53 protein-coding genes, 1 tRNA gene, 3 pseudogenes and 1 riboswitch (2 of these 58 cut by a window edge) are annotated in these 55,918 nt (G+C 61.4%); of the genes and pseudogenes, 24 read left to right on the top strand and 33 right to left on the bottom strand.

The genetic code is table 11. The features are described from left to right. On the top strand, positions 1-385 hold the end of the coding sequence (locus tag BLQ55_RS15880) for a phospholipase D-like domain-containing protein (RefSeq protein WP_092255048.1). The gene continues 773 nt to the left of window position 1, outside the view; the window shows 385 of its 1,158 coding nt (coding positions 774-1,158); its start codon lies off the left edge, out of view; it ends in the stop codon at positions 383-385. Positions 386-517: 132 nt separating this feature from the next. Here the strand turns inward: BLQ55_RS15880 and bglX are convergent, their stop codons facing one another. Continuing rightward, positions 518-2,809, bottom strand: a complete 2,292-nt coding sequence (gene bglX / locus BLQ55_RS15875) for a beta-glucosidase BglX (RefSeq protein WP_092204392.1) — start codon at positions 2,807-2,809, stop codon at positions 518-520. A 251-nt stretch (positions 2,810-3,060) separates the two neighbouring features. Here bglX and BLQ55_RS15870 point away from each other — a divergent pair, with 251 nt between their 5' ends. The 5 genes from BLQ55_RS15870 (at position 3,061) to BLQ55_RS15850 (ending at position 7,484) form a co-directional block, all read left to right on the top strand. Further along, positions 3,061-3,669: a LemA family protein gene (locus tag BLQ55_RS15870; RefSeq protein WP_092204393.1), complete on the top strand. Its 609-nt coding sequence runs from the start codon at positions 3,061-3,063 to the stop codon at positions 3,667-3,669. 123 nt (positions 3,670-3,792) lie between these two features. Continuing rightward, positions 3,793-4,548 (top strand): TPM domain-containing protein, encoded by a 756-nt coding sequence (locus BLQ55_RS15865; RefSeq protein WP_092204394.1) that lies wholly within the window; start codon positions 3,793-3,795, stop codon positions 4,546-4,548. A gap of 28 nt (positions 4,549-4,576) precedes the next feature. After that, positions 4,577-5,194, top strand: coding sequence for a TPM domain-containing protein (locus BLQ55_RS15860; RefSeq protein ID WP_092204395.1), 618 nt, complete (start codon positions 4,577-4,579; stop codon positions 5,192-5,194). Between the two features lie 254 nt (positions 5,195-5,448). Next, positions 5,449-6,666 carry a class I SAM-dependent methyltransferase gene (locus BLQ55_RS15855; protein ID WP_092204396.1) on the top strand — a complete coding sequence of 406 codons (1,218 nt, stop codon included), beginning with the start codon at positions 5,449-5,451 and terminating at the stop codon, positions 6,664-6,666. A gap of 236 nt (positions 6,667-6,902) precedes the next feature. Then, positions 6,903-7,484: a DJ-1/PfpI family protein gene (locus BLQ55_RS15850; protein WP_092204397.1), complete on the top strand. Its 582-nt coding sequence runs from the start codon at positions 6,903-6,905 to the stop codon at positions 7,482-7,484. 260 nt (positions 7,485-7,744) lie between these two features. On the opposite strand, the gene BLQ55_RS15845 is transcribed toward BLQ55_RS15850, so the two are convergent. Further along, positions 7,745-8,764 carry a DUF4917 family protein gene (locus BLQ55_RS15845; protein WP_092204398.1) on the bottom strand — a complete coding sequence of 340 codons (1,020 nt, stop codon included), beginning with the start codon at positions 8,762-8,764 and terminating at the stop codon, positions 7,745-7,747. 140 nt (positions 8,765-8,904) lie between these two features. Between BLQ55_RS15845 and yiaY the strand changes: the two genes are divergently transcribed. Beyond that, the gene (yiaY, locus tag BLQ55_RS15840; RefSeq protein ID WP_092255045.1) at positions 8,905-10,053 is read left to right on the top strand and encodes an L-threonine dehydrogenase; all 1,149 of its coding nucleotides are present in this window, start codon (positions 8,905-8,907) and stop codon (positions 10,051-10,053) included. Here yiaY and BLQ55_RS15835 read toward each other — a convergent pair. Both BLQ55_RS15835 and BLQ55_RS15830 read right to left on the bottom strand, forming a co-directional pair. After that, the gene (locus tag BLQ55_RS15835; RefSeq protein WP_092255042.1) at positions 10,050-11,213 is read right to left on the bottom strand and encodes an MFS transporter; all 1,164 of its coding nucleotides are present in this window, start codon (positions 11,211-11,213) and stop codon (positions 10,050-10,052) included. The genes yiaY and BLQ55_RS15835 overlap by 4 nt on opposite strands. Before the next feature lie 13 nt (positions 11,214-11,226). After that, positions 11,227-12,462 carry an aminotransferase class I/II-fold pyridoxal phosphate-dependent enzyme gene (locus tag BLQ55_RS15830; RefSeq protein ID WP_092255040.1) on the bottom strand — a complete coding sequence of 412 codons (1,236 nt, stop codon included), beginning with the start codon at positions 12,460-12,462 and terminating at the stop codon, positions 11,227-11,229. A 548-nt stretch (positions 12,463-13,010) separates the two neighbouring features. Here BLQ55_RS15830 and BLQ55_RS15825 point away from each other — a divergent pair. The 3 genes from BLQ55_RS15825 (at position 13,011) to BLQ55_RS15815 (ending at position 16,148) form a co-directional block, all read left to right on the top strand. Further along, entirely contained in the window at positions 13,011-14,360 is a 1,350-nt protein-coding gene (locus tag BLQ55_RS15825) for a sensor domain-containing protein (protein ID WP_092255037.1), read from the top strand. Between the two features lie 296 nt (positions 14,361-14,656). Then, positions 14,657-15,160, top strand: a complete 504-nt coding sequence (locus tag BLQ55_RS15820) for a DUF4142 domain-containing protein (protein WP_092255034.1) — start codon at positions 14,657-14,659, stop codon at positions 15,158-15,160. A gap of 79 nt (positions 15,161-15,239) precedes the next feature. Continuing rightward, a complete protein-coding gene (locus tag BLQ55_RS15815) occupies positions 15,240-16,148 on the top strand; it encodes an SDR family oxidoreductase (protein ID WP_092204404.1) in 909 nt (302 codons plus the stop codon). A gap of 46 nt (positions 16,149-16,194) precedes the next feature. Here the strand turns inward: BLQ55_RS15815 and BLQ55_RS15810 are convergent, their stop codons facing one another. Continuing rightward, entirely contained in the window at positions 16,195-16,599 is a 405-nt protein-coding gene (locus BLQ55_RS15810; protein WP_092204405.1) for a low affinity iron permease family protein, read from the bottom strand. 176 nt (positions 16,600-16,775) lie between these two features. On the opposite strand from BLQ55_RS15810, the gene BLQ55_RS32185 reads away from it, so the two are divergent. Then, entirely contained in the window at positions 16,776-16,922 is a 147-nt protein-coding gene (locus BLQ55_RS32185) for a hypothetical protein (RefSeq protein ID WP_176814220.1), read from the top strand. 142 nt (positions 16,923-17,064) lie between these two features. On the opposite strand, the gene BLQ55_RS15805 is transcribed toward BLQ55_RS32185, so the two are convergent. The 5 genes and pseudogenes from BLQ55_RS15805 to BLQ55_RS15785 form a co-directional block, all read right to left on the bottom strand. After that, a complete protein-coding gene (locus tag BLQ55_RS15805) occupies positions 17,065-17,475 on the bottom strand; it encodes a type II toxin-antitoxin system HicB family antitoxin (protein ID WP_092255031.1) in 411 nt (136 codons plus the stop codon). A 40-nt stretch (positions 17,476-17,515) separates the two neighbouring features. Continuing rightward, positions 17,516-17,692 (bottom strand): annotated as a pseudogene (locus BLQ55_RS15800) (type II toxin-antitoxin system HicA family toxin); the annotation flags it as partial. A gap of 255 nt (positions 17,693-17,947) precedes the next feature. Further along, positions 17,948-18,307: a helix-turn-helix domain-containing protein gene (locus BLQ55_RS15795; RefSeq protein ID WP_092204408.1), complete on the bottom strand. Its 360-nt coding sequence runs from the start codon at positions 18,305-18,307 to the stop codon at positions 17,948-17,950. Next, complete coding sequence (locus BLQ55_RS15790) at positions 18,307-18,609, bottom strand: type II toxin-antitoxin system HigB family toxin (RefSeq protein WP_092255024.1); 303 nt, start codon at positions 18,607-18,609, stop codon at positions 18,307-18,309. Before BLQ55_RS15790 ends, BLQ55_RS15795 begins: the two co-directional genes overlap by 1 nt. Before the next feature lie 299 nt (positions 18,610-18,908). Beyond that, positions 18,909-19,538 carry a LysE family translocator gene (locus BLQ55_RS15785; protein WP_092255021.1) on the bottom strand — a complete coding sequence of 210 codons (630 nt, stop codon included), beginning with the start codon at positions 19,536-19,538 and terminating at the stop codon, positions 18,909-18,911. A gap of 144 nt (positions 19,539-19,682) precedes the next feature. Between BLQ55_RS15785 and BLQ55_RS15780 the strand changes: the two genes are divergently transcribed. Next, positions 19,683-20,165, top strand: coding sequence for an Lrp/AsnC family transcriptional regulator (locus tag BLQ55_RS15780; protein ID WP_060743072.1), 483 nt, complete (start codon positions 19,683-19,685; stop codon positions 20,163-20,165). 114 nt (positions 20,166-20,279) lie between these two features. Here the strand turns inward: BLQ55_RS15780 and BLQ55_RS15775 are convergent, their stop codons facing one another. From BLQ55_RS15775 to BLQ55_RS15715, 13 genes and pseudogenes are all read right to left on the bottom strand, one after another. After that, the gene (locus tag BLQ55_RS15775) at positions 20,280-20,579 is read right to left on the bottom strand and encodes a DUF3077 domain-containing protein (RefSeq protein ID WP_092255018.1); all 300 of its coding nucleotides are present in this window, start codon (positions 20,577-20,579) and stop codon (positions 20,280-20,282) included. 553 nt (positions 20,580-21,132) lie between these two features. Beyond that, positions 21,133-21,206, bottom strand: a tRNA-Gly gene (locus BLQ55_RS15770). A gap of 162 nt (positions 21,207-21,368) precedes the next feature. After that, positions 21,369-22,253, bottom strand: a complete 885-nt coding sequence (locus BLQ55_RS15765; protein ID WP_092204412.1) for an alpha/beta fold hydrolase — start codon at positions 22,251-22,253, stop codon at positions 21,369-21,371. Positions 22,254-22,555: 302 nt separating this feature from the next. Further along, entirely contained in the window at positions 22,556-23,257 is a 702-nt protein-coding gene (locus BLQ55_RS15760; protein ID WP_092255015.1) for a pseudouridine synthase, read from the bottom strand. A 35-nt stretch (positions 23,258-23,292) separates the two neighbouring features. Continuing rightward, entirely contained in the window at positions 23,293-23,511 is a 219-nt protein-coding gene (locus BLQ55_RS15755) for a cysteine-rich CWC family protein (protein ID WP_092204414.1), read from the bottom strand. Further along, positions 23,504-24,121: pseudogene (locus tag BLQ55_RS15750) on the bottom strand (GGDEF domain-containing protein); the annotation flags it as partial. The gene BLQ55_RS15755 and the pseudogene BLQ55_RS15750, both read right to left, overlap by 8 nt. Before the next feature lie 344 nt (positions 24,122-24,465). Further along, entirely contained in the window at positions 24,466-26,244 is a 1,779-nt protein-coding gene (gene atzF, locus BLQ55_RS15745; protein ID WP_092255012.1) for an allophanate hydrolase, read from the bottom strand. A 22-nt stretch (positions 26,245-26,266) separates the two neighbouring features. Further along, on the bottom strand, positions 26,267-29,911 hold the full coding sequence (uca, locus tag BLQ55_RS15740) for an urea carboxylase (RefSeq protein ID WP_092255009.1): 3,645 nt from the start codon (positions 29,909-29,911) through the stop codon (positions 26,267-26,269). A 286-nt stretch (positions 29,912-30,197) separates the two neighbouring features. After that, positions 30,198-30,839: an urea amidolyase associated protein UAAP2 gene (locus BLQ55_RS15735; protein WP_042732480.1), complete on the bottom strand. Its 642-nt coding sequence runs from the start codon at positions 30,837-30,839 to the stop codon at positions 30,198-30,200. 11 nt (positions 30,840-30,850) lie between these two features. Beyond that, the gene (locus tag BLQ55_RS15730; protein ID WP_060738779.1) at positions 30,851-31,576 is read right to left on the bottom strand and encodes an urea amidolyase associated protein UAAP1; all 726 of its coding nucleotides are present in this window, start codon (positions 31,574-31,576) and stop codon (positions 30,851-30,853) included. Between the two features lie 13 nt (positions 31,577-31,589). Further along, positions 31,590-32,378: an ABC transporter ATP-binding protein gene (locus BLQ55_RS15725; protein ID WP_072347101.1), complete on the bottom strand. Its 789-nt coding sequence runs from the start codon at positions 32,376-32,378 to the stop codon at positions 31,590-31,592. After that, the gene (locus BLQ55_RS15720; RefSeq protein WP_092204420.1) at positions 32,375-33,190 is read right to left on the bottom strand and encodes an ABC transporter permease; all 816 of its coding nucleotides are present in this window, start codon (positions 33,188-33,190) and stop codon (positions 32,375-32,377) included. Before BLQ55_RS15720 ends, BLQ55_RS15725 begins: the two co-directional genes overlap by 4 nt. A gap of 15 nt (positions 33,191-33,205) precedes the next feature. After that, the gene (locus BLQ55_RS15715; RefSeq protein ID WP_092204421.1) at positions 33,206-34,273 is read right to left on the bottom strand and encodes a putative urea ABC transporter substrate-binding protein; all 1,068 of its coding nucleotides are present in this window, start codon (positions 34,271-34,273) and stop codon (positions 33,206-33,208) included. A gap of 60 nt (positions 34,274-34,333) precedes the next feature. Next, positions 34,334-34,435, bottom strand: a riboswitch (guanidine-I (ykkC/yxkD leader). 304 nt (positions 34,436-34,739) lie between these two features. Between BLQ55_RS15715 and BLQ55_RS15710 the strand changes: the two genes are divergently transcribed. Beyond that, on the top strand, positions 34,740-35,129 hold the full coding sequence (locus BLQ55_RS15710) for a hypothetical protein (protein ID WP_092204422.1): 390 nt from the start codon (positions 34,740-34,742) through the stop codon (positions 35,127-35,129). Positions 35,130-35,307: 178 nt separating this feature from the next. Here BLQ55_RS15710 and BLQ55_RS15705 read toward each other — a convergent pair whose 3' ends face one another. Further along, the gene (locus tag BLQ55_RS15705; RefSeq protein ID WP_092204423.1) at positions 35,308-36,420 is read right to left on the bottom strand and encodes an enoyl-CoA hydratase/isomerase family protein; all 1,113 of its coding nucleotides are present in this window, start codon (positions 36,418-36,420) and stop codon (positions 35,308-35,310) included. Between the two features lie 132 nt (positions 36,421-36,552). Between BLQ55_RS15705 and ung the strand changes: the two genes are divergently transcribed. Next, positions 36,553-37,245, top strand: coding sequence for a uracil-DNA glycosylase (gene ung, locus BLQ55_RS15700; RefSeq protein ID WP_092204424.1), 693 nt, complete (start codon positions 36,553-36,555; stop codon positions 37,243-37,245). Between the two features lie 109 nt (positions 37,246-37,354). On the opposite strand, the gene BLQ55_RS15695 is transcribed toward ung, so the two are convergent. Genes BLQ55_RS15695 through BLQ55_RS15680 form a run of 4 tightly spaced genes read right to left on the bottom strand, consistent with a single transcriptional unit; the run spans position 37,355 to position 41,416 of the window. Beyond that, complete coding sequence (locus BLQ55_RS15695; protein ID WP_092204425.1) at positions 37,355-38,392, bottom strand: AbrB family transcriptional regulator; 1,038 nt, start codon at positions 38,390-38,392, stop codon at positions 37,355-37,357. After that, positions 38,385-39,899 carry a tripartite tricarboxylate transporter permease gene (locus tag BLQ55_RS15690; RefSeq protein ID WP_060738772.1) on the bottom strand — a complete coding sequence of 505 codons (1,515 nt, stop codon included), beginning with the start codon at positions 39,897-39,899 and terminating at the stop codon, positions 38,385-38,387. Before BLQ55_RS15690 ends, BLQ55_RS15695 begins: the two co-directional genes overlap by 8 nt. 1 nt (position 39,900) lies before the next feature. After that, positions 39,901-40,362: a tripartite tricarboxylate transporter TctB family protein gene (locus BLQ55_RS15685; RefSeq protein ID WP_092255006.1), complete on the bottom strand. Its 462-nt coding sequence runs from the start codon at positions 40,360-40,362 to the stop codon at positions 39,901-39,903. 55 nt (positions 40,363-40,417) lie between these two features. Beyond that, positions 40,418-41,416 carry a Bug family tripartite tricarboxylate transporter substrate binding protein gene (locus tag BLQ55_RS15680; protein ID WP_170847648.1) on the bottom strand — a complete coding sequence of 333 codons (999 nt, stop codon included), beginning with the start codon at positions 41,414-41,416 and terminating at the stop codon, positions 40,418-40,420. Positions 41,417-41,865: 449 nt separating this feature from the next. Here BLQ55_RS15680 and BLQ55_RS15675 point away from each other — a divergent pair, with 449 nt between their 5' ends. Together BLQ55_RS15675 and BLQ55_RS15670 are read left to right on the top strand one after the other, a co-directional pair. Continuing rightward, the gene (locus BLQ55_RS15675; protein WP_003198779.1) at positions 41,866-42,537 is read left to right on the top strand and encodes a response regulator; all 672 of its coding nucleotides are present in this window, start codon (positions 41,866-41,868) and stop codon (positions 42,535-42,537) included. Beyond that, the gene (locus BLQ55_RS15670; RefSeq protein ID WP_092172537.1) at positions 42,530-43,921 is read left to right on the top strand and encodes a sensor histidine kinase; all 1,392 of its coding nucleotides are present in this window, start codon (positions 42,530-42,532) and stop codon (positions 43,919-43,921) included. The genes BLQ55_RS15675 and BLQ55_RS15670 overlap by 8 nt, the downstream gene beginning before the upstream one ends. 170 nt (positions 43,922-44,091) lie before the next feature. Here BLQ55_RS15670 and BLQ55_RS15665 read toward each other — a convergent pair whose 3' ends face one another. Both BLQ55_RS15665 and BLQ55_RS15660 read right to left on the bottom strand, forming a co-directional pair. Continuing rightward, a complete protein-coding gene (locus BLQ55_RS15665) occupies positions 44,092-44,913 on the bottom strand; it encodes an HDOD domain-containing protein (protein ID WP_092204428.1) in 822 nt (273 codons plus the stop codon). Between the two features lie 35 nt (positions 44,914-44,948). Beyond that, on the bottom strand, positions 44,949-45,890 hold the full coding sequence (locus BLQ55_RS15660; RefSeq protein ID WP_092204429.1) for a CAF17-like 4Fe-4S cluster assembly/insertion protein YgfZ: 942 nt from the start codon (positions 45,888-45,890) through the stop codon (positions 44,949-44,951). 149 nt (positions 45,891-46,039) lie between these two features. Between BLQ55_RS15660 and BLQ55_RS15655 the strand changes: the two genes are divergently transcribed. Then, complete coding sequence (locus BLQ55_RS15655; RefSeq protein ID WP_003184348.1) at positions 46,040-46,294, top strand: FAD assembly factor SdhE; 255 nt, start codon at positions 46,040-46,042, stop codon at positions 46,292-46,294. Then, complete coding sequence (locus tag BLQ55_RS15650) at positions 46,278-46,730, top strand: protein YgfX (RefSeq protein WP_092255003.1); 453 nt, start codon at positions 46,278-46,280, stop codon at positions 46,728-46,730. The genes BLQ55_RS15655 and BLQ55_RS15650 overlap by 17 nt, the downstream gene beginning before the upstream one ends. On the opposite strand, the gene nadB is transcribed toward BLQ55_RS15650, so the two are convergent. After that, on the bottom strand, positions 46,699-48,315 hold the full coding sequence (nadB, locus tag BLQ55_RS15645) for an L-aspartate oxidase (RefSeq protein ID WP_092204431.1): 1,617 nt from the start codon (positions 48,313-48,315) through the stop codon (positions 46,699-46,701). The genes BLQ55_RS15650 and nadB overlap by 32 nt on opposite strands. Positions 48,316-48,874: 559 nt before the next feature. On the opposite strand from nadB, the pseudogene rpoE reads away from it, so the two are divergent. The 4 genes and pseudogenes from rpoE (at position 48,875) to BLQ55_RS15620 (ending at position 52,701) form a co-directional block, all read left to right on the top strand. Beyond that, a pseudogene (gene rpoE / locus BLQ55_RS15640) lies at positions 48,875-49,457 on the top strand (RNA polymerase sigma factor RpoE). Positions 49,458-49,488: 31 nt separating this feature from the next. After that, a complete protein-coding gene (locus BLQ55_RS15635; RefSeq protein ID WP_014337028.1) occupies positions 49,489-50,076 on the top strand; it encodes a sigma-E factor negative regulatory protein in 588 nt (195 codons plus the stop codon). Between the two features lie 12 nt (positions 50,077-50,088). Beyond that, the gene (locus BLQ55_RS15630; protein ID WP_092204433.1) at positions 50,089-51,036 is read left to right on the top strand and encodes a MucB/RseB C-terminal domain-containing protein; all 948 of its coding nucleotides are present in this window, start codon (positions 50,089-50,091) and stop codon (positions 51,034-51,036) included. Positions 51,037-51,270: 234 nt separating this feature from the next. Continuing rightward, positions 51,271-52,701: a DegQ family serine endoprotease gene (locus tag BLQ55_RS15620; RefSeq protein ID WP_092204434.1), complete on the top strand. Its 1,431-nt coding sequence runs from the start codon at positions 51,271-51,273 to the stop codon at positions 52,699-52,701. A gap of 60 nt (positions 52,702-52,761) precedes the next feature. Here BLQ55_RS15620 and BLQ55_RS15615 read toward each other — a convergent pair whose 3' ends face one another. Continuing rightward, complete coding sequence (locus tag BLQ55_RS15615) at positions 52,762-54,195, bottom strand: M48 family metalloprotease (protein WP_092204435.1); 1,434 nt, start codon at positions 54,193-54,195, stop codon at positions 52,762-52,764. Between the two features lie 98 nt (positions 54,196-54,293). Between BLQ55_RS15615 and BLQ55_RS15610 the strand changes: the two genes are divergently transcribed. Together BLQ55_RS15610 and BLQ55_RS15605 are read left to right on the top strand one after the other, a co-directional pair. After that, on the top strand, positions 54,294-54,533 hold the full coding sequence (locus BLQ55_RS15610; RefSeq protein WP_053120054.1) for a sulfurtransferase TusA family protein: 240 nt from the start codon (positions 54,294-54,296) through the stop codon (positions 54,531-54,533). A gap of 32 nt (positions 54,534-54,565) precedes the next feature. Beyond that, positions 54,566-55,636, top strand: coding sequence for an AI-2E family transporter (locus BLQ55_RS15605; protein WP_092204436.1), 1,071 nt, complete (start codon positions 54,566-54,568; stop codon positions 55,634-55,636). 130 nt (positions 55,637-55,766) lie between these two features. On the opposite strand, the gene BLQ55_RS15600 is transcribed toward BLQ55_RS15605, so the two are convergent. Beyond that, on the bottom strand, positions 55,767-55,918 hold the 3' end of the coding sequence (locus tag BLQ55_RS15600) for a peroxiredoxin (protein WP_092255000.1). 322 nt of this gene lie beyond the right edge of the window; the window shows 152 of its 474 coding nt (coding positions 323-474); its start codon lies off the right edge, out of view; it ends in the stop codon at positions 55,767-55,769.

The raw sequence follows: 55,918 nt of genomic DNA, 5'->3' as shown, positions 1-55,918 counted from the left end.
GCTGACCGGCCCGCGCACCGACCACCCGTCCGTGCGCTACGCCGGGCACCGTTACTACCCGCGATTGCTCAGGGCCGGCGTGCAGATTTTCGAGTACCAGCCGTGTTTCCTGCACCTGAAAATGGTGTTGGTGGATGATTGGGTCAGCATCGGCTCCTGCAATTTCGATCACTGGAACCTGCGCTTCAATCTGGAAGCCAATCTGGAAGCCCTGGATTCCAGGCTCAGCAGCGCCGTGGCGGCCAGTTTCGAACGGGATTTCGCCCAGAGCCTGCAAGTCAACCTCGACGCCTGGCAGCGCCGACCGCTGTGGAAGCGGTTCAAGCAGCGGGTGTGGGGGTTGGTGGATCGGGTGGTGGTGAATCTGTTGGATCGACGCGGTTAGCTCAAGCACCCAGATACAACTGTGGGAGCGAGCTTGCTCGCGATGGCGGTCTGACAGTCAACATCTCAGTTGAATGTTAAGCCGCTATCGCGAGCAAGCTCGCTCCCACATGGGTTTTGCGTGGCCTGAAGGTCAGAGCAACTCAAAACTCTGCTGCTTCACGTCCTGGGAATCCAGGCCGATCTGCACGTTGAACTTGCCCGGTTCTGCCCCGTACTTGAGTTGGGCGTTGTAGAACTTCAGGTCGTCTTCGGTGATGGTGAAGTGGATGACTTTCTTCTCGCCGGCCTTGAGCATTACCTTGCGGAAGTTCTTCAGCTCTTTCACCGGGCGAATGATCGAGCCGGTCACGTCCTGGATGTACAACTGCACCACGGTTTCGCCGTCACGCTTGCCGGTGTTTTCCAGGGTCACGCTGGCATCGAGCTTGCCGGTCTTGTTCAACGTGGTCGATGACAAGGCCATGTCCGACAAGCTGAACTCGGTGTAGCTCAGGCCGTAGCCGAACGGGTAGAGCGGGCCGGTGGTGTCATCGAAGTACTGCGAGGTGTAGTTGCCCGGCTTGCCCGGCGTGAACGGCCGGCCAATGCTCAGGTGGTTGTAGTAGGTCGGAATCTGCCCCACCGAGCGTGGGAAGGTGATCGGCAGCTTGCCCGACGGGTTGTAGTCGCCGAACAGCACGTCCGCGATGGCGTTGCCACCTTCGGTGCCGCTGAACCAGGTTTCCAGGATCGCATCGGCCTGCTGCTTTTCTTCCAGCAACGACAGCGGACGGCCATTCATCAGCACCAGCACCAGCGGCTTGCCGGTGGCCTTCATGGCCTTGATCAGCTCGCGTTGGCTGGCCGGGATGTTCAGTTCGGTACGGCTCGACGACTCATGGGACATGCCACGGGACTCACCCACGGCGGCCACCACCACATCGGCATCCTTGGCGGCTTGCACCGCTTCGTCGATCAGCACCTGGGCCGGACGTGGGTCATCCACCACTTCCGGGGCATCGAAGTTGAGGAAATTCAGGTAGTCGAGCACCTTCTTGTCGGCGGTGATGTTGGCCCCTCGGGCGTAGATCAGCTTCGACTCAGCCCCCAGGGCGCGGGTCATGCCATCGAACAGGGTGACCGATTGCGCAGGGCGCCCGGCCGCGGCCCAACTGCCCATCATGTCGATCGGTGCCTTGGCCAGCGGGCCGACCAGGGCGATCCTGGCGGTCTTCTTCAGGGGCAGGGTCTGGTTGCGGTTTTCCAGCAGGACCAGGCTGCGGCGTGCCACGTCACGGGCATCGGCGCGGTGCAGGCGGCTTTCGGCGTAGGTGTCGGCCGGGTCGTCCTCGGCCTTGCCGATGCGCAGGTACGGGTCCTTGAACAGGCCCATGTCGTATTTGGCCGCGAGCACTTCGCGCACGGCGTTGTCGATGTCGCTCTGTTCGATCTCGCCGGCCTTGAGCAGCCCGGGCAGTTCCTTGCCGTAGAGCGAGTCGTTCATGCTCATGTCGATGCCGGCCTTGATCGCCAGTTTCGCCGCTTCGCGACCGTCCTTGGCGACGCCGTGCTTGATCAGTTCGAAGATGGCGCCGTGGTCGCTGACTGCCAGGCCCTTGAAGCCCCATTCCTTGCGCAGCAGGTCGTTCATCAGCCAGGTGTTGGCGGTGGCCGGCACGCCGTTGATGGAGTTCAGCGCGACCATCACCCCGCCGGCTCCGGCGTCGATGGCGGCGCGGTAGGGCGGCAGGTAGTCCTGGTACATTTTCAGCGGACTCATGTCCACGGTGTTGTAGTCCCGGCCGCCTTCCACTGCGCCGTAGAGGGCGAAGTGCTTGACGCTGGCCATGATGCTGTCGGCCGCGTTGGCGCCGTTGCCCTGGAAGGCCTTGACCATCACCCCGGCGATGCGCGACACCAGGTAGGTGTCCTCGCCGAAACCTTCGGAGGTCCGGCCCCAACGTGGGTCGCGGGAAATGTCGACCATGGGCGCGAAGGTAATGTCCAGGCTGTCGGCCGCGGCTTCCTGGGCGGCGATGCGCCCGGAGTGGTAGATGGCGTCCATGTCCCAGCTCGAGGCCAGGGCCAGGGGGATCGGGAAAATCGTGCGGTGGCCGTGGATCACGTCATAGGCGAAGAACATCGGGATCTTCAACCGACTGCGCATGGCCGCGTCCTGCATCGGACGGTTCTCATCGCGAGTGATGGAGTTGAACGTGCCGCCGATGTTGCCGGCGGCGATTTCCTTGCGAATCATCTCCCGGGGCATTTCCGGGCCGATACTGATCAGGCGCAATTGGCCGATCTTCTCTTCGAGGGTCATTTGCTTCATCAGGTTGCTGATGAACGCGTCCTTGTTCTCTATGGGGGCGGGCAGGTTGTCGGCTAATACGGATTGACTGGCCAGACTGACAAACAGGCCCAGCAAACACAGCTTCTTCATGAATAGTTTTCTCGCAAGCCTAAAGGGCGGTGATCAGGACACGCCGGTCAGCCAAAATGTGAGGAGCGGCTATTGTTGTTCGGCTAAATACAGCACACTTTCGAACCCATTGGGCTGAACTTAGTTTCGCACTGCGCATCTTTTAGCCCATCGACCCGATTCAATCCAGTGCGGCGGCAGATTATGCCCCAGACGCCGGTGAGATAGGTGGCAGTGTTTTACCCAATGCATGCAACGGAGAGCGTCACCCGATGAATCTACGACTGAACCACCGCACCGGCCTGCGAATGCTGGCCCTGATGCTGTTCGCTACGCTGCTGGCCGGTTGTGGCATCAACAACATTCCGACCCTGGACGAACAGGCCAAGGCCGCCTGGGGCCAGGTGCAGAACCAGTACCAGCGCCGTGCCGACCTGATTCCCAACCTGGTGGAAACCGTCAAGGGCTACGCCCAGCACGAGCAGGAAACCCTCACCGCGGTGATCGAGGCGCGGGCCAAGGCCACGTCGATCCAGGTGGATGCCAGTACCTTGGACAACCCGGAAAAACTCAAGCAGTTCCAACAGGCCCAGGACCAGTTGACCGGCGCCTTGAGCCGGCTGATGGTGGTGTCCGAGCGTTATCCGGACCTCAAGGCCAACCAGAATTTCCTGGCGCTGCAATCGCAGCTCGAAGGCACCGAGAACCGCATCGCCGTGGCACGCCGCGACTTCATCCTGGCGGTGCAGAAGTACAACACCGAGATCCGTACGTTCCCGGGCCGCCTGTGGCACAGCGTGATGTACAGCGACCTGCCGCTGCGCGAAACGTTCGAGGCCACCAGCCCCGATGCCGAAAAAGCCCCTGAAGTGAAGTTTTGATCAATCCGGCAGTTTGAAGCGTTGTGGGAGCGAGCTTGCTCGCGATGGCGGCGGCACATTCAGCATTGCTGCAAGCTGACCCACCGCTATCGCGAGCAAGCTCGCTCCCACACAGGAGTTCCAATGCGCGTGTTGAAAATTGGCCTGGTGCTGTTGCTCTGGGTGTTTGCAGTCACGGCACAGGCCGAATTGAAGTTTCCAGCGTTGACCGGGCGTGTGGTGGACACCGCCCAGATGCTCGACCCTTCGGTGCGCGCACAACTGGAGACGCAGCTCAAGGCCCATGAACAGGCGACCGGCGAACAGGTGGTGGTCGTGACCCTGACGGACCTGCAGGGCAGCAGCATCGAAGATTTCGGCTATCAGCTGGGGCGCCACTGGGGCATCGGGCAGAAGGATAAAAACAATGGCGCGCTGCTGATCGTCGCCCGGGATGACCGTAAACTGCGCATCGAGGTGGGCTACGGCCTGGAGGATCGCCTGACCGATGCCCAGAGTTCGGTGATCATCAACCAGGTGATCACGCCGGCCTTCAAGACTGGCAACTTCAACAAAGGCATCAGCGACGGCGTCGCGGCGATGCTGGTGGTGCTGGGCGGCAGCCCGCTGGACGAGCCGGCGCCGGCCTACAGCACGGATGGACAGCAGGAGCAGGGCGATTTTGTCGAGCGCCATGCCGGGCTGTTCATCTTCCTGGTGATCCTGTTTATTTTGACGATATCGGTCTGCCAGATGCTCGGTATCCTGCCGGCCGGGCGCGGTGGCTCCAGCGGTTCGGGCAGCGCCGGTGGGGGCGGCTTCAGCGGTGGAGGCGGCGGTGGCGGCTTCAGCGGTGGCGGTGGCAGTTTCGGGGGCGGCGGTTCGTCGGGCGGCTGGTGACAATAATAATGAGCAGGCACTTTTAACCATGGCATTACTGACTGAACACGAACAACGCAAGGTCGCCGAGGCCATCGCCCGGGTCGAGCAGCATACCGACGCCGAACTGGTCACAGTGCTGGCCGCCCGCGCCGACGACTACGCTTACATCCCACTGCTATGGGCGAGCCTGCTGGCGCTGGTGGTGCCCGGCGCGGTCCATTACCTCACCGGTTGGTTGGCCCTGCACAGCCTGTTGCTGGTGCAGTGGGTCAGTTTCATCGTGTTGTGCCTGGTGTTTCGCATCCCAAGGATCACCACCCACCTGATTCCCCGTTCCGTGCGTCACTGGCGGGCCTCCAACCTGGCACGCCGGCAATTTCTCGAGCAAAACCTGCACCACACCGTGGGCAGCACGGGCGTGCTGATCTTTGTCTGCGAGGCCGAGCGGTATGTGGAAATCCTCGTCGATGAGGGTATTTCCAAACACCTGGACAACACATGCTGGGACGCCATCGTCGCGACGTTCACCCAGCAGGTTCGCCAGGGGCAGACGCTGGAAGGCTTCGTGACTTGCATCGCGGCCTGTGGCGAATTGCTCAAGGCACATGTGCCGGTGACTCATGAGCGTAATGAGCTGCCGAATCGGTTGGTGGTGCTGGGCTGAGATAAATTTCTGCCGGACACCGTTGTAGCGAGGGAAATTTATCTGTGGCGAGGGGATTTATCCCCGTTGGGCCGTAGGCCCCCTAAAAAGCCGACAATCGGTTATGCAGGGATACCTTATTGCCTGGTTGGGTCTGCTGCGCAGACCAGCGGGGATAAATCCCCTCGCCACATGAAATTCCCCGTGCCGTCATCCCCCATCCCCCCTAAAATACCCGCCATTCTCCGATCCGCCCGCCCCGAGGCCGCTTGTCCATGTCCGCCACCGCAACTCCAGCCCGTCCCGCGCCGGATCACCACGCCCAGTTCATCGAACTGCTGCACACCAGCCTTGAACAAAACGCTTTCATCAAACTGGTGCTGGCCAAGTACGTCGGGGATGAGGCGGACCTCCAGCGACTGATCATCAAGCAGCTGACGGTCAAGGATCAGCCGTGCCTGTCCTTCGTCTACCGCTACAAGACTCGCGACATCACCAAGAATTTCCCGCTGGCCGAAGGCGTGGACACCATCGCCGCATTGTTGCCAGCGTCGTTCAAGAACGCGCATTTGCTGGCGGTCACTGACGAGGCGCAACTGGAGTACAGCAAAAAGGGCAAAAGCTCGTTGTTCAAGAGCAAGCCCCAGCAACTGCGGGAAGTGCCGTCTGCCGAGCACAACCGCGAGAAGAACCGCTTCCTCGACCTGAGCCGGCCATTTTTGGCCGACCTGGGCGTGACCAACCACAAGCACGAGCTGATTCCGGCGATGTCGCGCAAGTGGAAGCAGATCAACAAGTTCATCGAGGTCTTCAGCCACGCGCTGACGTCTTCGCCACTGGCCCTGGACAAACCGGTGCGGGTCTCGGATTTCGGTTCGGGCAAGGGCTACCTGACCTTCGCTATCCACGATTACCTGCGCAACACCTTGCAGGCTGAAGGCGTGGTGACCGGTGTCGAGCTGCGCGAGGACATGGTCAAGCTGTGCAACGAAGCCGCCGCGCGGCTGGAGCACCCGGGCCTGAGCTTCCAGCACGGCGACGTGCGCAGCGTAGCGCCGAGCGCGGTGGATGTGATGATTGCCTTGCATGCCTGCGACATCGCCACCGACTACGCGATCCACATGGGCATTCGCTCGGGTGCCTCGATCATCATGTGCTCGCCGTGCTGCCACAAGCAGATCCGCCTGCAGATCCAGAGCCCGGCCTTGCTCAAGCCGATGCTGCAATACGGCCTGCACCTGGGCCAGCAGGCGGAAATGGTCACCGACAGTTTACGGGCGCTGTTCCTGGAAGCCTGCGGCTACGAGACCAAGGTCTTCGAGTTCATCTCCCTGGACCACACCAACAAGAACAAAATGATCCTGGCCGTCAAGCGCGCCGAACCTGTGGATCCCTGCGAGCTGCTGGCAAAAATCGAAGCACTCAAGGCCTTCTACCACATCACCGAGCACTGCCTGGAAACGCTACTGCGGGCGGATGGTTATCTCGCCTGAGTTCTACTGTTAGCACCCAACCCCCCTGTGGGAGCGAGCTTGCTCGCGATGGAACGATGACGCGGTGTGCCTGAAAGAACCCCATCGCCTGAATCGCGAGCAAGCTCGCTCCCACAGACTGTCCTGTTCATTTTTGTGCAGCCCGTCAGGTAATGACGGGTTATCGCTCATCCGCCGACTTACCGGACTACCTTTAATGCGTTCACCCCTCACGCATTTCCAAAGGAGCCCAACCCATGGCCGCCAAGAAAATCCTGATGCTGGTCGGCGATTACGTCGAAGATTATGAAGTCATGGTGCCATTCCAGGCCTTGCAGATGATCGGTCACACCGTACATGCCGTGTGCCCGGGCAAAAAGGCCGGGCAGACGGTGCGTACGGCGATCCACGATTTCGAAGGCGACCAGACCTACAGCGAAAAGCCGGGGCACTTGTTTGCCCTCAATCATGATTTTGCCAGTGTCCAGGCCGTTGACTATGACGCCCTGCTGGTGCCGGGTGGGCGTGCGCCGGAATACCTGCGTCTGGACGAAGCGGTCCTGCAACTGGTGCGTGATTTCGACTTGGTGGGCAAGCCGATTGCCGCGGTGTGCCACGGTGCGCAATTGCTGGCCGCGGCAGGCATTCTTGAAGGACGCGAATGCAGCGCCTACCCGGCGTGTGCTCCGGAAGTACGCCTGGCGGGCGGGACCTATATCGACATTCCGGTGACCGAGGGCCATGTCCAGGGCAACCTGGCGACCGCACCGGCCTGGCCTGCGCACCCGAACTGGCTGGCGGGGTTCCTGACCTTGCTGGGCACGGCCATCACCCTGTAGCGCTGCGACATCGTTGGTGCCAGGGATAAGGCCTTGGCGCGCTTTGACGGCAAACCAACCGACGCAATGCTGCGATCCTGTGGCGAGGGGATTTATCCCCGCTGGGCGCGCAGCTCCCTAAAAAGCGAAAAACTCGGTCTGTCCGGCACACCGAGTAGTCATGTTCGAGGGCTGCTGCGCACCCCAGCGGGGATAAATCCCCTCGCCACAAGTCCAGCCTGTCTCTAATCCATAGGGTCGTGACCCATACAGGCTTTACGCTAAATCTCCACCGGCACCGACAGCTTCGGATCGCCCAGCGGATGGCTCTTGGCATCGAAGAAGCGCAATTGCACCTCCAGCCCATGGAAGACCTTGGCGTAATGCCGTTTCTGGTGCTGGATGAACGCCTGGCTGCGCGGGTAGATCGAAATCGCCAAGGTTTTCGGTGCGGCCAGGCGCAGGGCATGGACAATGTGCCGGTCCTGCTCGCCCAGGGCATGGCCGAACAGGCACAGGTTGTCGCCATGGCGCAGCAACTGGTCGTAGCAGAACGACAGGTAATCGCTGCTGCGGATGGTCTTGAGCTTGTCGGCGCTGGGGCCTTCATTGACGAACAGCGGCACGTCGTCGAGGGTCTTGATCGTGTTGTTGATGGCGAAACTGCCCAGCAAGGTGCCCTCGGTGGACGTGAGCTTGCGCGCCGTGCCGTCCTGGTTGCGCACTAGGTGAAGGCCACCGTGCAGGTACAGCAAGCGCGGTTTGTCCGTGGTCACCTGGCTCAGGTCGAAACTGTGATCGTCGCCGAAGAACAGGTCGCTGATGGTCTCGGCCCCATGCTGGATCGCCCAGTAGTTGAGCAGGTCGTAGTTGGTGGTGAACACTGTGCGGTAGCGGCTCAGCTCCTGGTTGAGCGTCGCCAGGGTCGACGGTTGCACCAGCCGCCATGGGATGTGCACCGCGTGCACGGTGTTGATCAGCGCTTCCTTGATCGCGTAATAGCGGTTACGCGGGGCGGCGGAGCTGACGGCCAGGGCCTTGTTGACCCGACTGGTGGTTTTCAGTGCCCCGAGCACCTGTTCGAAACTGCGGGTCTGCATCGCGTCGAACACGCTCAGTTCCGACGGGCTCAAGGGTTTCTCCTCGACGGTGCGGGCGTTTTCGAACAGCGAGTCATAGCCGAAATCGTCCCACACCGCGCGGCTGGCCCCATTGCCCACCAGCAGGCCGCTGAAGGCGGTATCGGCGCGCACGGCCTCCCAGTCTTCGAGCCGGGTGTCGTATTCCTGGAAATCGGTCATCGCAAGGATCATCTCAAAACGTGGCAAAGGCAGGTCGCGACTTTATCACGCTCCAGTCTTGAGCCAGATCAAGATGCGTCATGACTACTGGGTCATGCTGTAGGTCCTGCCGATCCGGCCTCTACCAGGAGTGTGACCCCATGAGCAGTACTTTTTTCATTCCCGCCGTGAACATCATGGGGCTGGGTTGCCTGGATGAAGCGATGACCGCCATCCGCAACTACGGCTTTCGCAAGGCGCTGATTGTCACCGACGTGGGGCTGGCCAAGGCCGGTGTCGCCAGCAAGGTGGCCGAACTGCTGGCGCTGCAGGACATCGATTCGGTGATTTTCGACGGTGCCAAGCCCAACCCGAGCATTGCCAATGTCGAGCTCGGCCTGGGTTTGTTGATGGAAAGCCGGTGCGATTTCGTGGTGTCCCTGGGCGGCGGCTCCCCTCACGATTGCGCCAAGGGCATCGCCCTGTGCGCCACCAACGGCGGGCAGATCAGTGACTATGAAGGCGTCGACCGTTCGAGCAAGCCGCAATTGCCGCTGATCGCCATCAACACCACGGCCGGCACCGCCAGCGAAATGACCCGCTTTTGCATCATCACCGACGAGACACGCCACGTGAAAATGGCAATTGTCGATCGCAATGTGACCCCGCTGATGTCGGTGAACGACCCGGCGCTGATGGTGGCGATGCCCAAGGGCCTGACGGCTGCCACCGGCATGGATGCGCTGACCCATGCGATCGAGGCTTATGTGTCCACTGCCGCCAATCCGATTACCGATGCCTGCGCCCTGAAGGCCATGACCCTGATCAGCGACAACCTGCGCCTGGCCGTGCACGACGGCAACGATCTGGCGGCGCGGGAAAACATGGCCTACGCGCAGTTTCTCGCGGGGATGGCGTTCAACAATGCGTCGTTGGGTTTCGTGCACGCCATGGCCCATCAACTGGGTGGTTTTTACGACTTGCCTCACGGCGTGTGCAACGCGGTGTTGTTGCCCCATGTACAAAGCTTCAACGCCTCGGTGTGCGCCGCTCGTCTGAGCGACGTGGCCCATGCCATGGGCGTCGATACACGTGGTTTCAGCCCGGAAGAGGGGGCACGGAGCGCTATTGCGACGATCCGCGGCCTGGCCCATGACGTGGATATTCCGGCCGGTTTGCGTGACTTGGGCGTGCGCCTCAACGACGTACCGTTGCTGGCCGCCAACGCCTTGAAAGACGCGTGCGGCCTGACCAACCCACGGGCGGCGGACCAGCGGCAGATCGAAGAGATTTTCCGCAGCGCGTTCTAAGGGGCCCGGGGCGGCACGAACCTCACACAGAGCATCGCCGCCCCCCCCAGCAGCACGCACAACGCCGCCAACGGCCAGGCCTGTTGGCTCAACAACAGGCTGGCCGTGGCGCCGATCACCGAGGCCATCAGTTGATGCAGGAACCCGCTCAACGCCATGGCATAAGCGCCGGCCACCGGTGAGCCTTCGTTGGCCAGGGACAGGCTGATGGGATAGATCAACGATTGGCCAAACACCGCGAAGCAATACGGCAGCCAGAAGAGCAGCGCGATGCCGCTCAGGGTGAGGCTGCCTGCCAGCATGGTCATGCTGCCGCCCAGCACCAGCGCGATGCCCCAGCCCATCATTCGCCGTTGACCGGTGCGAAGCACAAACGCGTTCACCGCCAGCGCCCCGAGCAGGTACGCCGCACTGATCGGCCAGCCCAGCAGGCCGTACTCGATGGCCGACCAGTGGAAGCTTTCCTGCAGGATCAGCGGCGCGGCGGTATTGAAGGCGACGATCACGCCGTAGCCCAGCCCACCGGCCATGGCCGGCAGCAGGAACGCGCGTTGTCGGAATATCTGCCCATAGATCCCCCATGCCGATTGTCCATTGCTGGCGTGCACCAATATCGGGAACCTGGCCCGGGACACCGCCGCTGCCATGGCCAGGCTGACGGCGCCCAAACCATGGAAAATCGCCTCCCAGCCGAAAGCGGCCTGGATCAGCGAGCCCAGGTACTGGCCGATACCGAGGGCAATCACAAAGGCGATCGATATCCAGGACAAGGCCTTGGCCAGCAGGTCGCCGCTGAAACTGTCGCGAATCAAGACCCGCGCCATCACCGAAATACCGCTGGCACCGATGCCCTGAATCAACCTGAACGTCAGGAACGCCTCCACGCTTGTACCCAGCGGCAGGGCCAGGTTGCCCAGGCCATACAACCCCAGTGCCGCCAGCAAGACCGGTTTGCGCCCCAAGCGCTGGCTCAGGCTGCCCCACAGCAACATGGGCAGCGCCATGCCGATCAGGTACACCGACAGGCCCCAGGAAACCGGGGACGCATCGGTACCCAGATCCCGGGCGATAGCGGGCAGGGCCGGCAAGTAGATGCTCATGCCCAGTTGTGCCAGGAAAACAGTGGTGCAGGTGAGGATCAGGGTTGTACGGTTCTTCATCGAGCGTCCTGTCTCAAGGGCGGAGGTCACGCCCGTGGGTCAGCAGCAGTTCGGTGATCGTTTCACAAAACGAGCGAATCACGTCCGGCTCCATGTCGGCGCGCAGGGTAATGCGAATGGCAGCCTTGCCTTGCGGCACCACGGGAAAAAATACCGCCGAGGTGAAATACCCCCGTTCGGCCAGTTCGACCGCCAGGCTGTTGGCCAGGGCCGCTTCACCGCAAGGCACCATACGGATCGCCATGGGGGTGCCGCGCTGTCCGGTCCGCACGAGGCTGTCGAAGAGGCGGATATTAGCCTGCAAACGCTCCTGCAAGGCACTGAATTCGCGGCTGCGGTGCAGGCGGATCGACGCCATGCCGGCACCGATGGCCGCCGCGTTCAGGCTCTGGGACCAATTGCTCGGCCCACCGTAGCGCTGCACCAGCGCCTTGTACCGTTCACAGCCAAACATGACCAGCCCGCCGCTGGCACCGAAAGACTTGGCCAGCGAGGCAACGATCAGGGTGCGCTCGTCCACCGCGGGGATGCGCGAACGGACCAGGCCGGCGCCGGATTCCCCGACGGCAGACAGGGCGTGAGAGTCGTCCAGGTAAAGAAACAAGCCATAGCGCTGCTTGAGATACATCAGGCTGTCCAGGTCCGCCATCCCGCCCATGCTGTAGGCGCCGTCGGCCACATACGCCACGTCGCGCTGGCGTTTGCACACGTCTTCGATGAAATCCATGTCGTTGTGCGGGCAGGTGATGACCTGGGTTTCGTCGGCGCAGGCGGCCTTGCTGTGGTTCATCGAGTAATGGGCCTGTTTGTCGAATACCATGACGGGCGCGCGATGATCGGTGAATGCGCCGCTGGCCAGCAACGGCAGGATCCCGGCGCTTGCCGCACTGCAGGACAGGGCACTGAGGCAACTGGCGCCGAACAGCTCCGACAGTTGGCTTTCGTACTGGTCCAGGATCGCCAGCTTGCAGCGATTCCTTGAGTTGGCGACCCGCAGGGTCCCGGCTTCCCACAGGGCGGTCATGGCGCCGTCCAGCAGCGCGGGGTGATAGTCCAGGCCCAGGTAGGACGTGGTACAGAAGTGATGAAAGGTCCGACCGTATTGGTCGACCAGCACATTGGGGGTCTTGACCTCGACATTCAGCCCTGAGATTTTTCCGGCCTCGGTGCCCTGCCAATTCTGGTCAGCGAGGGAAATGAGCTTGCGGTAGTTGGTGAAGTAATGAGGTGGTTGAGCAGTCTGGTCCATGGCGCGATTACATTCCTTGGTTGATGGTGCTGTCCGTGGGTGTTGCGAGCGTGGTGTGTTTCCAGACTTTACAGATTGTTGTGCAGGGCTTTGAATCGGCTGTTTCCGGCATGTTTGAGTGTCACTGGGGATTTCCACGTAGGACTTTGCCTAGGACCCTGGCCGGGGAATCCATCGGCACTGTCGGAGCTTGGGAACACCACGGATTTGCCCCAGGCCCGCTGGGTTATCACGCTTTTCTAAAGGTTGCTTGCCGATGCTCTCAGGCCTCAATCATCTGAACCTTTCGGTCACCGATCTGGATCGCAGTGTGGTTTTTTATGGCGACTTGGCGTCACGGCTGAAGGCCTGTCGATAGGCACCGTATGCGGGCATGGTGTTCTTTACGCGAGTGGCAGCGCTTGCCAAGCGTTTCATCCCCTTTAGTCTGATCGCCTGCGCTATCCTCATCGGTATTGGGCGCGTCGGTCTCGCTCGTTGTACGACGTCACGAACTGACCATTGCCCGCTTCGCTCACCGTTGCATTATCCGGATGACCTCCAGCCCCATGGACACTTCAAGTTCCGCGCCGCTGGCCAGCTACATCGACCTTCTGCTGGATGCCGTGTGTGCCGTCGACGGTCAAGGGCGTTTCGTGTTTGTCAGTGCCGCCTGCGAGCGCATTTTCGGCTACACCCCGCAGGAGCTGATCGGCCAGGCGATGATCGATCTGGTGCACCCTGCCGACCGCCAGCGGACCCTCGAGGCGGCGCGGGAGATCATGGGGGGCGAGCCCAAGCTCAATTTCGAGAATCGCTACCTGCGCAAGGACGGGCGGGTGGTACATATCCTGTGGTCGGCGCGCTGGTCGCCGGTGGACCAACTGCGCATTGCCGTGGCCCGGGACATCACTGAACGCAAGCAGGCCGAGTCCCGGCAGGCGGCGTTGTATGCGATTTCCGAGGCGGCCCATGCCGCGGCTGACTTGCTGGCGCTGTTCAAGCGCGTCCACCTGATTATTGGCGAGTGGCTGCCGGCGCTGAATTTCTCGGTGGCGCTGTATGACGAACAATGTTCGCAGCTGAACTTCCCCTATCACGTCGATGATCGGGAAGGGCAGCCTGAGTTGCCGGGCACGGTCACCGGCCGTTTGTGCGCCGAGGTGATTCGCAGCGGTCAGCCGATCCTGCTGACACCCGGCGGCACCTCGCTGCCAGCGGGGTTCAACGACCTGGTGGCGCAGCCGGACGCGCCGTGTTGGTTGGGCGTGCCGCTGAATTCGCAGAGTGGCACGATTGGCGCGTTGATCGTCAAGAGTGCGCCGGACAACGAGCGCTACACCGAACAGGACAAGGAACTGCTGCAATACGTCTGCGCACAGATCACCATTGCCATCGAACGCAAGCAGTTGCATGCCCGATTGCAGCATATGGCTCAGTACGATCAGTTGACCCAGGTGCCCAACCGCGAATTGCTTCGTGAACGTTTCAAGTGCGCACTGGCGACCGCCCGCGCCGCATCCGGGCGCATGGCTTTGCTGTATATCGACCTGGACCGTTTCAAACAGGTCAACGACACCTATGGCCACGGAGTGGGTGACATGCTGTTACAGGCGGTGGCCAATCGTATCAAGGGCTGTATCCGCGACACCGACACCGTGGCGCGCATCGGCGGAGACGAGTTCGTGGTGCTGCTGCACAGCATCCAGGCCTTGGAGGATGCCCACAGCGTGCGGGAAAAAATCCACCATGCACTGGCCCAGCCGCTGCGTCTGGACGGGCACTGCCTGAGCATCGAACCGAGCATCGGCGTGGCCTGTTTCCCCGACCATGGCACTGAAGATGTCGCGCTGTTCCGCCACGCCGACGAGGCGATGTACGCCGCCAAACGTCAAAATCACCGGACGTCCGGCATTTGATAGCGCGTCACCGTTCGTCGTGGCGCCAGCACCTTTCTCAAACCTTCAGCTCGTATCCCATTCGAATACAAGGAGGGCTGAACCATGCCTGGTTCAAGCAATGTTTATCCGACAAACATTGCTCATGATCGAACGAAGGTGTCCGAAGCAGGTCGCAAAGGTGGGAGAACCACCATCACGACCGTCGATAGAAGCCCGTCGAAAGCCGGGTCGGACGTCTCGCTGAATATTCATGGCTGGTTCTGATTCAACGGTGGATAACCCACCAGAACTTTATATCAGAGGAGGGCGCGACCATGAGCCGTATGGCCAGCTTTTTTCGCACCACCAGTCTCATCGTGCTGATGGGCCTGGGTGTCAACAGTGCCTGGGCCCAATCGCCTGCCGAATTCATCGACGATGCTTCCGCCAAGGGCATGGCCGACATCGAGACAAGTCGCATGGCCCACGCAAAAGCCGAATCCAGGGAGGTCAAGGACTACACCATTATGGTGATCAACGACCGCACCACCGCCAATCAGCATCTGGCGAAGATCGCCAAGAAGCTCGACTTGCCTGTCGCTCCCCGGGAGGAAGTGGCCGACAAGGCCAAGGCCTTGATGCCGCAGGTCACGGAAGGCGAGTCGTTCGAAGCGGCGTATGCCGCCAGCCAGGTCAAGGCTACCGAGGAGGCCATCGCGCAGATTCAGCAGCAGGCCCAGACCACCGAAGTGCCAGAGATCAAGGCCTTCGCTGACGAAACCCTGCCCAAGTTGCAGACCCATCTCGAAATGGCCAAGGCACTGCAGGCCAGCCGTTGATCTGCTGTATCTGCTTTGACATTCAGGACCGGGGCGTCAGCGTCCCGGCTGATTTTGCCCGCCGAAAAGGAGAACCTCGATGTCCACACGCCGAGAACCCAACCAATACGCGATGCAGAACCCACTGACCCAATATCCGCGCCCGCAATTTCCCGACCAGCCACAATCACCACCGGGCATCGACCAGGACATGCTGCCGCAACCCGATCATGGCGAAAAAAGTTACCGAGGTTTCGGGCGCCTGGAGGGACGCAAGGCCCTGGTCACCGGTGGTGATTCGGGGATTGGCCGAGCCGCGGCCATCGCCTACGCCCGGGAAGGCGCTGATGTCGCGATCAACTATTTACCCAGCGAAGAACGCGACGCCCGGCAAGTCATCGAGCTGATCGAAGCCGAGGGCCGCAAGGCCATTGCGATTCCTGGCGACCTCAAGGACGAGGCGTTCTGTGTACAAATGGTCAAGATGGCGCAACAGCAACTCGACGGGCTGGATATCCTGGTGAACGTTGCCGGCAAGCAGGAGGCGCAAAAAGACATCGCCGACATCACCACCGCGCAGTTTGACGACACCATGAAGACCAACATCTATGCGATGTTCTGGATCTGCAAGACCGCGGTGCCGCTGATGCCGGCGGGGGCGACCATCATCAATACCGCATCGATCCAATCCTACGACCCGTCCGCGACGCTGTTGGATTACGCCACTACCAAGGCGGCCATCGTCGCGTTCACCAAGGCGCTGGCCGGGCAGGTCATCGGCAAAGGTATCCGGGTCAATGCCGTGGCGCCGGGGCCGATCTGGACCGTGCTGCAACCGAGCGGCGGTCAGCCTCGGGAAAAGATTCCTACCTTTGGCTCCCAGGTACCCATGAAGCGCCCAGGCCAACCGGCTGAGTGCGCGCCACTGTATGTTCTATTGGCATCGCAGGAGTCGAGTTACATCACTGGGGAAGTATTTGGCGTGACGGGAGGCAACCCGTTGCCTTGATGCCGGCAACGTGCGCGAGTGGCGCAACACCACTCGCGCCTTTGCATCAGCACTGGTTCAGGTCGATCTTGTTTTTCTGTTCCAGGCCGTCAAGGCTCTTGGCTTCGTCTTTGCCCATGGCCTGGTAGTGCTTTCTCAGCGCTTCCAGTTGCTTGAGGTCCAGCGACTCGAGGCCGAGCATTGCGTTCTGTGCATCCTTGGTCGCCCGCAATAACTCGTCGATCTTGAGATGCAGGATGTCCGTATCGCGGTTCTGCGTATTCTGGATCAGGAACACCATGAGGAAGGTGATGATGGTGGTCGAGGTGTTGATGATCAATTGCCAGGTGTCGTTGAAGCCGAAGAAAGGTCCGCTGACTGCCCACAATGCCAACAACACGATGGCCCCCAGGAATGTCTTGGGGCTCCCCGCCCAGAGGGCCAGTTTTTGAGCGATTTTTGCGAACGTCATTGCCGTGTTTCCTTATTGGATGCACCTGTCTGGTGTGACAGCAACGAGGCGGTGAAAATTCTACTTACATTTCAGTCGCCAACATCCGTCGACGTTCATCGTCCGGCACGATGACAGTCGCAACCATTGCCGCTCTCGCAGGTCACTGCTCAAAGCCCTCGGCATTGGAGTACATCATGAATATCGCCCGCACTTTTTGCCTCGCCTGCTGGTTGTTCGTCCTGCAAGGCTGTTTCGACAACTCGGATAACGAGACCAAGGACAACACCGACGGCACCAAGTCTTCGGTGCAAATGCAAGAGTCCGGGGCGGAGAAAAAATAGACGGCTCGCCGCCATCGGTGGAGCGATTGCAAACCCCCTGTGGGAGCGAGCTTGCTCGCGATAGCGTCAGATCAGCAGCATCCCTGTTGGCTGACACGGCGCTATCGCGAGCAAGCTCGCTCCCACAGGTGGTGGCGGCTTCTCACCGGCCTTGTTGCAACACCTTCAGCGCTGCCGACGCCAGGAAGCCGGAGCGGCTCTTCTCTTCAGGATGGTGCAGCACGTATTCATCGATACGATTGAGCAGATAACCGGGCAACGTGATGTTGAGCTTCTGCGCCTTGCCCAGGTACTTGGTGACATCAATGTCCACCAGTGCCCAGGTGCAGCCGGCATATTTCGGATTGGCGGCGTGCAAGGTGACGGTGTTGGCCGGCGGAATCGGCGAGCCGTCTTCAGCCAGAATTTCAAAATGTCCCTCAATGGCCTCACGCCCCATCGCCATGGCCTCGTCCAGGTCGTCGCCTGCGGAAAAACACTCTGGAATATCCGGCACTTCAACACCCCAGGCGTGTTTGTCATCGCCCATGGAAATCGCAATCGGGTAAAGCATATTCATCGTCCTCCGGGAACGTCGCGCAATGGGCCGTCTGAAGCAGCGCCTGTTGCAAGATACTGATGGCCGTTTTCTTGAGCAGATCCTTCTTTGGATGAGGAACCGTGACCAACCCCGGTTTGGTCGGGTGCTTGAAGTGATGGTGACTTCCCCTAACCCGCACCCGATACCAACCGTCTGCAATGAGCTGGCTTATCAAAAATCGGGTATTCACAACACCTCCGTGTGGTGTGTTTGGTGGGTACTATACCTACTGAAATTTAACGATCAACACTATAACCACCAGGGGCGACACTGGCGGGTGGGTGAGTGGGTTGCTCCGAAGTGTAGAAGCCGCGCCTGGTAAGGACTGCGGGGAGACGTAGTGAGTTATTTCAGGATGTGATGAGGGTGGTGATGACTAAAACGAGGACATGAAAAACCGGTCACGATGGACCGGCTTGATAGGATTGGTCGATGCCGTCACGTATTAGGCAACGTCCGCCAAAAGGCTCTCGTAAGGGATTCGCAATCCATCGTGAAGGCGTTTAATCATCGCCAGACTCAGTTTGCGTTTGCGGTTCAGCACTTCAGATACACGCCCGCTCGAACCGAGGAACGGTTCCAAGTCGCGCGCGGTCAAGCCTTGCTGGTCCATCCGGAATTTGATGGCCTCAATTGGGTCGGAAGGCGGCATTGGGTAGTGCTCGTCCTCATATTTTTCGATTAGCAAGGCAAGGATTTCCAGCTCATCACCTTCAGCCGAACCGACGTCAGCACCCCAGAGTTGCTCGATGCGCGCAAAGGCTGCATTCAAGTCGTCTTGGCTGCGAATGGGTTTGATGTTCATCATACGGTCTCCGCATTAATTTGGTCGTACTGGGCATGGGTTCCGACGAACCGGACAAAACCGAGCTGGCGCTGATAGTCGATCGCCAGAATGATTCGGTATTTGTTACCGCCAATGTTGAATACAACCCTGCTGCTTTTGAGAATGCTGGCTGTTCCGAGTTCTGCCTTAATCTCTTGAGGCGTGTGATAGGTTGCTTTCTCCATGTGTCGATACCATTCAACCAGTGGAATCTGAGAGTCGGCATAAGCCGGATTACTTTCCCAAAATTCCCGCAAGGTAGCTCTCGCAATAATCCGCACCCATTACCTCCCGTTTTGGGAGGAGTCTAGTCTGAGCATCCCACCATTGCAAATGGTGCTTAATGGGAACGGAGTTGAGGGGGCTGAAAGGTCCGCTCGACCCCTAGCACCCCATGCTAGTGCGCTATTCCCGATGGTGAAGAAGTACATCAGAAGACGCCTGGTTCGATTTACTGACATTTGGAATGTGATGGCGACAGATGATGCCACTTGGCGAGGGAGCTTGCTCCCGCTGGGCTGCGTAGCAGCCCCCGGTTTGCTTCGCTCCAGATCCCGTCCGACCAGCTTATCCACAGGCACTAGGCCTGCTGCACAAACGTCAGTCGCACCGCAAACCCAATCAAAAGACTCCCAAACAACCACTGCTGCACGCGCTGGGCCGAAGGAGAGCGTTGAAGCCAGCGTCCAAGCGCGACACCTACCAGCGCGTAGGCGCTATCAAACAACAAGCCCACGCTGACCAACACCACACCCAGGGTCGCAAACTGCCCCAACACCGGTCCGCCCTGTGGATCGATGAACTGCGGCAACAACACCGAGCAAAACAGCAATGCCTTCGGGTTGAGCAGATTGGTCAGCAGCCCACGCCGAATCGCCTGATACCAACGCCGCTTTCCGACCTCGATACCGGCTCCTTCAAAACTCGGCAACAATGTGGTCCTCAGGCATTGAAAGCCGATCCATAACAGGTAGGCAGCCCCGGCCAGGCGCACCGCATCAAAGGTCCAGGGCGCGGTCTTGAACAATGCCGAGAGCCCCAATGCGGCCAGCGCGACATGACATCCTCGGGCGACGCCCAGGCCCACCGCCGTCGCCAGCGCCCCGCCCCTGCCCTGGCGGGCACCGGTTTGCAGCAGCAGAATCATGTCCGGCCCAGGCAGCACATACACCACCATCAAGGCCATCAGGAACAACCAGAGCTCTGCCATGCCACATCCCCTTCATCGACGATTCGGTCGTATCAGTCTAGGGCCGAGGGGCAGGGCAGGTGCTTGCGAAGTCAGCTTATAAAGCTTTGGAAATTGGCATAACCTGCCATGTAATCACGTCATTCCATCGGGAAATTCCAATTTATGAAACTGGATGCCTTCGACCGCAAAATCCTCGCCGCGCTGCAACGTGACGGTCGGCTGAGCAATGTGCAGCTGGCCGAAGAAATTGGCCTGTCCCCGTCACCCTGCCTGCGCCGCGTGCGAATGCTCGAAGACGCTGGTGTCATTCGCGGTTACCAAGCCATCCTGGACCGCGACGAAGTGGGCCTCGGGCTGACGATATTTGTCGGCGTGAAGGTCGAACGACACAACGACGAACAAGCCGAAGCGTTTCGCCAGGCAGTCACGGCGTTGCCGGAGGTGATCTCGGCGTTCCTGGTCTCAGGCGAATCGGATTTCCTGTTGCAAGTGGTGGTGCCGGATCTGCGGGCCTACGACCGATTCCTCACCGGGCGGCTGCTGAAGTTGCCGGGGGTGAGTGACATCCGCAGCAACTTCGCGATTCATACGGTGAAGACGCCGGGGGCGTTGCCGTTGGGGCATTTGCCGGGGGCTGAGCAATGAACGACACAAGTAGGCAGCCAAGATACAAAAAGCCCCGTTGCGAAAAACGCCGAGGCTTTTTGTTTTGTCGTTAGGTGGGGATCTTGCGGTTCCCATTCTCCACGTACGGTCTGTCTATTGTTTCTCGGCTTTTTTTCTAACTTCAACTTCCGATCTAGGCGTAATGACTTTCACAACGTCATCAATCACCGCCCTGCTCATCTCCAACAAAAAATGCGCAGCCCAGGCGTAGCGGTCGGTGCTCTTCTCAAACGCCGCGTCTTCGGCAAGCCGGTGAGCGAGATGCAAAAGATCCGACGCCCGCTCCAATGACTCTTGGATAGGGACGCCGCCGTTGACACGGAACAGTGCTCGATCAGCGGAATAGTTGAAGGGGGTGTAGCCGATGGTTTTTAGTTCAGTGTTTTCGTTCATGGTCTGCCTCCGTTGATCGAGAAGCAGTAAATTCGAGGCCTGAGATTTGGCTGGTTTAAAAATGATCTGTTTTGCTGCGAGGTACGCATTGTCTAGCTCCCGTGAAGCGCGGTTGCATGACTCACGGGTTCCCAAGCCCGATCGCTGATTTGCAGCGACGTCTGGAGAGTAGCCATCGAAGGACAAGGGCGACAAGGCGAAAACTCGCCGAAAAGTAAGGTAAGCGCACCCCCTACACAGTTTTCGGATTTTGCCTACAAATCTCCCGGGGCCATGCGATATGTGGCGAGGGACTCATTTTTCTCATTACTATGTCCGAGGTTCGAAACCCGAAAATTGTTGGCTGAGATGCGTAAGCTTACGGCCGAAGAAACGAAGCTGGGGAAATGTGGGGGAATGGGAACGTATTTATTTTGGACGTAGACGGGAGCCATCTATCTACCCTCGGAGATCAGCTCACACTTCCAAAATATCAGCCATAAAAAAACCGGCCACCAAGAGCCGGTTTTTTATGCCCCGTCAAAAAACATACGACAGGGGACCAGAATTCGATTGGAGCGGGTGAAGGGAATCGAACCCTCGTTATCAGCTTGGGAAGCTGGAGTAATGCCATTATACGACACCCGCTCAGAGCGGCTGACTTTGTACCAGATGTGGCCGCGGATTTGAAGTTTTTCTTTACGTACGGCGAGGTCACTCGTCTACGCAAGGCTCAAACCAGAGCGGTCGTTCGCGGGCAAGCCCCGTCGCCAAAAGCGTAGGGCGGGGCTTGCTCGCGAGGACTCGGTTTCAGATAGCCAGTGCATGGTAGTCCTGCACGTAGTTGTAGCGCGGTCGGCTTTCGTGGTGTTCCGGTGTGAGGAAACCCAGCAAGGCGTTGCGGCTGTCACGGCAGGCGGCTTTGTGTTCCATGTCCAGGAAGTGCCCGGTGGCTTGCAGCGTGCTGAAGGTGCTGTGCTCGACGTGGTTGGCGAACAGCCTGGCGTCGACGGCCGAGGTGTATTCGTCCCATTCGCCGTTCAGGAACAGCACCGGTACGTTGATTTTCCTGGCCACGTTGACGTAGCACTGCTGGTCGCTGTGGAGCACGTCGGTGATGTGGAAGTGCATCTGCCCGTACTCATGTTCAGCCAGGCTGCTGACGTGGCGATGGTTGAAGCGCTTGAACAACGGCGGCAAGTGTTTGCCGATGGTGTTGTTGACCAAGTGCCCGACACGGTCGCCGTCCAGGCTGCTCAGGTAATCCACGCCGCGTTCCAGGTAGTCGCGCATCGGCGCGTTGAGCACCGGTGAGAACGAGCTGATCACCGCTTTTTCGATGCGCCTTGGTCGATGGGCCAGGGCGCTCAGCGTGGCGGCGCCGCCCCAGGAAAACGACAGCACGTGCTCGGCGGCGAAGTGGTCGATCAGCTCCAGGAGGATCTGCCCTTCGATCTCCTTCGTCAGCATTTTCTCGTGGCGATTGTGAGCCTTGGACTTGCCCGCGTAGGGCTGGTCGTACAGCACGACATTGAATTGCGGGTAGAGGTTTTTGGCGGTCTGTGCAAACGACGCAGTGGTGGCCATCGAGCCGTTGACCAGGATGATGGTCTTTTGTGCGGCGTCTGCGCGATAGAACTCCGTGTAAACCCGATACTGACCCTGTATATCCAGCACAGCGATTTCTGGCCTCATGTCATAAGACTCCTGGCAAGCGGGTATGCGCGCAATGAGATTGCACGGGCAATGTGACAGGTAGGCATACGCCTGGAAGATAAGGCCCATGTCGATCCAAGGAAGACGGTCGACGGGTGTTGTTATGGCGGGCAGTTTGCCGGACGGACAAGGCGGAACCTGAGGGTTCCCGCCGGCAAAAAGTTTCTTGGAAGTATGTGGTGACTCATCGGTCACATTTCGGCCGACGGTTTGATTCAAGCAGGGGCACGACCGTTGCGCAAGTACCTCTCGGAAAATTGTTCGACACTTCTGCCCGACGGTCATCGACTCAGAATCAGGCTGACTTCCTCAGGCGTCAAGGCGCGGTACTGACCGGGCTCAAGGTTGGCGTCCAGCAGCAGTGGCCCCATGCATTCACGGTGCAGGCGCAGCACCTTGTTGTCGAAGTGGCCGAACATGCGTTTGACCTGGTGGTAGCGTCCTTCAACGATGCTCAAGCGCGCCGATTTTTCCCCCAGCAGCGTCAGTTCCGCCGGCTGGGTGGTGAGGTCTTCGAAGGCGAAATAAAGGCCTCTGGCGAAGGTGTCGGCGTATTCGGCGGTGATGGTTCGCTCGGTTTCGACGTAGTAGACCTTGGGCAGCTTGGTCTGCGGTTGGGTCAGGCGCCGCGACCAGCTGCCGTCATTGGTGATCAGCATCAGCCCGGTGGTGTTGAAATCCAGGCGCCCGGCGATGTGCAGGTCGTCCTTGTCCGGTTCGTCCAGCCAGTCGAGCACGGTGGGGTGATGCGGGTCGCGAGTGGCACTGACGCAGCCGGGCGGCTTGTGCAGCATGAAGTAGCGCGCCGGTCGGCCGGCTTGCAGCACTTCGTCGTCGACTTCGACGCGGCTGAACTCACGTACCGGTGCATGGGGATCGTTGACGGTCTGGCCGTCGATTCGCACCCGGCGCTCCACCAGCAACAGGCGCACTTGTTGGCGATTGAATCGCGGCAGATTGCTGAGGAAACGGTCGACGCGCATGGGCAGTTCAGGCAGGGCAGCGGAGGGTGGGCATCTTACGCGATCGTCTGGGGTTTGGCGCGCAACTGGGCTTCGACCTGGGCGCAGCGTGGGCACAGGCAGGACTGATCGCGCAGTTCGGCCGGCAATGCTTCAAGCACCGCCGGGTCGATGCTCACGCCATAACACCAGCAGGCCCGGTCGGCGGTTCGTGGGTCGGCCAGGGTGCAGTCGTTGGTGCCGCCGCAGGCCGGACAAAGGTCGGGTTTATTCATAACTGGAGTGAGGCATGTCCACGCAGGTTCGGTTGCGCCCGGTCTGCCGGGCGCGTTGCAACGCATGATCGGTCCGCGACAGCAAGCTGTGCAAGGTGTCTTCGTCCTGCAAGGTGGTGAGGCCGAGGCTGACGGTGACCAGCAATTGTTTACCACTGCAGAAATAGCGCTGCTTTTCGATGTGCTGACGAATTTTCTCCGCGATTTTCAGACCGGTCTGTCCGTCGGTGTCCTTGAGCAGGACGACAAAGGCTTCGGCGCTCCAGCGACAGACGATGTCCGAATGCCGCAGGCTCTCAGTCAGGCTGCGGGCGAACCCGGTCAACAGTTGATCGGTGGCGATATGACCGTGAGTGGTGTCCAGCCGCTTGAAGTCGTCCAGTTCCACCAGCAGCGCCGTCAAGGGTCTGGGTTCGCGCTGGGCTTCGTGCAGGGCTTGCACGGCCAGCAGGTCGAAGCCACGGCGGTTTGGCAATTCGGTCAGGCTGTCGAGGGTGGCCTGGGCGTCGATGCGTTGCTGGTAGTTGTTGATCAGCCGACAAAGAATGGCCAGGACCGCCAGCGTCACGAGCAGGCCGACCAACAGGTTCACGTACAGCGTCTTGAGAATGTGATCGCGTATCGAGGTATGGGCGGCGTAATAGCCCAACAATGAAATGATCAGGAAGCTTGTACCAAGCAACGCCACCACGACCAGCAGCGGCTTGCGCTGGGAATACAACGGCGAACGAAGCGACATGGCGATTCCCTTGGCTAGGACCCAATGGAGTCAGTTTAGTGGCCTTGTGGGAAAAGACAGTCGAATTTGCAGGTTTGCAAGATTGTGGCGAGGGGATTTATCCCCGTTGGGCCGCGAAGCGGCCCCAATGCATTCTGTCTGATACACCACGTTGACAGGTTTTGGGGCTGCTGCGCAGCCCAGCGGGGATAAATCCCCTCGCCACAGGGTACTGTTTACTCAAGGGTCGTTAGATAAGCCCGCCATCCCCCCAGATGGCTGATGTCCCGTGCGCCTTCCAGGCCATACGACTCACAGATGAATCCGCTTTCCCAGCGCCCATCGGCCAGTTGCACCTTGCCCAGTCCCAACGGTGCGGGAATGCCCGTCAGGAACGAGCCCAGTTCACTACTCGGCAGCTCCCAGACTTCGACCTCGATCGCCACGCCGCCTTCACGAACCCGAACCATGCCGGGACGCAAGGGTGGGCCGCCGGCCAACGCATGGAGGCGGTAGTCCGGCGAGCTTTGGGTAGCCTCGATCAGCCGGGCACCGCGTTGCTTGAGCTGCCAGTTCAGTGCCAACCCGTCCAGGTGTGCGCCGCACACGACCAGCCGCGCCCGGTCGTGGCGCGCCGGGTGGGCGGGCACGGGCAAGGTTTTGTCCTGTTGACGCTGCAAGGCATCGGCCAGGCTCAAGAGGTATTGATCGGTGAAGGCTCGGCCGAACAGCGTCACGCCCCAGGGCAAGCCGTTGGCCATGAACGCGCTGGGAACGGCGACGGCGGCGTAGTCCAGCAGGTTCATGAAATTGGTGTAGTAACCCAGTTCCGAGTTGCGTAGCACCGGTTCGGCGGTCAGTTCGGCGAGGGTCACTGGCCGGCCGATGGTCGGTGTGAGTACGCAGTCAAACGCGTCCATGGCCCGGTCGCATTGGGCTTTGAGCGCTTGCAAACGGTAACGGGCGCGGAAGGTTTGTACGCCATCTACCGTAGGCGCTTTCGCCAATACGGCACGGATGACGGGCAGCACGGCGTCGGGCTCGCGCTCCATCAATGGGCCGGCGACGCTGTAGCGTTCGGCCACCCACGGGCCTTCATAAAGCAGCCGTGCGGCCTCCAGGAACGGCGATAGGTCCAGTTCCACGGCTTCGCCGCCCAGACGTTCGAGTCGCTCGATGGCATCCAGAAACAGGTGCGGACCTTCAGGACAGCCGAAAAACGCCAGGTCCTGCTGGCGCGGCACACCGAAACGAAAGCGCCGAGGCGCGCCGAACGCAGAGCCATCGTTCCACTGCGGATTGTGGCGGCTGTAGTCGTCACGAGAGTCTGGACGGGCCGTCAGCGCCAATAATTGGCTGGCTTCCTTGGCCGTCGCCGTGAAGGTCGTGACGCAGTCCAGTGTGCGACAGGCCGGGACCACGCCCGCCGTGGAGATCAAGCCCAGGGTGGCTTTCAATCCCACCAGATTGTTCAGCGCGGCGGGCACCCGACCGGAGCCGGCGGTATCGGTGCCCAAGGCAAAACTCGCCACGCCCAGGGCCACGGCCAGCGACGAGCCGGCGCTCGAACCACCGGCCGGATAGTCGGGCAACACGCTGTTGCGGCAGGCGCCGTAGGGCGAGCGGGTGCCATTGAGCCCGGTGGCGAACTGGTCGAGGTTGGTCTTGCCCAGGGGGATCGCGCCCAGTGCCAGCAATTGCTCGACGATGGTCGCCGAGCGTGGCGGCACATAGGCAAACGCCGGGCAGGCTGCGGTGGTCGGAATGCCGGCCAGGTCGATGTTGTCCTTGATGGCAAAAGGTACGCCGTACAGGGGCAAGCTTTCCAGGTCGCGGCCTTCCAACGTGGCCAGGTAGGGCTCCAGTTCCTCGACTGTCAGCAGGTGGATGAACAGGTGATAGTCCGGGTTCAGCGCCGCGGCTTTTTCCCGCAGGTCCAACAGCAATTTGCGAGGCGTCAGTTCGCCGCTGCGGTAGGCATTGCGCAGGTCGTCCAAGCGAAGCGAGAGGTTCATGGTGTTAATCCTCTGATTGAGTTCAGTCACGTTCCAGCACCACGACGCGCTGTCCGGCGCGCACCGCCGAACCGGCCTGGACGCGCACCTCGCGCACCACGCCGGCCGAGGGCGCAAGCACCGGGATTTCCATCTTCATCGATTCCAGGATGACCAGCACATCACCGGCGGCCACCCGCGTGCCAACGTCGACCTGCACTTGCCAGAGGTTGCCAGCGATGTGGCTGTCGACGCTCAGTTGACCTTCGGTCAGCAGCGAATCTTCGCTCGGCGCGGTGGTTGGTTCTTCACTGTCGAAGTGCGCCTGGCCGCTGGCGATCCAACGCTCGCGCTCGGCATCGAAGGCACCTTGTTGCTGTTGTCGGAACGCGGCGATGCTGTCGGCTTCCTGCACCAGAAAACGCTGGTAGTCGGCGAGGTTGAGCTGGCTGTGCTCGATCTTCAGGTCGAAGCGGCCCAGGGGGAATTCGCGGCGGATGTGCAGCAACTCATCGGCGCTGACCGGGTAGAAGCGGATTTGATCGAAGAACCGCAGCAACCAGGGCTTGCCGTCGAATGCGGCGACCTTCCGATAACGGTTCCACATCTGCAGCGTGCGCCCGACGAACTGATAGCCGCCCGGGCCTTCCATGCCGTACACGCACAGGTAGGCACCGCCGATGCCCACCGAGTTTTCCGCGGTCCAGGTCCGGGCCGGGTTGTATTTGGTGGTCACCAGTCGATGGCGAGGGTCGAGCGGTGTGGCGACCGGTGCGCCGAGGTAGACGTCCCCCAGACCCATCACCAGGTAGCTGGCGTCAAACACCGTGCGTTGCACCGCGTCGAGGTTGGGCAGGTCGTTGATGCGTCGAATGAACTCCAGGTTGCTCGGGCACCAGGGCGCGTCCTTGCGCACCGTGGTCATGTATTTCTCGATGGCCAGCTGACAGGCCGGATCATCCCAGGACAGCGGCAGGTGAACGATGCGCGACGGCACTTGCAGGTCCTGGGCGGTACACACGGCGTCCCACTCACCGGCGACGATGCTCAGTAGAGCGGCCAGGGGCAGTTGTTCGGGTTGATAGTGCACTTGCAGCGAGCGAATGCCCGGCGTCAGGTCGATCACACCGTGCAATTGTTTGTGTTCCAAAGCCTGCATCAAGGCATGGGCACGAAAGCGCAGCACCAGGTCCAGTTCGGGGGCGCCGATTTCCAGCAGCAGATGAGTGTCACCGGCTAATCTCGCCACCATCCGGGTGTCGTCCTGGCCAATATCCAACACCACAGGCGACACGATCCCCTGTGGGAGCGAGCTTGCTCGCGATGGGGCCAGATCAGACACCGCAAGATCAGACACCGCATCGACTTCATCGCGAGCAGGCTCGCTCCCACAGTGATCCCATCTCAAGGCGAGAGATCGGGCGGTCGATATATCCACCGGCACAAACCGCACCTTGTCCCCGGCCTTGAGTTGCCCCAACTGCCAGAGATCCGCTTCGATCACCGTCACCGGGCAGACGAAACCGCCCAGGCTCGGGCCGTCGGGGCCGAGGATGACGGGCATGTCGCCGGTGAAGTCCACGGCGCCGATGGCGTAGGGGTTGTCATGGATGTTGGAAGGATGCAGCCCGGCCTCGCCACCGTCGGCGCGAACCCATTCAGGTTTCGGCCCGATCAGTCGGACGCCGGTGCGGCTGGAGTTGAAGTGCACTTCCCAGGCGGTGTCGAAGAACGTCTGGATGTAGCGTTCGGTAAAATATTCGGGCGCGCCGTGGGGGCCGTAGATCACGCGGATCTGGCGCACGCTCGGCAGTTCCAGGATCGGTGCGCTCGTTGGCGGCAGCGTCGTGTGCTCATCCAGCGGCACCAGATGCAACACATCGCCGGTACACAACGCCCGTCCGCCATGGCCGCCGAACTGACCGAGGGTGAAGGTGCTTTTGCTGCCCAGGTAATCCGGCACTTGTACGCCACCCTGCAAGCACAGGTAGCTGCGTGCCCCGGCACCGGAAATATTGCCGATGGCGAGGGTGGCGCCGGCAGCGATCGACAACGGGGTGTTCATCGGTACGGCTTCACCGTCGAGCGTGAGGGCAATCGTCGCACCGGTCACCGCCACCCGGGCATCGCAGTTGAAACGCAGCAGCGGCCCGTTCATGGTGATTTCCAATGCCGCCGCACCTTCTTCATTGCCCAGCAGGCGATTGCCCAGGCGCAACGAACGGCTGTCCATCGGTCCTGACGGCGGCACCCCCACCGCCCAATAACCGAGGCGGCCTGGATAGTCCTGGACGCTGGTCTGGGTACCGGGGCTGAGCACTTCAACGGTGTGGGCACGGTAGACCAACGCGTCCAGGCAGCGGGTCCAGGGCTGGCCGTTGGCAAACGGTGCATCGAGGAGAATCTGTTGCAGGTAGTCGCGATTGGTTTCGACGCCGTACAGCAGGCTTTCGTCCAGCGCTTGGTGCAAGCCCAGGCGGGCCTGTTCGCGGGTTGGCGCCCAGCGAATGACTTTTGCGATCATCGGGTCGAAGTAGGGCGGAATCTGGCAACCGGTCTCGACCCAGGTGTCTATGCGCAACTGTTTGCCGTCGGTCTCGGGGAATTTCACGGCGGTCAAAAGCCCGGGGCTTGGCTGGAAATCCCGGCCTGGATCCTCGGCATACAAACGGGCCTGGATCGCGTGGCCCTGGGCTTTTAAGCCCTCGCTCAATTCGTTCAGCGGCGGCAGGTCTCCGGCAGCCAGTTGCACCATCCAGCGCACCAGGTCCACGCCCCATACCTGTTCGGTGACACCGTGCTCCACTTGCAGGCGGGTGTTCACTTCCAGGAAATAGAAGCGCCCCGCATCGCTGTCAAAGACGAATTCCACAGTGCCGGCGCTGCGGTAGTTCACGGCCTGGGCCAGTTGGATCGCCGCTGCGCAGAGTGCGTCGGCCATGCCCTCGGGCAGATTGGGGGCCGGCGTTTCTTCGAGGACTTTCTGGTTGCGCCGTTGCACCGAGCAGTCGCGTACGCCCAGGGCGATCACCTGGCCCTGGCCATCGCCGAACACCTGCACTTCCAGATGCCGCGCGCGTTCGATGTACTTTTCGATGAATACCCCGGCGTCGCTGAAATTGTTCTGGCCCAGGCGTTTGACCGCTTCGAAGGATTCGCTCAGCTCGGCGGCGCTGCGACACACGCGCATGCCGATTCCGCCGCCGCCGGCCGTGCTTTTGAGCATCACCGGATAACCGATCCGGGTGCCGGCCAACAGTGCGGCGTCGAGGCTGTCGAGCAGTTCGGTGCCTTCGAGCAGGGGCACGCCGTGTTGCCGCGCCAGGTCGCGGGCGGTGTGCTTGAGACCGAACACGCGCAGTTGTTGTGGCGTCGGACCAATGAAGGCGACACCGGCCGCTTCGCAGGTTTCGGCGAAGGCTGCGTTTTCCGAGAGAAAGCCGTAGCCGGGATGAATCGCCGTCGCGCCGCTGCTTTTGGCAATCGCCAGGAGCTTGTCCACCGCCAGATACGTATTGACCGCCGCGCCTTCGCCCAGGCAGTGGGCTTCGTCGGCCTGCAGGATATGCAGGCTGGCGGCGTCGGCTTGGGAATACACCGCGACGCCCTGGACCTTCAGTTCGCCCAGGGTCCGCAGGATGCGGCAAGCGATGGCGCCACGGTTGGCGATGAGGATTTTTTCGAACATGGCATTGCCCCCTCAGGCTTGCGTGCTGCCTGAACTGGGATGCGGGCCGTCCCGCAGTTGTCGATGGCCACCGGGGTCGTCCCAGGTGGCAAACCTTCAAACATCACTGCGCCCCTTGTGGGAGCGAGCTTGCTCGCGATTGCGGTCTGTCAGTCACATTGATGCTGGATGTACCACCGCTATCGCGAGCAAGCTCGCTCCCACAGGGGGGCAGGGCGTTATTTGATGCATTGCCCCGACCGGCTCTGGCACAGCGTGAACAGCCAGCGACGCAGGCGGGTGAGTTTCAGTTCCATATCAAAAGCTCCGCTGGCGTGGGGTTGTAGGCGTTGCACGGGTTATTCAGTTGCGGGCAGTTGGAGATCAGCACGATCACGTCCATCTCGGCCCGCAGGTCGACGTATTTGCCTGGCGCCGAGATCCCGTCTTCGAAGGTCAGCCCGCCGTCGGCGGTGACCGGCACGTTCATGAAGAAGTTGATGTTCGGCCCGATATCGCCCTTGCCCAGGCGACCATCGTGGGCGCAGGCCCGCAGGTAGTTGTCACGGCAGCTGTGCATGTAGCGTTTTTCCAGGGCGTAGCGCACGGTGTTGCTTTCCTGGGCGCAGGCGCCGCCGAGGGTATCGTGGCGTCCACAGGTGTCTTCGACGATGGTCAGCATCGGGTGGCCGAGGTTCGAATAGAGCACGCTGCCGGTGCTCAAATAAACGCTGTTTTGCCGGCGCAGGGTGCGCTGTACGTCGTAGCGTTCCTTGGGGTTGGCCAGGCTGTAGAACAGCGTATCGACGGCCTGGTTGCCTTCCAGGTCGAGGATGCGCAGGGTCTGGCCGGCCTTGACCTCCACCAGCCAGGGTTCCCCGGCGGGAATCGTGGCACGGTAGACGGCGGTATCGGGTTGCTTGTGTGCGGTGGCGATGGCGAGTGACATGGCAGCGATCCTCAGGCGAACAGGCGGTCGGTGTTGATGAAGCCGCGCTGGTTTTCCGGGCGCGAAAGGCGGCAGTGCTCGGCGACGCTGGCGTCGGCGTTCATCCAGCTGAGCTTGATCGGTTGCGGGGCGTATTGCGGGTTGGGGTCCATCGGGTGTTGCAGCGCGGTCAGCACCACCAGGGTATCCATCGGCGCGTACAGCTCGATGTAGTCGCCGGTCAGGGAATTGCCCTCGACGAAGTGAAAGTTTCCCGCCTCATCGACATCGACCCGGCTGAACAGGTTGAGGGTCATCAGCAGGTCGGACAGGCCCAGGCCCCATTTGCCCAGTTCCACCAACAGGTTGTCGGTGCCGTTGCGAAAGAAACCGTTGCGCAGTTCCTGGTAGCGGCCCTGACCGTATTTTTGCGCGACTTCCTCGGCGCAGAGCACGCCGCCCAGGCTGTCGCTCCAGCCGCAGGTGTCGGCGGTGATGGCCGCCAGCACCCGGCCCATGTCCGAGTAGAGGCAGTGGCCGGCGGTGAGTTTGGCGGTGTGTTGGCATTTGAGGCTGTCGGGCAGGTTCAGGCGTTCGGTTTTCTCGTTGGCATTGAGTAGCGTCAGGCTCACGTTGGCCCCGCCGCGCAGATCGGTCAGGCGCAGCAGCTGGCCGCGCTTGAGCACGAACGAACGGTGGCCGCCGCCGGGCAGCAGTTCTTCGGCGAAGGGGGTAAACAAGCGGGTCGAGTCGGGCATGGAAAAACTCCTTTCAAGCGATACGCAATGTGCCGGCCAGTTCGGCGGGCAGGGCGTCGACGGCGGCACGGGCGGTGCGGCGGTCGCTGTTCAATGGAATGTCGTAGGTAATGCGAGCGCCATAGGCGCCAGGGGCGTGGGGATCGACACGGACTTTGTCGAACACCAGCAGGCGCGTGCCGAGGCTGAAACCTTCGGACAGGTCATGGGTGACCATGAACACCGTCAGGCGGGTTTCGCGCCACAGCTCCAGCAACAAGGCATGCATGTCCTTGCGAATGCCCGGGTCGAGGGCACCGAAGGGTTCGTCCAGCAGCAGGACCCGCGGCTTCATGATCAGTGCCTGGGCGATGGCCAGTCGCTGCTGCATGCCCCCGGACAGTTGCGCCGGGTATTTATCCTGCCCATGGCCGAGTCCGACCTTGTCCAGCAAGTGTGCGGCTTCTTCCCGGGCCTGACGCTTGGCACTGCCGAACAGACGGCCCAGCAGCGGCGAGCGCGGCAACTCCAGGCCCAGGGCGACGTTGTCCAGCACGCTCAGGTGCGGGAACACCGAATAGCGTTGGAACACCACGCCCCGGCTGGCATCCGGCTCGCCGGCCAAGGGCTCGCCATCCAGGAGAATCTGTCCGCGACTGGCACGTTCCTGGCCCAGCAGCAAGCGCAGGAAGGTCGACTTGCCGCAACCCGACGCCCCCACCAAGGTGCAGAACTCACCCTCGGCGACACTCAGGTTCAAGCGCTCGAGCACGACTTGGTCGCCGTACTGTTGCCAGACATTGTTCACGTTAATGAAACTCATGCCTTCGTCCCCTCATACCAGGGGAACGCTTGCCGGGTCAGGCGCTTGAGGCCCCAATCCATCAGCCAGGCGAGCAAGGTGATCCACACCACGTACGGCAAGATCACGTCCATCGCCAGGTAGCGCCGCACGAGGAAAATCCGATAGCCCAGCCCATCGGTGGAGGCGATGGCTTCGGCGGCGATCAGAAACAGCCAGGCCGAACCGAGCATCAGTCGCAGGGAAATCAACAGGCGCGGCAGCAGTTGCGGCAGCACTACCCGCAGCATCAGGGTCCAGGTCGAAGCACCGAGGGTCTGGGCCTTGATCAGCAGCTCGGTGGGAATTTCCCGGGCGCGCTGTTCCAGGTCCCGGGCCAGGCAGGGTGTGATGCCAATCACGATCAGCATCACTTTCGACAACTCTCCCAGGCCGAAGACGATGAACAGGATCGGCAGGATAGCCAGCGGCGGCACCATCGACACCACGGTGAGCAGCGGCGATAACGGCGCGCCCAATAGCGGCAACGTGCCGGCGGCAATGCCCAGGCACAGCCCGGCCAGGGCACTGATGCCCAGGCCGATGACCAACCGGCGCAGGCTTGAGGCGGTGTCTTGCCAGAGCAGGTATTCGCCGCTGCGGGCATCAGCGGTGAAGGCCAGGCGCTTGACCGCATCGGCCATTTGCACGGCGCTGGGCAGCAGTTTGTCGTTGGGGTTGTCCGTCAACCGTTCGGCCGAGCCCATGAAGTAGGCGAACAACACCAGCGCGAAGGGCAGGATCACCAGCAACAAGCGGCTGGGACGATCCGGGTAGCGGTTGATCAGGCGCATGCCAGGTCCTCCGGTTTACAGCTTGGCGTCGGCGGCCAGCTGTACGTAGGTCGGGTCGAAACGCAGCTTGAGGTTGGCCTTGTCGCCGCGGGTCACGCCATTGGCGAATGCCATGCCGACCGCGTTCGTGTCCTTGGCGCCTTCGCCCAGCAAGCCGTGCTGGAACGAGAATTCGGCGACTTTGCCCATGGTGGCGGGCAGTTGTTCGCTGGTGGCGAAACCGAGGGCTTCTTTGGGCGTGGCGAACAGCTTGGTGGTGTCCAGTTGCGCCTGGAAACCTTTGAGGTCGGTGCCCGAGGCTTTGGCCATGTGTTCCAACGCGGCCTGGCTGGCTGCGTTTTTCGCATTCATCAGCGCCACCACTTCAAACCAGGCGCCGGTCAACGCTTTGCCCAGGGCCGGGTTGTCCTGCAGGGTCTGGGTGTTGACCACCATCATGTCCATGATCTCGCCGGGAACCTGGCTGGAATTGAACACTTCGCTCACGCCTGGCTGGGCCTTGATGTCCGAAAGCATCGGGTTCCAGGTGGTGACGGCCTTGACCTGATCGGTGTTGAACGCGGCGGAGATGTCGGCGTCGGAGGTGTTGACGACTTTCAGGTCTTTCTCGGCGAGGCCCACGGAATCCAGGGCGCGGGCCAGCAGGTAATGGGACACCGACAGTTCCACCAGGTTGACGTCCATGCCCTTGAGGTCGGCCACTTTCTTGCCTTCGCCCTTGAGGACGATGCCGTCGTTGCCGTTGGAGAAATCGCTGACGATCAGCGCGGTGCTGTCCACGCCACCGGCGGCGGGAATGGTCAGGGCGTCCATGTTGGTCATGGTGCAGCCGTCGAACTGACCGGCGGTGTACTGGTTGATGGATTCGACGTAATCGTTGAGCTGCACGACGTCGATCTTGATGCCGTATTTTTTCGCCCATTTGTCGACGATGCCCTGGCTGCCGGCGTATTCCCAGGGCATCCAGCCGGCATAAATGGTCCAGCAGACGCTGAAGTGGTCTTTTTGTGCGGCGGCGGATGAAAAGCTCACGAGGGCCGAGAGGGCGGCGAGGAGCAGGGCGGACAGACGAAGCTTGAGCATGGTGGTTCTCCAGTTGATCAAGGGCGGACAGGAGCAACGCGGCACCGCGAACGGTGGCTTGTCTCCCGGGCTTTTGTCCCGCCGTGTAACCTCAACTGGAGGTCGCCAACTCTCGGACCAGCCACTCGCCAGAAGCGAGCCGGAACCCTAGTCAGCCATTGCAAATTGTGGTGCCGCGAACCTGTGATGACTCCTGCACGGAGTTTGTTAAAGCGAGAGCCGTGCCAATTCCGGCAAAGGCCCGGGCCAGAGAGGGCAGGTGTTGAAGAAGGAGGATCGAGGGCGGATTTGTGCTTGCTTGTGGTGCTATCGCGCACCGGAAGAGGGCGACGAGGGACATGTTTCTAGTTGTTGCCAGGTCGCACCAGATTCCGATTTTGCTGTCTGAATATGCGTCAGTCACACAAAGTTGACTGCCGCCCATCAGCGTCGCTGATGTGGCCCATCCGCGGTCCAGGAGGCCGCCATGTATCGACGACTGCTCCTCATTGCGTTTCTCGGTTTGACTCTTTCGGCCTGCGTGCCTTATTACGACGGAGACTCGAGCTACTACCGTTCCGAGGTCTACACCTCACCGGCGCCGGTCTATTACGGCGGCGGGAGTTATTATTCGGCGCCGCGTGGCTATTACGCCCCGCGGTATTACCAACCGGCGCCGCGCTATTACTCGGCACCGCGTTACTACCAACAAGGCCCGCGCTACTACTCGCCACCGCGAGCGGCGTACCGGTCTTATCCGAATCGGGGCGGCTGGGACGGCCGTGACCGGGGCGGTTGGAATGACGACCGAGGCGGTCGAGGCGGACGTGATCATCGGGGACGCGGTGATCATGACGGAAGGGGCGGTCACCGCTGATCCCGGGGCAACAGAAAGCGGCGCATTGAGCGCCGCTTTTTTTGTGCCTGCCATAAACCCGATGGGATAACTCTTGTGGGAGCGAGCTTGCTCGCGATGGCGTCGGGTCAGCCAGCATTGATGTGTCTGACATGCCGCCATCGCGAGCAAGCTCGCTCCCACAGGGGGGGCTGGCTCGTTACTCGTTGGACAAATCCGCCAACGGATGCCGCCCTTCCCATGTCTTGTGAAAGTGCGCCTCGACCGCCGCTTCGGGCACGTGATTGATGTCCGGCCAGTGCCAGCGTGGCTTGTGGTCCTTGTCGATCAATCGCGCCCGCACGCCCTCGCTGAATTCCGGATGACGGCAGCAGTTGAGGCTCAAGGTGTATTCCATCCGGAACACACCGGCCAGGGACAAATGCCGAGCCCGGGCGATCTGCTCCCAGACCAGATGAGCGGTCAACGGCGAGCCTTCGGCCATGGTCTTGGCGGCCCGGGCGATCAGTGGATCAGGGTGGTCCACCAACAGGCTGAGGGCTTTCCAGGCGCAGCGCACATCGCTGACATCCAACCACTCGTCGATTTTCGGCCGCCGCGGCAGCCATTGGGCTTCGGGCAGTTGGGCGGCAGCTTCCTGCTGCAAGGCCTTGAGCAGGCTGTTGAGTTGCATCTCGGTCTGCTCTTGCCAGTTGAGTTGCAGCAGGCCTTCGATCAGGTCGTCCTGTTGTTCATCCAGCAAGAAGCGGTCGGCCAGGCCCAGGTCGATGGCGTCCCGGGCATTCATGTGGGCGCCGGTCAGGCCGAGAAACAGCCCGAGCTTGCCGGGCAAGCGTGACAAGAACCAACTGGCGCCGACATCCGGGTACAGGCCGATGCTGATTTCCGGCATGGCCAGGCGGCTGCTTGGCGTGACGATGCGGGTACTGGCGCCTTGCAGCAGCCCCATGCCACCGCCCAGTACATAGCCGTGGCCCCAGCACAGCAAGGGTTTGGGGTAGGTGTGCAGGTTGAAGTCCAAGCGGTATTCCGCCGCGAAGAATTGTGCCGCCAACGGCGGTACTTCGCCGGGATGTGCGCGGCAGGCCTCCACCAGGCTGCGCACCTCACCGCCGGCGCAGAAGGCCTTGGCGCCATTGCCACGCAACAGCACACAAACGACCTGCGGTTCCCGAGCCCAGGCATCGAGGCGATCACGCAAGGCGTTGATCATCGGCAGGGACAGGGCGTTCAGGGATTTTTCGGCATCCAGGGTGGCGATGCCGATGCGGGCACCGTCGATACCAGTGAGCTCTTCGAAGTGCAGATTCATCGTGACCTCGATCAGAAATTTGAATGTTCAGTATGACCGCTATGTAGGAAAGTGCCGGTTCTGCGTCAGATCAATTGACAAGCCCTGTAGGCTTTCCTAGGGTGCGGCCATTGTTTTTTACCGGATGCAACCATGACTGCCGACGACCGTATCAAACTCGAACCGAGCTGGAAGCAGGCCCTGCGTGCCGAGTTCGACCAGCCCTACATGGCGGAGTTGCGTGAGTTCCTACGCAGTGAATACGCCGCTGGCAAGGAGATCTATCCGCCGGCTTCGCTGATTTTCAACGCCCTCAATTCCACGCCGCTGGATAAGGTCAAGGTGGTGATTCTCGGCCAGGACCCTTACCACGGTCCAGGCCAGGCCCATGGCTTGTGCTTCTCGGTTCAGCCGGGCGTGCCGACACCGCCGTCCCTGGTGAACATCTACAAGGAATTGAAGCGCGACCTGAACATCGACATCCCGAATCACGGCTACCTGCAAAGCTGGGCCGACCAGGGAGTGTTGCTACTCAACACGACCCTGACCGTGGAGCGCGCCAATGCCAACGCCCACGCCAAAAAAGGCTGGCAGCACTTTACCGACAGGATCATTGAAGTCGTCAGTGAACACCAGCCGCACTTGGTGTTCCTGTTGTGGGGCGCCCATGCCCAGAGCAAGCAGAGGCTGATCGATGCGACCAAGCATTTGGTGCTGACTTCGGTCCACCCGTCGCCGCTGTCGGCCCACCGAGGTTTCATCGGCTGCGGGCATTTCAGCCGGACCAACAAGTTTCTCCAGCAGCATGGCGAGACGCCGATCGATTGGCGGTTGCCGCCGCTTTAAGTGGTCGGCAGTCAGGGCCCCATCGCGAGCGAGCTCGCTCCCACAGGTTCAGGGCAACACGAATCCCCTGTGGGAGCGAGCTTGCTCGCGATGAAGGCGCCGCGGATGATCAGGCCGAACTCGACTGGCGCATCCAATACCTGAACAACGGCTCCGCCAGAAACAGCACGAACAGCAACCGCATCACCTGCAACGCCGTCACCAACGGCACCGACAGTTGCAGCGTCTCCGCCGTCAGGCTCATTTCCGCGATGCCGCCGGGCATCATGCCCAGCGTCAACGAACGCAGATCCAGATGGGTCAAGGTGCTCAAGCCTAGGGCTGCAAGCGTGGCGATCAGCATCGTCAATACCGTGCCAACCAACGTGCGGCCCATGAACGACGGTGCCCGACGAAAGAACTGCCGGTTGAAATGACAACCCAACCCGCTGCCGATCAGCCACTGGCCGATCTGGCTGGCGCCGTTGGGCAGGCCGATGTGCAGGTCCCAACCGACGCTCACCGCCGCGCTCACCAGCAACGGCCCGAACAACCAGGGATTGGGTTGGCGCAAGCGCTCCCAGACCCAGGCGAGCAGGGCGCCCGCCGGAAACAGGAGCGCCAGCCACAGCCAGTCCACTGTCGTGGCATGTTGCACCGGCGCACCTTCGCCCAACAGGTACTTGAAGGCCGCCGGTACGCACAGCACCACCACCAGCACCCGCAAGCTCTGGCCCGCGGCGACACGGCTGAGGTCCGCGCCGTTGCGGGCACCGAGGTTGACCATTTCGCCGGAACCGCCGGGCATGCTCGAGAAAAACGCGGTAGCACGGTCCTCGCCGGTGCGACGCATCAGCCAGACACTTACCACGCTGGACACGCTGGTGATCAGCGCGCCGAAAAAGATCAGGCCGAAGTGGCTCAGGACCTGTTCCATCACCACCGGGGTGAAGTGCAGGCCGATGCCGATGCCCACCACCCATTGGCCGCATTTGCGGCCGCCGGGGATTTCCGCCAATTGCCACGGCGTCAGGCAGCGCACCAGGATGATCGCCAGCAACGAGCCGACCATCCAGGGCAAAGGCCAGCCGATCAGGCTGGCCAGGTAACCGCCGGCCAGGCCGACCAGCGGTGTTCCCCACCATTGTTTGAAAGTCGCTTCAGACATTGGCCAGGGCGCGACGTTGTGCGGCGCGGCGACGCCAGATCCGCAGCAATGGCATGAACAGCATGATCGCCGTCAGGATCCAGCAGCCGAAGGTGATCGGGCTCGACCAGAGGATTTCCAGCGCACCGTTGGAGATCGACAGCGCACGCCGCAGGTTCTGCTCCATCAGGCCGCCGAGAATGAAGCCCAGCAGGACCGGCGACAGCGGGAAATCCAGCTTGCGCAGGATGTAGCCGAAGATACCAATGCCGATCATCAGGAACAGGTCGAACGTCGTGGCATGCACCGCATAGACGCCGATGCCGGTGATGATCGCGATGACCGGCACCAATGCCCAGTTCGGCACGGCCAGGATACGGGTGAAGATGCGGATCATCGGGATGTTGAGGATCACCAGCATGATGTTGGCGACGAACAACGAGGCGATCAGGCCCCAGACGATGTCCGGCTGTTGCTGGAACAGCAGCGGACCGGGCGTGATGTTGTACAGCGACAGTGCGCCGATCATCACCGCCGTGGTGCCCGAGCCAGGCACACCGAGGGTCAGCATCGGCACCAGCGCGCCGCAGGCTGCGCCGCCAATGGCGGTTTCCGGAGCAGCGAGGCCGCGTTTGTCACCCTGGCCGAACTTGCCACTGGCACCGGCGATGCGCTTCTCGGTCATGTAGGCCACGGCACTGGCCAGGGTCGCCCCTGCACCGGGCAACACGCCCATGATGAAGCCGAGCACGCCGCAACGCAGGTTCACGACGAAGACCGACGCCGCTTCCTTGAAGTTGAACATCATTCGCCCGGTGGCTTCCACCGCTTCCTGGCCGCGATGGGTTTTCTCCAGCAGCAACAGGATTTCACTGATGGAGAACAAACCCAGCACCAGCACGACGAATTGAATGCCGTCGGTCAGGTGGATGTTGTCACCGGTGAAGCGGTAGACGCCGCTGTTGGCATCGATCCCGACACTGGACAGGAACAGCCCGATCAGCGCCGCAATGAACGTCTTGAGTGGTCGGTCGCCGGCCATGCCGCCCAGGCAGACAATGGCGAACACCATCAGGACGAAATATTCCGCCGGTCCGAAGGCAATCGCCCATTTGGCCAGCAACGGCGCGAACAGCACCATCCCGCAGGTGGCGATGAACGCGCCGATGAACGAACTCCACGCCGACAGCGACAACGCCACCCCGGCCAGGCCCTGGCGAGCCATCGGGTAGCCGTCGAGGGTGGTCATCACGGTGGAGGCTTCACCGGGAATGTTGAGCAGGATCGAGCTGATGCGCCCGCCGTATTCGCAACCCAGGTACACCGCCGCCAGCAGGATCAACGCCGACTCCGGCGGCAGCCCCAGTGCGAAGGCGATCGGGATCAGCAGCGCCACGCCGTTGATCGGGCCCAGGCCCGGCAGCAGCCCGACCACCGTGCCGATCAGCGTACCGGTCAACGCGGTGACGAGGTTGTAGGGGGTCAGTGCAACGCCAAAACCCTGGCCGAGATAATTCAGGGTATCCATATCAATTCTCCAGGACGTCGAGCAGGCCCAGGGGCAGCGGCACGTCCATCAGCTTGTCGAACAACAGATAAAGACCGATGGCCATCAGGCTGATGATCACCACGCTCGGCACCCAGCGCCCGCCATACAGGCGCGCCATCGGCACGCCGATCAGGATGCTGGCGACAATGAAGCCCAGGGGTTCGAAGGTCCCGGCGAATATCAGCAGCAGCGCCACACAGATGCCGATCTTCTGCAGGGTTTCACGGTCCAGCTGCGGGTCTTCGTCGCTGTGCACGATGGGGGTCGGACGAAACAGCATGTACAGCAGCGCCAGGCCCATCAGCCCCAGCATCAGCAGGGGAAAGGCGCGCGGGCCGACCGGTTCGTAGGAAAAGGCGGCCTGATACGGCCAGGCCATCAGCGCGAGGCCGATGCAAACCAGCAGCAGCACCGCGGCAAAAATACGTTGGATGGTGAGCATGACTAACTCCTGGGCGGCGCCGGTGATGCCAGCGCCGCCACGCGAACAGAGACGGTTACTGGATCAGGCCGAACTCTTTGGCCAGCACCTTGTAATCAGCCACTTGTTTCTTCACGTAGGTGTCCAGTTCCGGGCCGGTCATGGCAAACGGGAACAGCTCGCGCTGGTCGCGCAGCTTGGCGAACTCTTCGGAAGCCAGCAGCTTGTCGAATGCCTCTTTCCACCAGGCGTAGTCTTCATCGCTGACTTTTGGCCCGAGGTAGAAGCCGCGGACCACCGGCCAGACGATGTCATAGCCTTGCTCGCGGGCGGTGGGGATGTTTTTCATCTCCGGCTCGTCGATGCGCTTCTCGGCAAACACCGCCAGCAGGCGCATATCGCCGCTCTGGATGTGGGGCATGGAGTCGGAAATGTCGGTACTGCCGACCTGGATGTGGCCGCCGAGCAGCGCCGTGGCGATCTCGCCGCCGCCTTCGAGGGCCACGTAACGCAGGTCGCGGGGGTTGATGCCGGCGGCCTTGGCGATCAGGGCGGTCTGCATCCAGTCCTGGCTGCCGACGGTGCCGCCGGAACCGATGACTACCGACCCCGGATCTTTCTTCAGGGCCTGTACCAGATCGTCGAGGTTCTTGTAGGGCGAATCGCTTTTCACCGCGATGGCGCCATAGCTGGTGCCGACGGCGGCCAACCAACGCACGGCGCTTTCATCGAAACGACCGAACTTGCCCTGGGCCAGGTTCAGCAACGAGCCACTGGACCAGGCCACCAATGTGCCGGCGTCGGCCGGACGCTGGGCGACCACTGCGTTGTAGGCTACCGCGCCGACGCCGCCGGGCATGTAGGTGACGCGCATCGGCTTGGTCAACAGCTTCTGGTTGACCAGCGCGCTTTGCACCAGCTTGCACGTCAGGTCGAAGCCGCCGCCAGGGGAGGCCGGGGCGATGCATTCGGGGCGCTTGGGTTCTTTGGCCGGATCAGCGGCGAGCAACTGCCCGGCGAACATCAGGCATCCGGCGGCCAAGGCTACTTTACGCAGTGATAGGTTCATCGTTATCTCCACAGGAGTTGTTGTTGTGTGTGGTGTAGATTTGGTGTTGCTGGCCCCCGGCCCTCGCGGCGCGGATGGCGGGCGCAGGTTGTTTGCCGAACGTATCGGGATTGAAGGCGTGGGAGGGCACCAGACCGAGGCGTGATGGCGCTGGCCAGGGTGGTCTGATTGAAGCGGGAAAGGCGGGTAGGCATTGGGGCCTGGAGCTGTAGAGACAGCATGTGATGACTCCGCTTTTATTGTTTTTATTCGGCGAAAACGCTTCGAGGCGTTTTTCGTTCGCGAGGTGCGTCGCGGCGGGCAGTCGAAACCGTCCGTGGGAGGACTCTAACGGCTCAACCTTTCGCTAACCTTTCAAAATCTTTCAACGTGTTTTTGGCTTCACAGGGGCGGATGCGGCTGTAAACTCCGCGCCAAAGAATGGCGTCGACCATCCCTGAATCGAGGAATAACCCATGCGTGTTCTGCTCGTCGAAGACCATCTGCAGCTCGCCGAAAGCGTTGCCCAGGCGCTCAAGAGCACCGGTTTGACCGTGGACGTGCTGCACGACGGCGTCGCGGCCGACCTGGCCTTGAGCAGCGAGGAATACGCCGTGGCGGTGCTTGATGTCGGGCTGCCGCGCATGGACGGTTTCGAGGTGCTGGCGCGCCTGCGGGCTCGCGGCAAGACTTTGCCCGTGCTGATGTTGACCGCCCGCAGCGACGTCAAGGACCGCGTCCATGGCCTCAACCTCGGTGCCGACGACTACCTGGCCAAGCCATTCGAGCTCACTGAGCTTGAGGCCCGGGTCAAGGCCCTGTTGCGCCGCAGCGTACTGGGCGGCGAACGCCAGCAGCGCTGCGGCGGGCTGGTCTATGACCTGGACACCCGGCGTTTTACCCTCGACGATGAATTGCTGACCCTGACCTCCCGCGAGCAAGCCGTGCTCGAAGCATTGATTGCCCGGCCGGGGCGGGTGATGAGCAAGGAGCAACTGGCGGCCCAGGTGTTCGGCCTGGACGAAGAAGCCAGCCCGGACGCCATCGAAATCTACGTCCATCGCCTGCGCAAGAAACTCGACGGCCATGCAGTCGCGATCGTGACGTTCCGCGGCTTGGGCTACCTGTTGGAAAACCGCAATGCATAAGCCCGACAGCCTGCGCTGGCGGCTGCTCTGGAACCTGGCGTTGCTGCTGGTGGTGCTGATGCTCGCCAGCGGCCTGAGCGCCTACTGGAACGGCCGCGAAGCGGCGGACACCGCCTATGACCGGACCCTGCTGGCCTCGGCCCGGACCATCGCCGCGGGCCTGTCCCAGCGCGACGGCAGCCTCAGCGCGGATGTGCCCTACGTGGCCCTGGACACCTTTGCCTACGACAGTGCCGGACGCATTTATTACCAAGTCAATGACATCGACAAGAAGTTGATCTCTGGCTACGAAAACCTTCCCGGCCCGCCGCCCGGGACGCCCCGCACGGACGATTACCCGGCCCTGGCGCGCTTCTATAACGCCCAATACCAGGGGCAGAGCGTGCGGGTGGTGAGCCTGCTCAAGGCGGTGAGCGAGCCGAACATGAATGGCATGGCGGAAATTCGCGTGGCCGAGACCGAAGAGGCGCGGGTCAGCATGGCCCGTGGCCTGATGGCCGACACCCTGTTGCGCCTGGGCATGCTGGCCGTGGGCGCGCTGCTGTTGGTGTGGTTTGCGGTCAGTGCGGCGTTGCGCCCGTTGGAGCGCTTGCGCACGGCGGTGGAGGAGCGCCAGCCGGACGATCTGCGGCCGTTGCCGCTGGTGGAGGTGCAGCACGAATTATGGCCGCTGGTGCGGGCCCTGAACCATTTCACCGAACGCCTGCGCGGGCAATTCGAGCGGCAGGCTCAGTTCATCGCCGATGCCGCCCATGAACTGCGTACGCCGCTGGCCGCGCTCAAGGCGCGCCTGGAGCTGGGTTTGCGCGCCAGCGAGCCGGCGACCTGGCGTGAAACCCTGGAGACCGCGGCTCAGGGGACCGATCGATTGACCCACCTGGCCAACCAGTTGCTGTCCCTGGCGCGGGTGGAAAATGGCGCCCGGGCCATTGCCGAAGGCGGTGCTCAGTTGCTCGATCTCAGCCAGTTGGCCCGTGAGCTGGGCATGGCCATGGCCCCGCTGGCCCATGCCCGAGGCGTGGCGCTGGCCCTGGAAGCCGACGAGCCGGTATGGCTGCGGGGCGAGCCGACCTTGTTGAACGAGCTGTTGAGCAACCTGGTGGACAACGCCCTGGCCCACACTCCGTCGGGCGGCAACGTGATCCTGCGGGTCACCGCACCGGCGGTCCTGGAAGTCGAGGACGACGGGCCAGGCATTCCGCTGCATGAGCGGGACCGGGTGTTCGAGCGCTTCTATCGACGCAACCAGCAAGTGGCCGGTTCCGGGCTGGGGTTGGCGATCGTCGGCGAAATCTGCCGCGCGCATCTGGCGCAGATCACCTTGCATGACGGGCAGGAACGCGGGCTGAAGGTGCGGGTGAGCTTTATCCCTGGTTCAGATTAAGCCCGCTATTGTGGCGAGGGGATTTATCCCCGCTGGGCTGCGAAGCGGCCCCAACTGGCGATTGCGGCCTGTTCAAACAGACTGCGAGGGGCGCTTCGCGCCCCAGCGGGGATAAATCCCCTCGCCACAGGTCAGCGCCTGATCCAGGTTTCGTGGTGTCAGCCTGGGGCTCAATAAAACATCGACCGCGCTTCTTCGATATCCGCACACCGGGCCTTGTTCTCCGGGTCGATGCCCAGTTTCTTGAAGGCTGGGACGCCGAATACATCAATCTTGCTCAGGGGATGGTCGGTGTCCTTGTAGCAATACAGCGCAGCGACCTGCACCAGGTCGACATAATCGATTTGCCTGGAGTCGCGGTTGAAATCCAGATACAGCCCCGGCAGCTTCACCAACCGCTCCGGAAATTCCCAGACACTGAGCAATTTGTCCCCCAGCACCGGGTGAATCGTTTCGATCACATGGTTGAGGCTGACCGGGTCCGACAGCAGTTCATTATTGTCCTGTGCGTACGTAAGGATCGGCAGCACGCCGATCTGATGCACCAGACCACCCAACGCAGCCTGGTCCGGCTTGAGTTGGGTGTAGCCGCGACACAACGCATAGCTGACGCCGGCGATCTCCAGGCTTTTGCGCCAGACTTCGCGCATCTTCAGTTCCACCACCTCGGAGCGGGCGTGGAAAATCTGCTCCATCACCAGGCCAATGGCCAAGTTGCTGCTGTAGTTGACGCCCAGTCGAGTGATGGCCGTGTGCAGGTCAGTGACTTCCTGGGTGGCCCGCAACAGCGGGCTGTTGACCACTTTTATCAGGCGTGCCGAGAGGGCCGTATCGCGGCCGATCACTTTGCTCAGGTTGCTGACGCTGATTTCCGGGTCTTCGGCGGCCCGGCGAATCTGCATGGCCACTTCCGGTAATGTTGGCAGAACCAGGTCATCGTTATCGATGGCCTGCACCAAATCCCGTTGGACCTTATCCGCCAAATCGCTCATTTCGGTTCTCTAGGGTGTTGCGACAAATGCTGCGATCAGCGCTGGATTTCGCGGTCGCGGTCCAGTTCGTAAGGCAGGTCCAACAATTGAAGGCGAGGGCCTTCCAAGGCACCGAGGTGCAGATTGTCATCTTCTGCAGCTTCGGCCTGTAATACCGCCAGCAGTTCAATGTTTCCTTCGCCGCGGGCGGCAATCACCACTTCGCCGATGGAACTGCCGTGAGTGGGGGAGAACAGCGCCGTGCCGGGTTCCGGCAGTTCGCTGGCGTCCAGTTGCAGGCGATACAGGCGTCGCTTGAGCTTGCCCAGGTATTGCATGCGCGCGACGATTTCCTGGCCGGTGTAGCAGCCTTTCTTGAAGCTGACGCCGCCGACGGCCTGCAGGTTGAGCATCTGTGGGATGAACAGTTCGCGGGTGGTTGGCATGACCTGGCCGATCCCGGCACGGACCTGGCCCAGCAGCCAGGGGTTCAGGTCCGCCTCGGCCAGCTCCGCGCCCAGGCGGGTTCGCAGTGCCTGTGCCTGTTCGGCGGGTGCCCAGAGCTCGGCGCGGCCGGGAGACACGCGGATGGCGATCAAGGCTTCATGGCGCGCCACGCTGTCGGTGTCGCTCGGCAGTTCTAGGCCCAGTCCAGCCAGGGCATCGTCGGCATTTTCCAGGCCGAAGCGAACCCAGGCGGCGCTTTCGTCGGTGAGCTTGGATTTGGAGAACACGGCGTATTTTTTCAGGTCCGCCAATTGCGGTTCGAGCAGTTCGGTGGCCATGGCCATCAACACACCGTCGCCTTCGAGCAGGATGCGGAAGCTCGATTGCATCCGGCCTTTCTGCGTGCAGCGGGCGCCGAGGCTGGCCCGGTTGTCGCTCAGGTAGTCGAGGTTGCAGGTCAATTGGCCTTGCAGGAATTTGCTGGCATCCACGCCGCGGACCGCAAGGACGCCTTCGTGGGACAGGGTGCAGAAAAAAGCGAAATCAGCCATGGGTCATCGCAGGGTAAAAAGTCTGGTAGACATCATAAGGGGACGCCCTTGAAATGGGTAGTTCACAAAGGATCGGTGGTGCCTGACCAAAGCCGTCTGTCGCGCTGTGGCGAGGCCTGTATACTTGCGCTCTATTTGAGGAGCGCTCCATGGTCGAAGATGTTGAACTGAATCGCCTCTACTGGCACAGCCGCCGCGGCATGCTTGAGCTGGACGTGTTGCTGGTGCCGTTCGTTAAAGAGGTTTACCCCCACCTCAATGAAGTGGACCGTGCATGCTACGTCCGCCTGCTCGAATGCGAGGATCAGGACATGTTCGGCTGGTTCATGGAGCGCAGCGAGTCCGAAGACCCCGAGTTGCAGCGCATGGTCCGGATGATCCTGGACCGTGTCCAACCTAAGTAATCGCTTCGAATGCCGCTGGCAGGCCTCCGGGCAACTGCTGGCGGCCTATCTGCTGGCCCAGGTGTTCGCCCTGGGTTCGTTGTTGCTGTTGTCCATCGCGTCCTGGTGCGCCGCGCTTGGCATTATCGTGTGCCTGGCCCATGGCGCCTGGGCGATCCCCCGGCATGTGGTGCTGACCCATCGCCGGGCCTTTTGCGGATTGCGCCGCAATGCCGCTGGCTGGCAGCTCTGGAGCCGGGCCGATGGCTGGCGGGCTGTGCAGTTGCGCCCCGATAGTCTGGCGCTGCCGCTGATCATCGTGCTGCGTTTCCGATTGCAGGGTGAGCGACGGGTCCGATCGCTGTGCGTGCTCCGCGACGCGCTGGCGCCGGATGTCCATCGGCGCCTGCGGGTGCGGCTCAGGTTCAGTCGGCGTAGGTGGGCGGCACCAGGATAGTGTCCAGTGCCTCGGGCAGCAGGTTCGGGTAGTCGAGGGTGTAATGCAGCCCCCGGCTTTCCTTGCGTTCCATGGCCGAGCGAATCATCAGTTCCGCCACCTGGGCCAGGTTGCGCAGTTCGATCAGGTCGCGGCTGACTTTGTAGTTGCTGTAGAACTCGTCGATCTCATCCAGCAGCAAGCGCACCCGATGCTGTGCCCGTTGCAGGCGTTTGTTGGTGCGTACGATGCCCACGTAGTCCCACATGAAGCGCCGCAGTTCATCCCAGTTGTGGGCAATGATCACGTCTTCGTCCGAGTCGGTGACCTGGCTGGCGTCCCACGAGGGCAGGGCGACCGGAATGGCGATCTGCGGCAGTTGCTCGAGGATGTCTGCCGCCGCCGAACGGGCGTAGACGAAACATTCCAGCAGCGAATTGCTGGCCATGCGATTGGCGCCGTGCAGGCCGGTGAAGCTGGTTTCGCCAATGGCATACAGGCCAGGCACGTCGGTGCGGCCGTGTTGGTCGACCATCACGCCGCCGCAGGTATAGTGCGCCGCTGGCACCACCGGGATTGGTTGTTTGGTGATGTCGATGGAAAACTCCAGGCAGCGCTCGTACACCGTCGGGAAGTGGCTCTTGATGAACGCTTCGGGCTTGTGGCTGATGTCCAGGTAGACGCAATCGATACCCAGGCGCTTCATTTCGTGGTCGATGGCCCGGGCGACGATGTCGCGCGGCGCCAGTTCGGCGCGCGGATCGAAGCGTTGCATGAAGCGTTCGCCGTTGGGGAGCTTCAAATGGGCCCCTTCGCCACGCAGGGCCTCGGTCACCAGGAAGCTCTTGGCCAGTGGGTGATAGAGGCAGGTGGGGTGGAACTGATTGAACTCCAGGTTCGCCACCCGGCAACCCGAACGCCAGGCCATGGCGATGCCGTCGCCGCAAGCGCCGTCGGGGTTGCTGGTATAGAGGTAGACTTTCGCCGCGCCACCGGACGCCAGGACGACGAAGCGCGCGCCGTAGGTGTCGACTTCGCCGGTGCCGCGATTGAGCACGTAGGCGCCCAGGCAGCGGTCACCGTCCAGGCCCAGGCGTTTTTGGGTGATCAGGTCGACCGCGACGCGCTGTTCCAGCAATTCGATGTTCGGTCGTAATCGCGCCTGGGCGAGCAGGGTCTTGAAGATCGCCGCCCCCGTGGCGTCGGCCGCGTGGATGATGCGCCGATGGCTATGGCCGCCTTCGCGGGTCAGATGGAACTCGAAACCGCCGTCTTCGGTGCCCGATTGTTCGTCACGGGTAAACGGCACGCCCTGGTCGATCAGCCACTGGATGGCTTCCCGGCTGTGCTCGACGGTGAAACGCACCGCTTGCGGATCGCAAAGGCCACCGCCGGCGTTGAGGGTGTCGTCGACATGGGATTCAATGGTGTCGGTATCGTCCAGCACGGCGGCGACACCGCCCTGGGCCCAGAAGGTCGAACCGTTGGCCAGATCGCCCTTGCTCAGCACTGCGATGCGCAAATGCGCAGGCAAGGTCAGCGCCAGGCTCAATCCGGCGGCTCCGCTGCCGATTACCAGAACATCGTGTTGAAACTGTTGGCTCATTCGAATGGTTTCCGCTCAAGGCGACCCGGGTCGGGGTTGGCGCCAGACACCGCTTCAACGGGTCGGGCAGCCACGCAGCCCACTAGTATATAGAGGGGGGGATCGGCACAATAGTCGGGCATTCATGGCAATGTGAAACCAGCGTGACAGAAAAGCGACCCGCTTCGTCGGATCATCCGCTTGGCTTTGAGCCGATAAAGGCGGCCGTTTCGAGGACAGAACGCTGTTTATCACGTCATGGGGGCCTGATATTCAGTTCATGGTGGTGTAAATAGCGGGAACTTTTGCCAAGCGCCTACGTTCAATAGACGGTTGTCTGCAAAAGGGAGCAGCGTCGGGTTGGTGCAAGATTTCGATTGGAATCTCGGCCGACAGACCCGATGACAGATTATTCGCGCAGCCGGGGAATCTCCTGCTGCGTTTTTCGTGCGTGCCGAGATCAGAGCGCGCCGGAAACTTGCTTGGAAGGGGGAGAACTTTTGCGAAAAGCCCGAGTCTATGTTTGCAAGCCCGGTCAATTAGTAATGCAAGCCTCCTTCGAGCTTATCGAGGAGTGTTCATGCTAACCCAGGAAGAGGATCAGCAGCTGGTCGAGCGGGTCCAACGCGGCGACAAGCGAGCTTTCGATCTGCTAGTGCTGAAATACCAGCACAAAATTCTCGGGTTGATCGTGCGTTTCGTGCACGACACCCATGAAGCGCAGGATGTCGCTCAGGAAGCCTTCATCAAGGCCTACCGCGCACTTGGTAATTTCCGCGGGGACAGCGCGTTTTACACGTGGCTTTACCGCATCGCCATTAACACGGCGAAAAACTATCTGGTTTCACGCGGCCGCCGGCCGCCGGATAGTGACGTAAGTTCTGAAGATGCCGAGTTCTATGATGGCGATCATGGCCTCAAGGATCTCGAATCACCGGAACGTGCGTTGCTGCGGGATGAGATTGAAGGCACCGTCCATCGAACCATCCAGCAACTGCCTGAAGATTTGCGGTACGGCTTTAACTTTACGTGAATTCGACGGTCTGAGTTACGAAGACATTGCGAGCGTCATGCAATGTCCTGTGGGCACCGTGCGCTCCCGGATTTTCCGCGCTCGGGAGGCCATCGATAAAGCCCTGCAACCCTTGTTGCAGGAAAACTAGAGACAGCGGCGACAGCCAAGAGAGGAACGCCATGAGTCGTGAAGCCCTGCAGGAATCGCTGTCCGCAGTTATGGACAACGAAGCGGACGAACTTGAATTGCGTCGGGTACTGAATGCCTTCGACGATGTTGAAACACGTGAGACCTGGGCTCGTTACCAGATCGCCCGGGCTGTCATGCACAAGGATTTGCTGCTTCCACGCCTGGACATCGCCGCGGCCGTTTCTGCTGCATTGGCTGACGAAGCCGTACCGGCAAAAGCCTCACGCGGACCATGGCGCAGCCTGGGTCGCCTGGCGGTAGCCGCGTCGGTCACCGTTGCCGTATTGGCCGGTGTGCGCCTGTACAACCAGGATGAGATTGCCGGCGTGCAAATGGCGCAGCAGTCCAACCAGCCTGGCTTGGCCGCTCCACAGGTCAAGGGCCCAGCGGTATTGGCCGGTTACAGCGAAGGTTCGGAAACCGCGGGCCCGATGGTCAACGGTGTTCTGCAAGGCCAGCCCGGCTGGCATGATCAGCGTCTGCCCAACTACCTGCGTCAGCATGCCCAGCAAGCTGCCCTGAAAGGTACCGAAAGCGCGCTGCCTTACGCCCGTGCCGCCAGCCTGGAAAACCGTTAATAAGGAAAACCATTGCGCGCCATACCTCTCTTCACGCTTATGCTTGGTGGCTGGTGTGCGATTCCAGCCCATGCCGATGAGGCTCAGGACTGGTTGAGCCGCCTGAGTCAAGCCGAGCAACAGCAGAGCTTCCAGGGCACTTTCGTTTACGAGCGCAACGGTAGTTTTTCTACGCATAACATCTGGCATCGCGTCCAGGATGGCAAGGTCCGCGAGCGGTTACTCCAGCTCGACGGCTCGGCACAGGAAGTCCTGCGCATTGATGGGCATACTCAATGCGTCAGCGGCTCCTTGATCGCGGGGCTGGGCAATGCGCCGGACGGCACTTCACGTGCGCTCGATCCGCAAAAACTCAAGAATTGGTATGACCTTGCCGTCGTAGGCAAGTCGCGCGTGGCCGGGCGTCAAGCGGTCATCGTGGCGTTGACGCCCAAGGACCAGCATCGTTATGGCTTCGAGCTGCACCTGGACAAAGAGACCGGCCTGCCGCTCAAGTCCCTGTTGCTCAATGACAAGGGCCAGTTGCTCGAACGTTTCCAGTTCACTCGCTTGAACGTCGCAGTGCCCACGGACGGTGAGCTGCAAGCCAGCGCCGAATGCAAGGCTGTCGCGCAGGATCCCGGCAAGGCCGTTGCGGTGAAAGCCGCCTGGCACTCGGACTGGTTGCCGCCCGGCTTTGAACTGACCAGCAGTGCCATGCGCAAAGACCCGGACACCCAGATCCAGGTCAGCAGCTTGATGTACGACGATGGCCTGGCACGCTTCTCGGTGTTCCTGGAGCCGTTGAACGGTGCCAATGCCACCGATACCCGTACTCAACTCGGTCCGACGGCTGCCGTCTCCCGCAGGCTCACGACGCCACAGGGCGAAATGATGGTCACGGTGGTCGGTGAGATTCCTATCGGTACGGCGGAACGGATCGCGCTTTCCATGCGCTCCGACGTCACCGCGACTCAATAGCCGGTTGACGGCGCGGGTGATTCGATTGCGCGAGAGGCTGATGACGCCAGGGCTTGATCGAAATGCCGAAACTTCCTGTCAGCATTTTCATTTGCAAAAACCCAGCTTTTTTTCTATAGGTCAGAGCCGCTCGGCTCTGGCCTTGTCTGTTCCCGGAACAAAAATACCGGCGTATCTTTCCCTGGTATTCCTTGCTCCATATCGCTTAACCATGCTCGTCGTAACGGGAGCCGTATGTCGATACCACGCTTGAAAACCTATCTCTCCATCTTTGCCACCGTGCTTGTGCTCGGCCAGGCCGTTCCTGCCGTGGCGGTCGAATTGCCTGATTTCACGCAACTGGTCGAGCAGGCTTCACCCGCCGTGGTGAACATCAGCACGACCCAGAAGCTGCCGGATCGCCGTGTATCGGACCAGCAGATGCCGGACCTGGAAGGCTTGCCGCCGATGCTGCGGGAGTTCTTCGAGCGTGGCATGCCACAACAACCCCGTTCGCCCGGCGGTGGCCGTCAGCGCGAAGCCCAATCCCTGGGGTCGGGCTTCATCATTTCGCCTGATGGCTACATCCTGACCAACAACCATGTGATCGCCGATGCCGACGAAATCCTGGTTCGCCTGGCCGACCGCAGCGAGCTCAAGGCCAAGCTGATCGGCACCGACCCACGTTCCGACGTGGCGCTGTTGAAAATCGAGGCCAAGGACCTGCCGGTGCTCAAACTGGGTAAATCCCAGGACCTGAAAGCCGGCCAATGGGTCGTTGCCATCGGTTCGCCGTTCGGCTTCGACCACACCGTGACCCAGGGTATTGTCAGTGCCATCGGTCGCAGCCTGCCGAACGAAAACTACGTGCCGTTCATCCAGACCGACGTACCGATAAATCCGGGTAACTCCGGTGGCCCGCTGTTCAACCTCAACGGTGAAGTGGTCGGTATCAATTCCCAGATCTACACCCGTTCGGGCGGCTTCATGGGCGTGTCGTTCGCGATTCCGATCGACGTTGCCCTGGACGTGTCCAACCAACTGAAGAGCGAAGGCAAGGTCAGCCGTGGCTGGTTGGGGGTGGTGATCCAGGAAGTGAACAAGGACCTGGCCGAGTCGTTCGGGCTGGATAAACCCGCCGGTGCGCTGGTGGCGCAGATCCAGGAAGGTGGCCCGGCTGCCAAGGGCGGTCTGCAAGTGGGTGACGTGATTCTGAGCATGAATGGTCAGCCGATCATCATGTCCGCCGACCTGCCGCACCTGGTGGGGGCCCTCAAGGCTGGCTCCAAGGCCAATCTGGAAGTGATTCGCGAGGGCAAGCGCAAGAATGTCGAGTTGACCGTCGGGGCCATTCCTGAAGAGGGCAAGGAGCTGGATTCGCTGCCCAAGTCCGGCGTCGAGCGCAGCAGCAACCGCCTGGGCGTGGCCGTGGCAGAGCTGACCGAAGAGCAGAAGCGCACCCTGGAGCTCCAGGGCGGTGTGGTGATCAAGGAAGTGCAGGACGGTCCTGCCGCGTTGATCGGTCTTCAACCGGGCGACATCATCACGCACCTGAACAACCAGGCCATCGGTTCGGCCAAGGAGTTCACCGACATTGCCAAGGCATTGCCGAAGAATCGTTCGGTATCGATGCGGGTCCTGCGACAGGGCCGTGCGAGCTTCATCACCTTCAAGCTGGCCGAATGATCGGTTAGCCACTAAAAAAACCGCCTCGAAAGAGGCGGTTTTTTTACGCCTGGCGAATGCTCAGCCCATCATGTCCTTGACCATGCGTTCCTGCTCCATGAGTTCCCGCTGGCGGGCATCGATGCGCGACGACAGGGGGAAATTGGTGCCGGCGCGCCGTTTGGCGAAGTCCAGTTGCTGGATGGCCTGACGGTAGTCGCCCACCAGGGCGAAATACTCGGCACGGGCCTGATGCAGGCCAATGATGTTGCCTGACAGCCCGCGGGTCTCGGCCACCATGTACCAGATGTCCGGATCGTCCGGGCGCGACTTGAGCAAGGTTTCCAGGGCTTTCTCGGCATCGGCGGGGCGGTTCTGCTTGAGCAGCAGGTCGACGCGTACCTGGTTCAGCGGATAGTTGCCCGGGTACTGGCTCAGCATCCGGTCGACGCGGGATTGAGCGTCGGCCAGTTTGTTGCTGGTGATGTCCAGGTCCACCTGGGCGAGGTTGTAGATGATCTCGTTGGGCGATTTGGCCAGTAACGGCTTGAGATTCTCCCGTGCGTCATTCAACTGGCCGCCCTTGATCTGCGCGATCGCCAGGCCATAGCGGGCCACGTCGTTCTTCGGGTTCTCATCCAGCTGTGCCCGGAAACGCTTGGCGCCCAGGCCCGGGGTTTCTTCGTAGGTCAGTTGGACCCGCGCGCGAATCAGTTGATAGCGCACACTGTCTTCGATGCCGCCCGGCCTGGCCTGTTCGGCGCGGTTGCGGGTGTCGGCGATCCGCGATTCGGTCACCGGGTGAGTCAGCAGGAATTCCGGCGGCCTGGCGTCGAACCGGTACTGGCGCATCAGGCGCTCGAACATGGTTGGCATGGACCGCGGGTCGTAGCCGGCCTTCTCGAGGTTCTGGATGCCGATGCGATCGGCTTCCTGTTCGTTCTGGCGCGAGAAGCGCCGTTGTTCCTGGATGGCGGCGGCCTGGGTCCCGGCGATGGCCGCGATCCCGGCGTCACCGCCACCGGCGGCGGCAATCACGATGCCAGCCAGCAGCGCCGCCATCATCGGCACCTGCATGCGTTGCTGGGCTTCGACGCCGCGGGCGAAGTGGCGTTGTGACAAGTGCGCCAGTTCGTGGGCCATGACCGAGGCGTATTCGCCTTCGGTCTGCGCGTTGAGGAACAGGCCGCCGTTGACCCCGACGATGCCGCCCGGTGCGGCGAAGGCGTTGAGCTGCGGGCTGTTGATCAGGATGAACTCCAGGCGCCGGTCGTTGACCTGGCTGGTTTCCACCAGCTTGTACACGCTGGTTTCGACGTAGTCCTTGAGCTGTGGATCGTTGAGCTGTGAAACCTGGCTGCGCAGCAGGGCCAGCCAGGCGCGGCCCAGTTGGTGCTCCTGTTCTGGCGAGACGATGGCAGAACTGGCATCGCCAAGTGACGGCAAGTCGTCGGCGAAGCCCGGTGAGGCAAGCAGGCAAGCGAGCGTCAGCAGGGTGGGGCGCAGAAATGTCATGCACGAAGCCTTAGTTGACAAAGACCCTACTGTAGCCGGACACCGGGCCCGGGACCAGATATTCTAGGCCGCTCAACGACCTGCCGCGGAGCGAACCCATGACTGATGCTGTAGCCCACGATGCCGAACTGGACGCCAGCGGCCTGAATTGTCCGTTGCCGTTGCTCAAGGCCAAGCTGGAACTCAACCGCCTGGCCAGCGGCAGTGTGCTCAAGGTGATCGCCACGGATGCGGGCTCGCAACGTGACTTTCGCACCTTCGCCCGATTGGCCGGTCATACGCTGCTGCGTGAAGAAGACGAAAACGGCGTCTACCGTTACTGGCTGAAAAAGGCCTGAAAAGAACCGATAGCGTCTCTTAAGGATTTTTAATGTTCAAAGTGTTACGCGATTGGATTCAGCGCTACTTCTCCGATGAAGAGGCGGTGGTTCTGGCAGTGCTGCTGTTCCTGGCGTTTACCGCCGTGCTGACCCTGGGCGGCATGCTGGCACCGGTGCTGGCGGGAATGGTGCTGGCGTATCTCATGCAGGGGCTGGTCACGACGCTGGAGCGTTTGCGGCTGCCCGGCGCTGCGGCAGTCGGGCTGGTGTTTGCCCTGTTCATGGGCGTGCTGGTGGTGTTTATCGTGGTTATCGTACCGTTGCTCTGGCACCAGTTGGTGACCTTGTTCAACGAGTTGCCGGGGATGCTCGCCAAGTGGCAGTCCCTGCTATTGCTGCTGCCTGAGCGTTATCCACACCTGGTGTCCGACGAGCAGGTTTTGCAGACCATCGAAGTGGTACGCGGCGAGATCGGCAAGTTCGGCCAATGGGCCCTGACGTTCTCGCTGTCCAGCCTGCCGCTTCTGGTCAACATCATGATCTACCTGGTGCTGGTACCGATCCTGGTGTTCTTCTTCCTCAAGGACCGGGAAATGATCGGGCGTTGGGTGCGTGGCTACCTGCCTCGTGAGCGTGCGCTGATCACTCGAGTGGCCCAGGAGATGAATCGGCAGATCGCCAATTACATTCGCGGAAAAGTCATCGAGATTTTCATCTGCGGCGGTGTGACCTATATCGGTTTCGTGACCATGGGGCTCAACTACGCCGCCCTGCTGGCGCTGCTGGTGGGCATTTCAGTGGTGGTGCCTTACGTCGGCACCGTGGTGGTGACCGTGCCGGTGGCCTTGATTGCGCTGTTCCAGTGGGGCTGGAGCGATCAGTTCATCTACCTGATGGCGGTCTACGGGATCATCCAGACCCTGGACGGCAACGTGCTGGTGCCGCTGTTGTTCTCCGAGGCGGTGAACCTGCATCCGGTGGCGATCATCTGTGCGGTGCTGCTGTTTGGCGGGCTGTGGGGATTCTGGGGGGTGTTCTTTGCGATTCCCCTGGCGACGCTGTTCAAGGCGGTGCTGGATGCGTGGCCGAGCAAGGAGCCGGTTGTCGCGCCGCTGTTGTAGCTTTGACCGATGGGGTGAGGCGGATGGCCTCATCGCGAGCAAGCTCGCTCCCACACTGGATTGGTGATGTTAATCAATCGGTGTGGGAGCGAGCTTGCTCGCGATAGCGCCAGTAAATGCAGCGAAAGTTTCAGCCCTTGTTGAGGGCCTGGGCCGCCGCCAGCACCGCATCCACATGCCCCGGCACCTTCACGCCACGCCATTCCTGGCGCAGCACGCCGTTCTTGTCGATCAGGAAGGTGCTGCGATCAACGCCCAGGTATTCCTTGCCGTAGAGCTTCT

Source organism: Pseudomonas sp. NFACC13-1, from assembly GCF_900104425.1.
GTDB lineage: Bacteria > Pseudomonadota > Gammaproteobacteria > Pseudomonadales > Pseudomonadaceae > Aquipseudomonas > Aquipseudomonas fluorescens_AA.
Note: the sequence above shows the minus strand (reverse complement) of the source record. Positions and strands in the feature narration are given on the sequence as shown.

Coding starts and splice junctions, on each gene's coding strand:
- bglX (WP_092204392.1), bottom strand. CDS start 2,809: ATGAAGAAGCTGTGTTTGCTGGGCCTGTTTGTCAGTCTGGCCAGTCAA.
- BLQ55_RS15870 (WP_092204393.1), top strand. CDS start 3,061: ATGAATCTACGACTGAACCACCGCACCGGCCTGCGAATGCTGGCCCTG.
- BLQ55_RS15865 (WP_092204394.1), top strand. CDS start 3,793: ATGCGCGTGTTGAAAATTGGCCTGGTGCTGTTGCTCTGGGTGTTTGCA.
- BLQ55_RS15860 (WP_092204395.1), top strand. CDS start 4,577: ATGGCATTACTGACTGAACACGAACAACGCAAGGTCGCCGAGGCCATC.
- BLQ55_RS15855 (WP_092204396.1), top strand. CDS start 5,449: ATGTCCGCCACCGCAACTCCAGCCCGTCCCGCGCCGGATCACCACGCC.
- BLQ55_RS15850 (WP_092204397.1), top strand. CDS start 6,903: ATGGCCGCCAAGAAAATCCTGATGCTGGTCGGCGATTACGTCGAAGAT.
- BLQ55_RS15845 (WP_092204398.1), bottom strand. CDS start 8,764: ATGACCGATTTCCAGGAATACGACACCCGGCTCGAAGACTGGGAGGCC.
- yiaY (WP_092255045.1), top strand. CDS start 8,905: ATGAGCAGTACTTTTTTCATTCCCGCCGTGAACATCATGGGGCTGGGT.
- BLQ55_RS15835 (WP_092255042.1), bottom strand. CDS start 11,213: ATGAAGAACCGTACAACCCTGATCCTCACCTGCACCACTGTTTTCCTG.
- BLQ55_RS15830 (WP_092255040.1), bottom strand. CDS start 12,462: ATGGACCAGACTGCTCAACCACCTCATTACTTCACCAACTACCGCAAG.
- BLQ55_RS15825 (WP_092255037.1), top strand. CDS start 13,011: ATGGACACTTCAAGTTCCGCGCCGCTGGCCAGCTACATCGACCTTCTG.
- BLQ55_RS15820 (WP_092255034.1), top strand. CDS start 14,657: ATGAGCCGTATGGCCAGCTTTTTTCGCACCACCAGTCTCATCGTGCTG.
- BLQ55_RS15815 (WP_092204404.1), top strand. CDS start 15,240: ATGTCCACACGCCGAGAACCCAACCAATACGCGATGCAGAACCCACTG.
- BLQ55_RS15810 (WP_092204405.1), bottom strand. CDS start 16,599: ATGACGTTCGCAAAAATCGCTCAAAAACTGGCCCTCTGGGCGGGGAGC.
- BLQ55_RS32185 (WP_176814220.1), top strand. CDS start 16,776: ATGAATATCGCCCGCACTTTTTGCCTCGCCTGCTGGTTGTTCGTCCTG.
- BLQ55_RS15805 (WP_092255031.1), bottom strand. CDS start 17,475: ATGCTTTACCCGATTGCGATTTCCATGGGCGATGACAAACACGCCTGG.
- BLQ55_RS15795 (WP_092204408.1), bottom strand. CDS start 18,307: ATGAACATCAAACCCATTCGCAGCCAAGACGACTTGAATGCAGCCTTT.
- BLQ55_RS15785 (WP_092255021.1), bottom strand. CDS start 19,538: ATGGCAGAGCTCTGGTTGTTCCTGATGGCCTTGATGGTGGTGTATGTG.
- BLQ55_RS15780 (WP_060743072.1), top strand. CDS start 19,683: ATGAAACTGGATGCCTTCGACCGCAAAATCCTCGCCGCGCTGCAACGT.
- BLQ55_RS15775 (WP_092255018.1), bottom strand. CDS start 20,579: ATGAACGAAAACACTGAACTAAAAACCATCGGCTACACCCCCTTCAAC.
- BLQ55_RS15765 (WP_092204412.1), bottom strand. CDS start 22,253: ATGAGGCCAGAAATCGCTGTGCTGGATATACAGGGTCAGTATCGGGTT.
- BLQ55_RS15760 (WP_092255015.1), bottom strand. CDS start 23,257: ATGCGCGTCGACCGTTTCCTCAGCAATCTGCCGCGATTCAATCGCCAA.
- BLQ55_RS15755 (WP_092204414.1), bottom strand. CDS start 23,511: ATGAATAAACCCGACCTTTGTCCGGCCTGCGGCGGCACCAACGACTGC.
- atzF (WP_092255012.1), bottom strand. CDS start 26,244: ATGAACCTCTCGCTTCGCTTGGACGACCTGCGCAATGCCTACCGCAGC.
- uca (WP_092255009.1), bottom strand. CDS start 29,911: ATGTTCGAAAAAATCCTCATCGCCAACCGTGGCGCCATCGCTTGCCGC.
- BLQ55_RS15735 (WP_042732480.1), bottom strand. CDS start 30,839: ATGTCACTCGCCATCGCCACCGCACACAAGCAACCCGATACCGCCGTC.
- BLQ55_RS15730 (WP_060738779.1), bottom strand. CDS start 31,576: ATGCCCGACTCGACCCGCTTGTTTACCCCCTTCGCCGAAGAACTGCTG.
- BLQ55_RS15725 (WP_072347101.1), bottom strand. CDS start 32,378: ATGAGTTTCATTAACGTGAACAATGTCTGGCAACAGTACGGCGACCAA.
- BLQ55_RS15720 (WP_092204420.1), bottom strand. CDS start 33,190: ATGCGCCTGATCAACCGCTACCCGGATCGTCCCAGCCGCTTGTTGCTG.
- BLQ55_RS15715 (WP_092204421.1), bottom strand. CDS start 34,273: ATGCTCAAGCTTCGTCTGTCCGCCCTGCTCCTCGCCGCCCTCTCGGCC.
- BLQ55_RS15710 (WP_092204422.1), top strand. CDS start 34,740: ATGTATCGACGACTGCTCCTCATTGCGTTTCTCGGTTTGACTCTTTCG.
- BLQ55_RS15705 (WP_092204423.1), bottom strand. CDS start 36,420: ATGAATCTGCACTTCGAAGAGCTCACTGGTATCGACGGTGCCCGCATC.
- ung (WP_092204424.1), top strand. CDS start 36,553: ATGACTGCCGACGACCGTATCAAACTCGAACCGAGCTGGAAGCAGGCC.
- BLQ55_RS15695 (WP_092204425.1), bottom strand. CDS start 38,392: ATGTCTGAAGCGACTTTCAAACAATGGTGGGGAACACCGCTGGTCGGC.
- BLQ55_RS15690 (WP_060738772.1), bottom strand. CDS start 39,899: ATGGATACCCTGAATTATCTCGGCCAGGGTTTTGGCGTTGCACTGACC.
- BLQ55_RS15685 (WP_092255006.1), bottom strand. CDS start 40,362: ATGCTCACCATCCAACGTATTTTTGCCGCGGTGCTGCTGCTGGTTTGC.
- BLQ55_RS15675 (WP_003198779.1), top strand. CDS start 41,866: ATGCGTGTTCTGCTCGTCGAAGACCATCTGCAGCTCGCCGAAAGCGTT.
- BLQ55_RS15670 (WP_092172537.1), top strand. CDS start 42,530: ATGCATAAGCCCGACAGCCTGCGCTGGCGGCTGCTCTGGAACCTGGCG.
- BLQ55_RS15665 (WP_092204428.1), bottom strand. CDS start 44,913: ATGAGCGATTTGGCGGATAAGGTCCAACGGGATTTGGTGCAGGCCATC.
- BLQ55_RS15660 (WP_092204429.1), bottom strand. CDS start 45,890: ATGGCTGATTTCGCTTTTTTCTGCACCCTGTCCCACGAAGGCGTCCTT.
- BLQ55_RS15655 (WP_003184348.1), top strand. CDS start 46,040: ATGGTCGAAGATGTTGAACTGAATCGCCTCTACTGGCACAGCCGCCGC.
- nadB (WP_092204431.1), bottom strand. CDS start 48,315: ATGAGCCAACAGTTTCAACACGATGTTCTGGTAATCGGCAGCGGAGCC.
- BLQ55_RS15635 (WP_014337028.1), top strand. CDS start 49,489: ATGAGTCGTGAAGCCCTGCAGGAATCGCTGTCCGCAGTTATGGACAAC.
- BLQ55_RS15620 (WP_092204434.1), top strand. CDS start 51,271: ATGTCGATACCACGCTTGAAAACCTATCTCTCCATCTTTGCCACCGTG.
- BLQ55_RS15615 (WP_092204435.1), bottom strand. CDS start 54,195: ATGACATTTCTGCGCCCCACCCTGCTGACGCTCGCTTGCCTGCTTGCC.
- BLQ55_RS15610 (WP_053120054.1), top strand. CDS start 54,294: ATGACTGATGCTGTAGCCCACGATGCCGAACTGGACGCCAGCGGCCTG.
- BLQ55_RS15605 (WP_092204436.1), top strand. CDS start 54,566: ATGTTCAAAGTGTTACGCGATTGGATTCAGCGCTACTTCTCCGATGAA.